Annotated in this window: 50 protein-coding genes and 1 pseudogene (1 of these 51 running past the window's edge); 29 read left to right on the top strand and 22 right to left on the bottom strand. The window is 64.0% G+C overall.

Features of this window, described 5'->3' with window-relative positions; translation table 11 throughout:
• The 5 genes from VIE67_RS04360 to pgmB form a co-directional block, all read right to left on the bottom strand.
• Positions 1-285, bottom strand: the 5' end (the start) of a protein-coding gene (locus tag VIE67_RS04360) for a glycosyl hydrolase family 95 catalytic domain-containing protein (RefSeq protein ID WP_332023632.1). 1,962 nt of this gene lie to the left of the window's left edge; only the first 285 of its 2,247 coding nucleotides appear in the window; it begins with the start codon at positions 283-285; its stop codon lies off the left edge, out of view.
• 11 nt (positions 286-296) lie between these two features.
• Positions 297-845 (bottom strand): hypothetical protein, encoded by a 549-nt coding sequence (locus tag VIE67_RS04355; RefSeq protein WP_332023630.1) that lies wholly within the window; start codon positions 843-845, stop codon positions 297-299.
• 10 nt (positions 846-855) lie between these two features.
• Positions 856-2,130: an MFS transporter gene (locus VIE67_RS04350; protein ID WP_332023628.1), complete on the bottom strand. Its 1,275-nt coding sequence runs from the start codon at positions 2,128-2,130 to the stop codon at positions 856-858.
• A 162-nt stretch (positions 2,131-2,292) separates the two neighbouring features.
• Entirely contained in the window at positions 2,293-4,932 is a 2,640-nt protein-coding gene (locus VIE67_RS04345) for a TonB-dependent receptor (RefSeq protein WP_332023626.1), read from the bottom strand.
• 102 nt (positions 4,933-5,034) lie between these two features.
• On the bottom strand, positions 5,035-8,103 hold the full coding sequence (gene pgmB / locus VIE67_RS04340; protein WP_332023625.1) for a beta-phosphoglucomutase: 3,069 nt from the start codon (positions 8,101-8,103) through the stop codon (positions 5,035-5,037).
• 357 nt (positions 8,104-8,460) lie between these two features.
• Between pgmB and VIE67_RS04335 the strand changes: the two genes are divergently transcribed.
• Complete coding sequence (locus VIE67_RS04335; protein ID WP_332023623.1) at positions 8,461-9,477, top strand: LacI family DNA-binding transcriptional regulator; 1,017 nt, start codon at positions 8,461-8,463, stop codon at positions 9,475-9,477.
• A gap of 748 nt (positions 9,478-10,225) precedes the next feature.
• On the opposite strand, the gene VIE67_RS04330 is transcribed toward VIE67_RS04335, so the two are convergent.
• Complete coding sequence (locus tag VIE67_RS04330; protein ID WP_332023621.1) at positions 10,226-10,672, bottom strand: DUF2147 domain-containing protein; 447 nt, start codon at positions 10,670-10,672, stop codon at positions 10,226-10,228.
• A 100-nt stretch (positions 10,673-10,772) separates the two neighbouring features.
• Between VIE67_RS04330 and apbC the strand changes: the two genes are divergently transcribed.
• The 7 genes from apbC (at position 10,773) to VIE67_RS04295 (ending at position 19,592) form a co-directional block, all read left to right on the top strand.
• Positions 10,773-11,864, top strand: coding sequence for an iron-sulfur cluster carrier protein ApbC (gene apbC / locus VIE67_RS04325; RefSeq protein ID WP_332023620.1), 1,092 nt, complete (start codon positions 10,773-10,775; stop codon positions 11,862-11,864).
• A gap of 138 nt (positions 11,865-12,002) precedes the next feature.
• Positions 12,003-12,572, top strand: coding sequence for a dCTP deaminase (gene dcd, locus VIE67_RS04320; protein ID WP_332023618.1), 570 nt, complete (start codon positions 12,003-12,005; stop codon positions 12,570-12,572).
• Complete coding sequence (locus VIE67_RS04315) at positions 12,569-13,009, top strand: hypothetical protein (RefSeq protein ID WP_332023616.1); 441 nt, start codon at positions 12,569-12,571, stop codon at positions 13,007-13,009. Before dcd ends, VIE67_RS04315 begins: the two co-directional genes overlap by 4 nt.
• A 213-nt stretch (positions 13,010-13,222) precedes the next feature.
• Positions 13,223-13,822, top strand: coding sequence for a hypothetical protein (locus VIE67_RS04310; protein ID WP_332023614.1), 600 nt, complete (start codon positions 13,223-13,225; stop codon positions 13,820-13,822).
• A 230-nt stretch (positions 13,823-14,052) separates the two neighbouring features.
• Positions 14,053-15,540, top strand: coding sequence for a TolC family protein (locus tag VIE67_RS04305; protein WP_332023612.1), 1,488 nt, complete (start codon positions 14,053-14,055; stop codon positions 15,538-15,540).
• Positions 15,537-16,517, top strand: coding sequence for an efflux RND transporter periplasmic adaptor subunit (locus tag VIE67_RS04300; protein ID WP_332023610.1), 981 nt, complete (start codon positions 15,537-15,539; stop codon positions 16,515-16,517). Before VIE67_RS04305 ends, VIE67_RS04300 begins: the two co-directional genes overlap by 4 nt.
• Before the next feature lie 15 nt (positions 16,518-16,532).
• Entirely contained in the window at positions 16,533-19,592 is a 3,060-nt protein-coding gene (locus tag VIE67_RS04295) for an efflux RND transporter permease subunit (RefSeq protein ID WP_332023608.1), read from the top strand.
• Positions 19,593-19,605: 13 nt separating this feature from the next.
• Here VIE67_RS04295 and VIE67_RS04290 read toward each other — a convergent pair whose 3' ends face one another.
• On the bottom strand, positions 19,606-20,706 hold the full coding sequence (locus VIE67_RS04290; RefSeq protein ID WP_332023606.1) for a hypothetical protein: 1,101 nt from the start codon (positions 20,704-20,706) through the stop codon (positions 19,606-19,608).
• 121 nt (positions 20,707-20,827) lie between these two features.
• Here VIE67_RS04290 and VIE67_RS04285 point away from each other — a divergent pair, with 121 nt between their 5' ends.
• From VIE67_RS04285 to VIE67_RS04275, 3 genes are read left to right on the top strand one after another with little or no spacing between them, the layout of a single operon-like run.
• Entirely contained in the window at positions 20,828-21,676 is an 849-nt protein-coding gene (locus tag VIE67_RS04285; RefSeq protein ID WP_332023604.1) for a quinoprotein dehydrogenase-associated SoxYZ-like carrier, read from the top strand.
• Between the two features lie 34 nt (positions 21,677-21,710).
• Positions 21,711-22,655, top strand: coding sequence for a quinoprotein relay system zinc metallohydrolase 2 (locus VIE67_RS04280; RefSeq protein WP_332023602.1), 945 nt, complete (start codon positions 21,711-21,713; stop codon positions 22,653-22,655).
• Position 22,656: 1 nt separating this feature from the next.
• A complete protein-coding gene (locus VIE67_RS04275) occupies positions 22,657-23,922 on the top strand; it encodes an FAD-dependent oxidoreductase (RefSeq protein WP_332023600.1) in 1,266 nt (421 codons plus the stop codon).
• A gap of 30 nt (positions 23,923-23,952) precedes the next feature.
• Here VIE67_RS04275 and pcp read toward each other — a convergent pair whose 3' ends face one another.
• Genes pcp through VIE67_RS04235 form a run of 8 tightly spaced genes read right to left on the bottom strand, consistent with a single transcriptional unit; the run spans position 23,953 to position 29,896 of the window.
• Positions 23,953-24,630 (bottom strand): pyroglutamyl-peptidase I, encoded by a 678-nt coding sequence (gene pcp / locus VIE67_RS04270; protein ID WP_332023598.1) that lies wholly within the window; start codon positions 24,628-24,630, stop codon positions 23,953-23,955.
• Positions 24,627-25,589 (bottom strand): DUF979 domain-containing protein, encoded by a 963-nt coding sequence (locus VIE67_RS04265; protein WP_332023596.1) that lies wholly within the window; start codon positions 25,587-25,589, stop codon positions 24,627-24,629. Before VIE67_RS04265 ends, pcp begins: the two co-directional genes overlap by 4 nt.
• Positions 25,576-26,280, bottom strand: a complete 705-nt coding sequence (locus VIE67_RS04260; RefSeq protein WP_332023594.1) for a DUF969 domain-containing protein — start codon at positions 26,278-26,280, stop codon at positions 25,576-25,578. Before VIE67_RS04260 ends, VIE67_RS04265 begins: the two co-directional genes overlap by 14 nt.
• A complete protein-coding gene (locus VIE67_RS04255; RefSeq protein WP_332023592.1) occupies positions 26,277-27,044 on the bottom strand; it encodes a 5-oxoprolinase subunit PxpA in 768 nt (255 codons plus the stop codon). Before VIE67_RS04255 ends, VIE67_RS04260 begins: the two co-directional genes overlap by 4 nt.
• Entirely contained in the window at positions 27,045-28,055 is a 1,011-nt protein-coding gene (locus tag VIE67_RS04250; protein ID WP_332023590.1) for a 5-oxoprolinase subunit C family protein, read from the bottom strand. It abuts the gene before it with no gap.
• On the bottom strand, positions 28,052-28,759 hold the full coding sequence (pxpB, locus tag VIE67_RS04245) for a 5-oxoprolinase subunit PxpB (RefSeq protein WP_332023588.1): 708 nt from the start codon (positions 28,757-28,759) through the stop codon (positions 28,052-28,054). Before pxpB ends, VIE67_RS04250 begins: the two co-directional genes overlap by 4 nt.
• On the bottom strand, positions 28,756-29,190 hold the full coding sequence (locus tag VIE67_RS04240) for an HIT domain-containing protein (protein ID WP_332023586.1): 435 nt from the start codon (positions 29,188-29,190) through the stop codon (positions 28,756-28,758). Before VIE67_RS04240 ends, pxpB begins: the two co-directional genes overlap by 4 nt.
• A gap of 7 nt (positions 29,191-29,197) precedes the next feature.
• Positions 29,198-29,896 carry a dienelactone hydrolase family protein gene (locus VIE67_RS04235; RefSeq protein ID WP_332023583.1) on the bottom strand — a complete coding sequence of 233 codons (699 nt, stop codon included), beginning with the start codon at positions 29,894-29,896 and terminating at the stop codon, positions 29,198-29,200.
• Between the two features lie 129 nt (positions 29,897-30,025).
• On the opposite strand from VIE67_RS04235, the gene rimO reads away from it, so the two are divergent.
• Both rimO and VIE67_RS04225 read left to right on the top strand, forming a co-directional pair.
• Positions 30,026-31,345, top strand: coding sequence for a 30S ribosomal protein S12 methylthiotransferase RimO (gene rimO / locus VIE67_RS04230; protein WP_332023581.1), 1,320 nt, complete (start codon positions 30,026-30,028; stop codon positions 31,343-31,345).
• A complete protein-coding gene (locus VIE67_RS04225) occupies positions 31,346-32,185 on the top strand; it encodes a DUF3025 domain-containing protein (RefSeq protein ID WP_332023579.1) in 840 nt (279 codons plus the stop codon).
• Here VIE67_RS04225 and greB read toward each other — a convergent pair.
• Entirely contained in the window at positions 32,158-32,673 is a 516-nt protein-coding gene (gene greB / locus VIE67_RS04220; protein ID WP_332023577.1) for a transcription elongation factor GreB, read from the bottom strand. The genes VIE67_RS04225 and greB overlap by 28 nt on opposite strands.
• 131 nt (positions 32,674-32,804) lie before the next feature.
• On the opposite strand from greB, the gene VIE67_RS04215 reads away from it, so the two are divergent.
• Positions 32,805-34,262 carry a rhomboid family intramembrane serine protease gene (locus VIE67_RS04215; RefSeq protein WP_332023644.1) on the top strand — a complete coding sequence of 486 codons (1,458 nt, stop codon included), beginning with the start codon at positions 32,805-32,807 and terminating at the stop codon, positions 34,260-34,262.
• Between the two features lie 221 nt (positions 34,263-34,483).
• Here VIE67_RS04215 and VIE67_RS04210 read toward each other — a convergent pair whose 3' ends face one another.
• From VIE67_RS04210 to VIE67_RS04200, 3 genes are all read right to left on the bottom strand, one after another.
• A complete protein-coding gene (locus tag VIE67_RS04210; RefSeq protein ID WP_332023575.1) occupies positions 34,484-35,767 on the bottom strand; it encodes a tetratricopeptide repeat protein in 1,284 nt (427 codons plus the stop codon).
• A gap of 70 nt (positions 35,768-35,837) precedes the next feature.
• Positions 35,838-37,127: a hypothetical protein gene (locus VIE67_RS04205; protein WP_332023574.1), complete on the bottom strand. Its 1,290-nt coding sequence runs from the start codon at positions 37,125-37,127 to the stop codon at positions 35,838-35,840.
• Positions 37,124-38,638 carry a helicase HerA-like domain-containing protein gene (locus VIE67_RS04200; RefSeq protein WP_414707276.1) on the bottom strand — a complete coding sequence of 505 codons (1,515 nt, stop codon included), beginning with the start codon at positions 38,636-38,638 and terminating at the stop codon, positions 37,124-37,126. The genes VIE67_RS04205 and VIE67_RS04200 overlap by 4 nt, the downstream gene beginning before the upstream one ends.
• Before the next feature lie 141 nt (positions 38,639-38,779).
• Here VIE67_RS04200 and VIE67_RS04195 point away from each other — a divergent pair, with 141 nt between their 5' ends.
• The 5 genes from VIE67_RS04195 (at position 38,780) to VIE67_RS04175 (ending at position 43,809) form a co-directional block, all read left to right on the top strand.
• A complete protein-coding gene (locus tag VIE67_RS04195) occupies positions 38,780-39,295 on the top strand; it encodes a TlpA family protein disulfide reductase (RefSeq protein WP_332023572.1) in 516 nt (171 codons plus the stop codon).
• Positions 39,296-39,411: 116 nt separating this feature from the next.
• The gene (locus VIE67_RS04190) at positions 39,412-40,929 is read left to right on the top strand and encodes a transglycosylase SLT domain-containing protein (protein WP_332023570.1); all 1,518 of its coding nucleotides are present in this window, start codon (positions 39,412-39,414) and stop codon (positions 40,927-40,929) included.
• Positions 40,930-41,148: 219 nt separating this feature from the next.
• Positions 41,149-41,592 (top strand): DUF2231 domain-containing protein, encoded by a 444-nt coding sequence (locus VIE67_RS04185; protein WP_332023568.1) that lies wholly within the window; start codon positions 41,149-41,151, stop codon positions 41,590-41,592.
• Positions 41,585-42,913 carry a PQQ-dependent sugar dehydrogenase gene (locus tag VIE67_RS04180; RefSeq protein WP_332023566.1) on the top strand — a complete coding sequence of 443 codons (1,329 nt, stop codon included), beginning with the start codon at positions 41,585-41,587 and terminating at the stop codon, positions 42,911-42,913. The genes VIE67_RS04185 and VIE67_RS04180 overlap by 8 nt, the downstream gene beginning before the upstream one ends.
• Before the next feature lie 32 nt (positions 42,914-42,945).
• Positions 42,946-43,809 (top strand): hypothetical protein, encoded by an 864-nt coding sequence (locus VIE67_RS04175; protein ID WP_332023564.1) that lies wholly within the window; start codon positions 42,946-42,948, stop codon positions 43,807-43,809.
• 289 nt (positions 43,810-44,098) lie between these two features.
• Here VIE67_RS04175 and asd read toward each other — a convergent pair whose 3' ends face one another.
• Positions 44,099-44,956 (bottom strand): archaetidylserine decarboxylase, encoded by an 858-nt coding sequence (asd, locus tag VIE67_RS04170; protein WP_332023562.1) that lies wholly within the window; start codon positions 44,954-44,956, stop codon positions 44,099-44,101.
• A 3-nt stretch (positions 44,957-44,959) separates the two neighbouring features.
• Positions 44,960-45,604 carry an SCO family protein gene (locus tag VIE67_RS04165; protein WP_332023560.1) on the bottom strand — a complete coding sequence of 215 codons (645 nt, stop codon included), beginning with the start codon at positions 45,602-45,604 and terminating at the stop codon, positions 44,960-44,962.
• A 40-nt stretch (positions 45,605-45,644) separates the two neighbouring features.
• Here VIE67_RS04165 and prmB point away from each other — a divergent pair, with 40 nt between their 5' ends.
• From prmB to accD, 10 genes are all read left to right on the top strand, one after another.
• The gene (gene prmB, locus VIE67_RS04160; protein WP_332023558.1) at positions 45,645-46,562 is read left to right on the top strand and encodes a 50S ribosomal protein L3 N(5)-glutamine methyltransferase; all 918 of its coding nucleotides are present in this window, start codon (positions 45,645-45,647) and stop codon (positions 46,560-46,562) included.
• 183 nt (positions 46,563-46,745) lie between these two features.
• Positions 46,746-47,858 (top strand): chorismate synthase, encoded by a 1,113-nt coding sequence (aroC, locus tag VIE67_RS04155; RefSeq protein ID WP_332023556.1) that lies wholly within the window; start codon positions 46,746-46,748, stop codon positions 47,856-47,858.
• A gap of 1 nt (position 47,859) precedes the next feature.
• Complete coding sequence (locus tag VIE67_RS04150; RefSeq protein WP_414707274.1) at positions 47,860-48,876, top strand: 2-hydroxyacid dehydrogenase; 1,017 nt, start codon at positions 47,860-47,862, stop codon at positions 48,874-48,876.
• Positions 48,877-48,920: 44 nt separating this feature from the next.
• Positions 48,921-49,949: an aspartate-semialdehyde dehydrogenase gene (locus VIE67_RS04145; protein WP_332023552.1), complete on the top strand. Its 1,029-nt coding sequence runs from the start codon at positions 48,921-48,923 to the stop codon at positions 49,947-49,949.
• A gap of 193 nt (positions 49,950-50,142) precedes the next feature.
• Complete coding sequence (locus VIE67_RS04140) at positions 50,143-52,515, top strand: motility hub landmark protein FimV (RefSeq protein ID WP_332023550.1); 2,373 nt, start codon at positions 50,143-50,145, stop codon at positions 52,513-52,515.
• Between the two features lie 145 nt (positions 52,516-52,660).
• Entirely contained in the window at positions 52,661-53,443 is a 783-nt protein-coding gene (truA, locus tag VIE67_RS04135; protein ID WP_332023548.1) for a tRNA pseudouridine(38-40) synthase TruA, read from the top strand.
• The gene (locus VIE67_RS04130; RefSeq protein ID WP_332023546.1) at positions 53,440-54,111 is read left to right on the top strand and encodes a phosphoribosylanthranilate isomerase; all 672 of its coding nucleotides are present in this window, start codon (positions 53,440-53,442) and stop codon (positions 54,109-54,111) included. The genes truA and VIE67_RS04130 overlap by 4 nt, the downstream gene beginning before the upstream one ends.
• A gap of 37 nt (positions 54,112-54,148) precedes the next feature.
• Positions 54,149-55,339, top strand: coding sequence for a tryptophan synthase subunit beta (trpB, locus tag VIE67_RS04125; protein ID WP_332023640.1), 1,191 nt, complete (start codon positions 54,149-54,151; stop codon positions 55,337-55,339).
• Positions 55,336-56,169: a tryptophan synthase subunit alpha gene (gene trpA, locus VIE67_RS04120; protein WP_332023544.1), complete on the top strand. Its 834-nt coding sequence runs from the start codon at positions 55,336-55,338 to the stop codon at positions 56,167-56,169. Before trpB ends, trpA begins: the two co-directional genes overlap by 4 nt.
• A gap of 109 nt (positions 56,170-56,278) precedes the next feature.
• A complete protein-coding gene (gene accD / locus VIE67_RS04115; protein WP_332023542.1) occupies positions 56,279-57,145 on the top strand; it encodes an acetyl-CoA carboxylase, carboxyltransferase subunit beta in 867 nt (288 codons plus the stop codon).
• 299 nt (positions 57,146-57,444) lie between these two features.
• Here the strand turns inward: accD and VIE67_RS04110 are convergent.
• Positions 57,445-57,671 (bottom strand): annotated as a pseudogene (locus VIE67_RS04110) (acetyl-CoA carboxylase carboxyl transferase subunit alpha); the annotation flags it as partial.

Here is a 57,671-nt window from a genome sequence, read left to right as displayed (position 1 = left end):
GGGGTTGTAGTCGATCTCGCTCCAGCCGGGAATCGCCGCGGGACGCGCGATATCGTCCTTGGCGTAATCCATGAACGCGACCATGTACGCCATGTTGCCCTCGGTGCCGCGCGCCGAGGTCATCGTCGAGAAATAACCGTTGGCGAGATAGCTCGGGAAGTAGGTGTCGAAGTCCTTCGCTGTGCCGGTAAGCAGGAAGCCCGGTTCGGAGTCGGCGAACGCTGGCGCGGCGAAAGCGGCGACGATCAGGGAAAGGCAAGTGATGCTGAGATTGCGAAGTTTCATGAGTACTCCTGCTACGGCGTTGCCGCACTGACTCGGCTCAGGGTCATGTAGCTACCCTTGTCGAACCGGACCTTGATTTGATCGGCGCTGATTTCGGATTTTCGTATGGGCATGATTTGCGCGTTGCCGGACACGCCGGAAGATTCGGAATGGATTTCGGCGATTTGCTCGTTGGCACCGCCGGGATTCGCATCCCCACCCGCCGCATGAAGATCTGCGCGGGGCGGCTGTACCATCCAGAAAACCAGGTGGCCATTTTCCTCCAGCGTATACCTCTCGGTTACGTTATTTGCGGGTGAGCGACTTGCCGCAATGCTCTTGACGACATGCACGTGTTCGCATTTTTCGTCGCACATGCCCAGGATCACCACGCTGCCGCTGTCCGCCTTGAAGGCGTGAACCTCCACGACATCGCCCTTGCTCAGCACGGTCACGGATTGCACGATTGACGGATTGTCCTTGAACAGGGCGAAGTCCGTGGGCACCGCCGCTGAGGCCGAGACAGACACGACCAGAGATACGAGCCCTGCGCCGAAACTTCGAAGTTTCATGACGTTCACTACTCGGATGCTATTTCGCCGCGAGTTTGACCGCTACCGGCCCGTTCGTACCCGCACCGTCGCGATCGGTCTCGCGCTTGAACAGGAACAGGGTTACCAGCAGCAGGGTCATCGGCGCGAGTGAGAAATAGAACGCGTGAATGCCGTCGAAGGCGGCGAACACGCGTGCCGTGATGTACGAACCCAGGGTGCCGCCAAGCGCGGAGAACACCACGATCAAACCGGTCATCGCCGCATGCTGCGGCTTGGGCAACGAGCTCAAGGCGACCGAATTGATGACCGGATAGATCGGCGCCATCAGCAGTCCGAGCAGCGGAATCAGATAGGCCGCGACCGGCGCGTTGAACCAGCCGATGTCGGCCCGCGCGACCACATCGCGCGCCAGCGGTAAGACTACGACCACGAGCACGCCCATGCCGACCACACACACGTTCAGCAGCCGGTACCACGACACGCGCTTGAGCACGATGCCCGCGCTGATGCGGCCGAGCGCGGTCATGCCGGCAAGGATGCTGGCGAACTGGATGCTCATTGCGTTCGGCAGCTTGAGGATTTCGTTGTTGAAAGTCGGCAGCCAGGTACCGAAGCTCTGTTCGATCAGCACGTACAGAAATGCCGAGGCGAGGAATACGTAGACCAGCGGGCGCAGAAACAGGCGCAGCATTTCTGCCAGCGAATCGGCGAACGAATTGTTGTGACCTTCCGCATGCGCGGCGCTCTCGTCGAGCTGACCGGTCGCGAGCAGCACGAACACAAATGCGCAGAGGCCGGCGATCACCCAGTACACGTTCATCCACGCCGGATTGCCCGGGTTTGCGGAATCGACATAGGCGCTGAACAGCCAGTTGCCGGCGAGCACGCCGACCATGAACAGGCCTTCGATGGTATTTGTCAGACGCGAATGCGCGGTCTTGTCCGCGGTGAGCAGGCCGATCGACGAATACACCGAGACCTTGGTCAGGGCGAACGAGATACCGATGCAGGCAAACAGCAGCTTGGTGGTAACGAAGGAAGGATACAGCGGCATCAGCATGCAGGCGCCGCCGACGATCACCAGCGCGAGCATCATCGAACGCCGATAACCGAGCAGCGGCAGAAACGAGGCGACAACGAAGGAGACGAAGGCGATCGTCAAGTCTTTATAGCGTTCGAGCGAGCTGGCGTCCGGCTTGTCGATACCGAACGTGGCGATCGACTGCAGGATCACCGTGCCGACACTGTTGAGCAGAATCGCGAACACGATGTAGATCAGGGCCAGCGCGGCGATCATGCGGAATCGTTTCATGGCGACCTGCTTTGGTGGTGTGACTTGGGCGCGTTGCAGCACCAGGCCATTCTAGAGTCCCGGAGCCGGCGCCGCACGTCGCGCCGGTTCCGGATTTCCCCGGGGAAAAAAACGGCCCGGATCGCCGTTGGAGGAACGATCCGGGCCGCAGGGGGGCAACGCCTAGAACTTGTATTTCGCCTGGATATTGATTTCGCGGCCTTCGATCGAACGCGCCAGCAGAATGCCGCCGGGGCCGGTCGGGTTGCCGGCAACACGCGCATTGCCTTCGGTGAGGCCGATCTCGTTGCTCAGGTTCGTGCCCTGCACGCGGAACTGCCAGTTCTGGCCGTAGTTGGCGACGATGCCGAAGTCCCACGTTTGATACGCACCCAGCGGTGCCAGGCCGGTCTGGTCTTCGTAGCGCTGGCCGACATGGGTGTAGGTCACGAACGGCATGATATCGCCCCAATCCATCACGAACCTGTAGCTCGGCGTGATCATGTAGCGCAGCTTCGGCTGGCGCTGCAGCGGTTGGCCGTCGAAATTGACCGAGAGCGGCTTGCCGTCGACATCCGTCACTGTGATAAAGCCATTTTGATGTGAGTAGTGACCGTCCTGATAGGCGACCAGCGTGTCGATCTTCAGATTCTCGACCGGCGTGAACACGCCGTGGAAATTCACGCCTTTGGTGTCCGCGCCGAAGATCGATGTGCATTGCGGGTTGGTGCTGGTCACCGGTTGGCTGTTGCAACCGAGCGGCACATTGTTGTTGTCGGTATAGCTGTAGGTCAAACCGGTGAACTGGCGGTGGTAGGCGCTGATATCCAGATAGACAAACTCCGACTGGTATTTGAACCCGCCTTCGAAGTTGCGGATCTTCTGCAGCGGAGAAAAGTTGCCGCCCGAACCGCGAATGCCGTTATCGAAATCGTTGAAGTGGCCGCCGCTCGAAACGCGGGCGTAGGCACTCATGTTGTCGGCGATCTCGTAGTTCACGCCGGCGGTGAACGACGGATGGGTCTTGTTGTAGTTGAGATGGGTGTAGGTGCCGTCGCAGATCTGCGCGGTATTGTCGTACAGGGTCAACGGATTTCCGTCCAGGTCGATGTTCTTCTGATTGCAGGTGTACTGATCGACGTCCATGTTCTCGACGCGGCCGGCGATATCGAACAGCCAGCGATCCAGCTTCCAGGAATCGGCCAGGTAGAACGCCTGGTTGTCGCCGGTGCCGTGTTCCAGAATGTTGTAACCCTGACCGTAACTGATGATGCCTTGCGGATTGGTAATGAAGTGCGTGTTGCCGCCTTGCACATAGCTCAACGGAATTGGTTGGGCATTAGGCGTATTGGTCATCAACATCGGGTTGCCGAGCGACCAGTTATCCCGGTCTGTGTAGTGGGCCAGATACACGCCGGCGGTCAGCGTGTTGCCGTCGAAGATTTCCTTGCTCAGACGGAAATCGTTGTTGAGATTGGTCAGGTGTTTCTGGATGAGCCACCAGCCTTGCTGAATCACGCTCTGGTTGAGGCCGTAGGCGCCGGAGTTGATGTTGGTACTTACCGGATATGCGTTGCCGTTCGGCGTGGTCAGGTAATTGCCGTCGATCGGCTGGTTGCCGCTATCGCAGAAACCGGAGGCTTGACCGCCCGACCAGTTGCAGCCGTAGAGGAAATAGCCCAGCGGCTTGGGATTCGGGCCTGAGAACAGCGCGTTGGTGTTGAGATTGCCGGTGTCGTAAAGGAATTTGTCCGAAACCGACCAGCCGCCGAATTCGGCATCGTAGTTGCCGCCGAAGAAATTCAAATTGCCACCGCGTCCATTGGCGAGATTGGCCTGCTCCGTACCGCCGGCCGGATTGACGAGGGTGACGTTCTGGATGGCCTTGCTGCCGTAGGTGTCGGTCAGTGCGTTGAAGCCCGGGTAGAGTGAAAATTTGCCGCTGCTATTCTCTAACAACGGCGTCGGCACCATGAACTGGTTCTTGTCGTCGAGCTTGCGCGCCCACAGCATGATCGAGCCGTTATCCAGATCGTGGGTCAGGGTTGCGGTCAGCTGACCGCCTTCGTCGGCCTTGAATTGCGGCGAGCGTACGCCATCGGACGTACGCCAGAAACCACCAACGCTTGCGTACCAGCCGTCGGCGAGCTTGAAGCCATAGAAGCCATCGACGCGCCACAAACCTTCGTCACCGTACGTCATGCCGATCGAGCCGGATGGCTCGGATGTGCCTTGTCTGAGGATGAAGTTGGCCGTCGCGCCCATTTGACCCGCGCCATACACGACGCCCGGACCGGTCTGGACGATTTCGACGCGTTCGATCGTGTCGTCGAGGCGCAGAAACGAGCTCGAATCCATGAACGACAGCGAAGACATGCCATACAGCGGTGAACCTTGCACCATATTGGTGAAGAACGGCGCGTCGCCGCCGCCAGGGAAGCCGGCGATTTCGATATTCGCGCCGGTCTGGCCACCCGAGGATTCCGGCCAGATGCCCGGGGAGATCTTGAGTATGTCGGCCGTGCTCTTCGGGTTGGCCTCCTTGATCTGCTCGGCGTTGGCTGCAGTAATCTGGTAACTGGCGTCGATCTTCTTCAGGCCACCCGCGGTGGCCGTGCCGGTCACCACGATGCCTTCCAGCGATTGGGTGTCGGATTTTGCGGCAGCGTTTTCCCTGCCGCCCACGGTGGCGGTGGCCGGCGGGCTGGCGGCAGGCGCTTGCGCTTGCGCATCGGCTGCTGCGTCCGCAGCGAAGACATACGGCGTCAATGCCGTCAGGATTGCTGTGGTCAGAGCAAGTCTGATTAGTTTGGGTTGGTTCATGGCTGTCCCTCCTCAAAGGTGGTTTACGAACACCGGTTTCACTTCTTTACCGCTGGCCTGCGGATAGATTCATCCGCAAGTTCGCGGTGGTCAGGTTCACGATTACTGTGGTACGACGAAATCCTTCAGATTGAATTGCTGCAGATCGGGCAGTACCGCGTCGGCCGCAACGAGTATGCGCGCATCGCCGATGCCCAGCGCCGTCATGCCCGCCGCCTTGATCGCGGCAACTCCAGCTTGCGCATCCTCGATGCCGATGCATGCGGCAGGGTTGACGCCCAGCGCGGCGGCGGCGCGCTGGAAGATTTCCGGATCGGGTTTGGCGCGTGCGATCGTCGCCGAATCGACGATGTGATCGAAAAGCTGCGCCACGCCCAGACGTTCGACGAGTTCGCCGGCACTGCGGCTGGCCGAAGCCAACGCAATCTTCAACCCGGCCGCGCGTGCAGCAAGCAATGCGGCGTGCGCTCCCGGCAGCAGATCGTCCGCCGAAAACGTTGCGATGGCGGCGCGGTAGTAGCCATTCTTGCGATCGGCCAGTTCCTGCTTCTGTGCATTTGTATACTTGCTCGCCGCGGCGCCGAGCACGATCTCGAGCGAGGCGGCGCGATCGACGCCCTTGAGCTTCTCGCCGATGCCGTCGTCCCAGGGCAGGCCGAGTTCGCCGGCGAGGCGTTTCCATGCAGCCTGATGCAGATGCGCGGTGTCGGCAATCACCCCGTCGAGGTCGAAGATCAGCGCCTTGAATCGGCCCGGGAACGCCGGCGCATGGTTGGTCAGCGCGCGCGTCTGCGCAGTGCCGCATACGAGCGTCAGGCGTTCGCCCGCATGAGCGATGTCCAGCGGCGCGCCTTCGGCGAGCAGATAGTGCGCCGCTTGCGCATCCACCGTGATCGTGAGCCGCCGGCCTTGCCAGACGATGCAGAAGCGATAGTCGTGCCAGGCCGACGGCAGGATCGGATCGAAGCCGAGCCGCCCGGCGTGCACGCGCAAGCCACCGAAGCCCCAGGCGAACGCCAGCCAGCTTCCTCCCATCGCGGCCATGTGCGCGCCGTGATTCGCGTTCGCGTGCAGGTCGTCGAGATCGACGCGCAGCGTCTCGTGGAAAAAACGCAGAGCCTGATCCGCATGGCCGACTTCCGCGGCGAGGATCGCGAAGGTCGACGCGGACAGCGTCGAATCGTGTACGGTGATCTTCTCGTAATAATCGAAGCTGCGCCGCTTGGTGGCGCGATCGAGGTTATCGCCGGCGAGGACGAGAGCGAGCAGCGCATCGGCCTGCTTGCACACCTGGTAGCGGTACAGGGTCAGCGGATGATGGTGCATCAGCAGCGGATATTTTTCCGGCGGCGTGCCGGCGAAATCCCACACCGCCTTGTCGAGGAAGGTGTCGTCCTGCGCGACGATGCCGAGCCTGGCGTCGAATGGCAGATACATCGCGTCGGCGGCGCGTGCGAAGGCGGCGAGCTCGGTCTTGTCGAAGCCGAGCTTCGCGGCGAGCGCGGCGTAAACGGCGGGTGCCGTCGACTCGAGTTCGCGCGTGGCCGTCAGCATATAGCGCAGATGTTCCTGCGCCATGCGGTTGGTGTAATAGTTGTTGTCGATCAGCGCGGTGTATTCGTCAGGCCCGGTTACGGCGTCGATGCAGAACGCACCGCCACGACGCGCATTGAAATGGCCGATCTGCAGCCAGATGCGCGCGGTTTCGATCAGCATTTCCACGCCGACCCCGGCGAGGAACGCGCGGTCGTCGCTGGCCTCGACGTAGAGCTTGATCGCGAACGCAACCGCCGCGTTGATGTGATATTGCGCGGAACCGCTCGGATAGTGCGCCGAGCATTCGTCGCCTTCGATCGTGCGCCACGGATACAGCGCGCCGCGCGCATGCCCCATCTCGCGCGCATGCGCACGCGCACGGTCGAGCGCGCGGAAGCGCCAGATCAGACTCGGTTGCATGAGTTCGGGTGCGGTGAACGCGAGCGCCGGCAGGACGAAGGTTTCCGAATCCCAGAACGCATGGCCTTCGTAACCCTCGCCGGTCAGGCCCTTGGCGGCGATACCGTTGCGGCCGTCGCGGCCGACCGATTGGAAAATGTGGAAAAGGCTAAAATGCAGCGCCTGCTCGTCGGCCTTGCCCTGATCGGCATCGCGACTGTTGATCGAGATCGCGGCATCGCGCCAGAACGCGGCGAATTCGCCCGCCTGTGCCTGCGCGAGCTTGTCGAACCCGGCAGCGGTGGCCGCGTCGAGCGTCGCGCTGGCGGCGGCGTGCAGGTCTTCGGCGGAGCCGGTCGCGCCCGGCTGGGTCCACGCATAGGCGACGAATTTCTCCAAAGTGATCTCGCCGCCCGCCCGAATCTCGCCTGCATAGGTCTGCGACGCGCTGTGCGTATCGGCGCTGGCGCCGGCGAACTGCGCGCCCTGCACGCGATGACGCTGTGTGCAGACCACGCCGATCGCGCTCGCGCGCGTGTGCTGGGCCAGCCACGCGCCGCTTTCGTCGGCGGCGGTGTGCGAGGTGCTCATGTCCAGACCCGTGCCGGCGCCAATACGCGGATCGTCGCCCTGCGCCGCCGCCTGGCGGTCGCCGACGATCGAGGATTCGAGCGCGATCGGCCCGCTGTAGTCCAGCGAACGCAGGTGGAAGCGGATGCACAACAGGCCCGGGTGCGCGATCGGCACGATGCGCTCGGCGGTGATCGCGAACGTCTCGCCGCGTGCGCTGCGCCAGCGCAGGGATCGAGAAAGTCTTCCCTGGCGAAAATCCAGAGCGCGTTCGAATGCGAGAATTTCGCCGTGCGCCGGATCGACGTGGGCATCGCCGAGGCGGATGCGAATCGCGGTTGCGTCGGCGACCGGTACGCGCGTATCCGTATTGCGCGCGAAACCGTGGTGACGTTCGTGATGATGGATCGGCGCGCGTTCCCACACGCCGGCGAGGAAGCTGCCCTGGGTCGGGCTGGGAGATTCCTCGAAGCCGCCGCGCACTCCGAGTGCGCCGTTGGCCAAGGCAAACAAGGTTTCGTCGCGTGCGTCGTGTTGCGGATCGCGCCGCCGCTGGATCAGGCGCCACGGATCGGCGGCCGGGGCGGGTGCGGAGCCTGGTTCTGCGTCGAGCGCGCGCTCACGTTGCGCGAGGCGGTTGATCGGCTGCGGCGCGCCGCTGCTCACGCGTAGATAATCCACGGGCAGGTGTGCAGGAAGGCATCTGCGGCAGGCTTCGCCAGAGTCGCGGCGCACGCGCGCCGACCAGTGCAATCTTGCATCTGCTCTCCCTCCGTATGCCGTCGGTTGCGCGTTTTGGCAACGCGTCTGTCATCTACTGCGGCGCAAGCTAGCACCGATTGGTACCGATATCAAGACACCGATACCAAGGCCTCGCCGGGCAAACACGATCGGCGCTACAGCGATCGTTGCCGGAACGTGTGCGCCGGGCGGTCTCCTGGCCGCGTCAGCTATTGAACGGTGGGGTTGCAAAGCGCCACACTAGCGGTTCACGCCATCGATCCACGCAGCAGGGAAACGGAAATGAGCACATCCAGGCGCAGCGGCAAGCCGGCACACGCCGCACGCGCGCCGATCACGATGGCGGATCTCGCGCGCATTGCCGGGGTCTCGAAGATCACCGTGTCACGGGCGTTGAGCGAAAACGGCATCGTCAACCCGCGCACCCGCGAAAGCGTGCGTGCGCTCGCTGCCGAGCACGGCTACAAACTCAATGTCAGCGCGCGCAACCTGCGCCTGCGCCAGAGTCACACGGTCGCGGTGATCGTGGAGATGACGCCGAGCGTGAACCGGCCGATGTTCGATCCGTATCCGCTGGAACTGCTGGGTGGCATCGCGCAGGAACTGGCCGCAGCGAACTACAGCGTGCTGCTGACCACGCGGCAGGGCGCACTCGCGCCCGCGGTGCAGGCGGCCGATGCGGTGATCCTGCTCGGCCAGGGCGCCAAGCAACAAGCGGTGCATGTGTTCGACCGATTGCGTCTGCCGATGGTCGTATGGGGTGCGGCGAGTCCCGGCGACGAACATATCGTCGTCGGCAGCGACAATCGTCAGGGCGGAGCGAGCGCGGCCGAGCGCTTCCTGTCTCTCGAGCGCCGGCATCCGGTGTTTCTCGGCGACACCGATCATCCGGAAATGGCCGAACGTCACGCCGGCTTCGTCGAGCGGCTGGCGACGCGCAACATCCATCCGATCGTGGTGAACCACAAGGCCTTCACTGCCCAATCGGGTATCGAAGCAGTGCAATCCCTGTTGCGCAAGAAGGTCCGTTTCGACGCGATCTTCACCTGCAACGATCTGCAGGCGATGGGTGCGATCCGCGCCCTGATCGAACTCGGCCATCGCGTGCCCGAGGACGTCAGCGTGATCGGCTACGACGATACGCCGCTCGGCGCGGCTTTCATTCCGCCGCTGTCGTCGGTGCACCAGAACTGGCGTGAGGGGGGCATTCTGCTCGCGCGCAAGGCGCTCGCGCTGTTCCGTCGCGAAGTCGTGCATTCGGAAACGCTGCCGAGCCGGTTGGTGGTGCGCGCGACCTGACACTGTCAGCGTTCGCTCGTTTTGCTACTCGGCTCGTCATGCCGACGAAAGCCGGCACCCATCCCGGCTCGTCATACCGGCGAAGGCCGGTATCCAGTGTCTTAAGCAAGGCTTCCACTCGCCTGCGGCGAGCGGGTCACTTTTCTTTGTGTGCCCAAAGAAAAGTAACCAAAAGAAATGCACCCCCGATGCCGCGCTCGCAGGGTGAAGCCCTGCGAGTGCGCAAGGTCACGCAGGGGTTCGCTTGACGTACATCCCTGTACGTTCGCGAACTGACGCGCATCCGGCAACTGCTCCCTGCGTTGCTCTACCTCCGGCATCCATGCCGTCGCCTGCGCGTCATCCTCACGGACTTTTCCTGCGTGCCCTCGCCGCGGCAAAGGGGGCCCGGATCAAGCAAAGGCAATGCAACACATCGCAGATATATAAGCGCAGTCCATGGATGGACGGGTTAGCGGAATCCGGCGCCTTTCGCGGTGCCGAGCATCGCAGGCTGCGGCGGAGAATGCCCGCAGGGGCGCGCGCACGAGGCGCGCGCGTTCGCGAACGTACAGGGATGTGCGTCAAGCGAACCCCGTCGCAGCCGAGAAGCGCAGGGCATTGTGCTGCGCTGACGCGCAGCACAACATCGCGTCGGGCGCCTAGCCTTTTGGTTACTTTTGCGCGATGGCAAAAGTAACTCGCTCGCCGCAGGCGAGTGAAAGCCTTTGCTTTCGGAAGAGCCAAAAGCGAGGAACTGGATTCGTTGTCAGGGCGTCACACGCTCCCAAGTCTGGGTGCGACCGAGCAGGGAGAAACCTTTGAATCCGCGCACCAGCAGTTTGCTGCCGCCTTCGGTCGGCGTAAGTTTGCAGCCATACGTGCTGCCATTTTTCGGATCGAGGATCGTGCCGCCGTCCCACACATCGCCGTCTTTCTTCATGTCCCAGATAATGGTCATGCCTTCAACCGGCTGGTTCTTGCGCTCGCCTTCGCATTTGTCGCAGATTGGATGCGGACCGGTGTCTGATTGCAGCACTTCCTTGACCTTGCCGGTGACCACGCCGTTCGCTTCACTGATCTCGACGATGGACTTCACCTTCTTGGTTACATCGTCGATGGTTTTCCAGGTACCAACCGGCGTCATTTCGGCCGCCACGACGGAACCGGCGAACAATGCCGCGGCTGCGGCGAGCAAACAAGAATATGTGCGCATACTCCCTCCGTTTCTTCGACTGTGTCTGTGACGCGCGGCAGATGCGTCCGCACGCGCGCTGCTACAATCGCATCCTATCCCACATCGTGCCCGCGCATCCATGACCCAACAGCTGCAGGAGACCGTCAAGCGACTCATCTCCCAAATTGTCGACCCTTATACCGGCCAGGATCTGGCCACCGGCGGAACGCTGCAAGGCGTCGGCATCGACGGCAGCAAGGTGGCGGTCGATATCGTGCTCGGCTATCCGGCGAAGTCGGTGGCCGATGAACTCGCTCAGCGTGTGCGCGACGTATTGCAGGCGGATGCCAGCATCGCACAGGCGACGGTCAGTGTGAGTTCGCGCGTGCGCGCACACACGGTGCAGAAGGAGCTCACGCCACTGCCCAACGTAAAAAATATACTCGCAGTCGCCTCGGGCAAGGGCGGAGTAGGCAAGTCGACGACGTCGGCAAACTTGGCGCTGGCGCTACAGGCCGAAGGCGCCAAGGTCGGCCTGCTCGACGCGGACATCTACGGGCCGAGCATTCCACGCATGATGGGCGTGTCGGGCAAGCCCGATTCGCGCGACGGCCAGCGCATCGAACCGAAGCTCGCGCACGGCGTGCAGACCATGTCGATCGGTTTCCTGATCGAGGAAGACACGCCGATGATCTGGCGCGGGCCGATGGTCACCCAGGCGCTGACCCAGTTGCTCAACGAAACCAACTGGGTTGATCTGGATTACCTGATCATCGATCTGCCGCCGGGTACCGGCGATATCCAGCTCACCTTGTGCCAGAAAGTGCCGGTCTCCGGCGCGTTGATCGTGACCACGCCGCAGGATATCGCCTTGCTTGATGCGAAGAAGGCGCTGAAGATGTTCGAGAAGGTCGAAGTGCCGGTGTTGGGCATCGTCGAAAACATGGCCTTGCATACGTGCAGTCAGTGCGGCCATACGGAACATATTTTCGGCTCGGGTGGCGGCGAGCGCATGGCGCAACAGTATGATGTGCCGCTGCTCGGCTCGCTGCCGCTGGATATCCGCATTCGCGAGCAGGCCGATGGCGGCACGCCGACCGTAGCCGCCGATCCACATGGTGCGCTCGCGCAGGCCTACGCCGAGATCGCGCGCAAGGCGGCGGCGCTGCTGTCGCTGCGTTCGCGCAGCAAGTCGATACAGTTTCCCAAGATTGTGATTCAGAATACGTGAGTGACGAACGGCAAGACGGACAGACGAGGAGACGAGGAGACGGGTAGACGAAGATCTGCCAAACCGCGATGCTCTTCCGTCTGCCCGTCTGCCCGTCTGCCCGTCTGCCCGTCTGCCCATTCCGAATCGGAGGCAAGTTTGAGTATCAAGAGCGATAAATGGATCCGCCAGATGGCGGAAAAGCACGGCATGATCGAGCCGTTCGAGCCGGGCCAGGTTCGCGTCAACGCGAGCGGCGGCAAGATGATTTCGTATGGCACGTCGAGCTACGGCTACGACGTGCGCTGTGCGGACGAATTCAAGGTGTTCACCAATATCAACTCGACCATCGTCGACCCGAAGGCATTCGATGCGCGCAGTTTCGTGGACGTGAAATCGGCCGAATGCATCATCCCGCCCAACTCGTTTGCGCTGGCGCGGACGGTGGAGTACTTTCGAATTCCGCGCAAGGTATTGACCATCTGCCTCGGCAAGAGCACCTATGCGCGCTGCGGCATCATCGTCAACGTGACGCCGCTGGAGCCGGAATGGGAAGGCCATGTCACCCTCGAATTTTCCAACACCACGCCGCTGCCGGCGCGGATTTATGCCAACGAGGGCGTCGCCCAGATGCTGTTTCTCGAATCCGACGAGGAGTGTGAGGTAAGCTACCGCGACCGTGGCGGCAAATACATGGGTCAGCGTGGCGTCACCTTGCCACAGGCATGATGGCAGGCGCCGGCACCGACGAAACCAAGGCTAGGAAATCAATGCAGAAAAATATACTTTCATCCGGGTTGAAAGCGATTGCGCTGTTGTTGCTGGTCGCCGCGCTCGCCGCCTGCGGCGGTCGCGACGAGCTGAAGAAAGGCACGACCGATGTCGTCAAGACGCCGGGGCAATACGATCTCACCGTGCTTGCTGACAAGGATGGCCAGTTCGATCTGCAGGGCGCCACGCTCAATGCCGAAGACCTGCGCGGACATATCCGCTACCGCAACGAAACCGGCCAGCCGGTGCACACGATGCTGCTCAAGCCCGGCGAGAAGCAGAAAGTCACCAACCAGCATATCGCGGGCCTTGCCGGTATCGCGCGCGATCTGAAGGTCGACGCGTTCGTCGAAGACAACGACGGCAGACTCAAACTGATCCAGATCGCCGACTAGTGGCCTGTAACAGAGGAAGGGGAAGAGGGATCGCGCCGGGATCGGGGTGCTGGGCGCCGGTCCGGAGTGAGGCCCATAGCCGAAGCTATGGGCCGATTGAGGATCAAGCGCAGCGCCGCGAGACCCAGCGAGCTGCTTTCAATTCCTCTGTTACAGGCCACTAGTACGCGGGGTTGCCGGGGTTACGATACTTAATTGAAGCGGGAGACTGAAATGCGTCGCTTAGTTACAAGTTTGATCCTGATCCTGAGTCTCGGCTTCGCCGCCTCCACGATGGCGAGGGAGATCGAGGACGGCAAGTTGCTCGTCTATCCGACCAAGGACGGCAAGTACAAGGTCGGCGATTTCATGGGCGACAAGGTCAGTTTCTATGGCTATGTCGGCGACAAGTGGCAGACCGCGCACGACAAGGGCAAAGATCTTGTCGGCCTGCTGTTGAAGAAAGGCGAGAACGCCACGGCCGAACAGAAACACATCGTCTACGTCACCGCCAGGCAGATGAAAATGGATGCGTTCGTCGAAATCGACGGCAAGGAACAGAAGATCGAGGAAGCCCCTCCGCCGGCGCCCACGCCGCCCGTACAGCCTGCACCCGAAGGGCAGCCAGCACCTGTTGCGCCCGAAGGACAGCCTGTGCCCGCTGGACAGCCAGCACCCGCGTCGCCGGCACAATCTGCACCCGATGCGCCCGTAGGACAGCCGGCGCCCGCAGGACAACCTGCGCCTCCGGCACAACAACCTGCGCCTGCGGCTCAGCCAGTACCTGCGGCGCAGCCCGCGCCCGAACCGACATCCGGTACGACCCAGCACTAGCACTGCGCCGTTACGCGCAGCGTTCCATCCGTGAACGCTGCGCGATTCCTGATTCGTCAAAGTCTTGCTGCTGCTCCGTTTCCGGTGCAGACGCCGGGTTTTGCGTCGCGCTCGCCGCCGGCATTCGGTAGTATCCGGGCTCAAGAAAACCACCCGGGTTCATGGGGTGATTTCGCGCCGCCGCCAGGCGTGCCGTGCGTCATTCCGTCGTCACAAGGGAAGCGGGGAGAGTGAGCAGCGTTGGTGATTTCAATCCGCTCGGTTGTACCGTTCTGCATGCGACGCGCAGCGTGATCGTTGCGGCCGATGCTGCGCGCAACGCCCGCCGTGTCGCTGCGAGTCTGTTGCTCAGTTGCGCGCTGGCCGCCTGCGTCAGCTACGAGCCGAAACCCCTGCAGCCGGAACAAGGCGCCGCGCAATTCGCGGCGCGCCGGCTCGATGCCCCGGCGTTGCGCGAACAGGTGGCCCGTGTGCTGCCGCAGGCCGCGACGACGTGGCCGCCGCCGGCATGGGATCGCGCGGCGCTGCTCGCGGTCGCGCTTGTGTCCAATCCGAAACTCGCCGTCGCGCGTGCGCAGGTGCAGGCGGCACGCGCGCACGAGCGCGCGGTCGCGCAACCGGCGAATCCCGATCTGACCCTGCAGTCCGAGTACGCGCGCCACGATCCGCATCCATGGCTGTACGGTTTCGCGCTCGACTTTCCGTTGCGCCCGCCCGCGCGCAAGCGCCTGGAAACCGGTCTCGCGAGGATCGGCACGGGCAATGCGCAGTGGCAACTGCTGGATCAGGTCTGGGCGACGCGGCGCAGTCTGATCGCGGCACTGTCCGATCGCGAAGTAGCACAACAGCGCGTGCAAATCCTTGAACGGCTGGCTGGTGCGCAGCGGCGACTTGTTGCGATCGAGGAAAAGCGCGTCGCGGCGGGTGAGGATGCGCCGAACGAGTTGCTGCTTGCGCGTCAGGCACGCATCGGCACCGACCAGCAGCAGGCCGAGGCGCGCGCGAGCCTGGCGGCTGCACAGGCGGCGGTCGCTGCGGCACTCGGCCTGCCACCACAGGCCCTGGATGGCATCGATCTGCGCTGGCCCGAGTGGGGCGCACCGCCGGCGTTCGCTGAAAACCGCTTGCGCGAAGCGCGCGAACAGGCGCTGCTGTCGCGCTCGGATCTCGCGGCCGCGATCGGCGACTACGCGGAAACCGAGAACAAGCTGCAGCAGGCGGTGTTGCGTCAATATCCACAATTACACTTGTCGCCTGGGTACTATTGGGATCATGGCGTCGCCAAATTCCCGTTCGACGTCGGCTTGACCTTGCCGTTGTTCAGTCGCGGCGAGATCGCCGAAGTGCGCGCGGCGCGCGATGTCGCCGGTGAGCGCGTGCTGGCGCTGCAGGCGGAGATTTACGGCACTATCGCCGCGGCCGAACGCGGCGAAGACAACGCACGCGCCGGCGCGGACACCGCCGCGCGCAGCCTGCAGTTGTCGCAGCAGCAGGCGCGGCAGGCGCAGACTGGTCTCACGCTCGGCGCGCTCGGCGTCGAAGAAGAAGTCGCCGCGCAGATTCTGCTTCTGCGCAGCGAGCTCGAAGCGCTGCAGTTGCGCGCACAATGGCAGGCCGCGCGCAACGCGCTCGAAGACGCGCTGCACGCGCCGTTGTCCGGCCCCGAGCTGGGCATGTCCAGGAATTTGCCGGTTGCGATCGCGGAGCCGCAGCGATGAGATATACGTTTATACATTTATCGAAAATCGCACTGGCGGCGGCGCTGCTGTGTGCGTCCGTAGCGCACGCCGCCGGCGCGGATGACGACGACACCGTACCTGCGGGCCAGAAAGGCGCGTTGCCGAGCCTGAGTGCGCAGCAGCAGAAGGCGGTCGGCATCGTCATCGCGCATGCGCTCAAGGCGACGGCGCCAGAGCGCATTCCTGCGCTGGGCCTCGTGCTCGACCCGGCTGCGCTGGTGGCGGATGCGGGCGACGCGGATTCCACACGCGCCGCCGAGCGCGCCGCGGCCGCCGAGGTGGAACGTCTGCGCGGATTGCTGCATGCAGGCGCGGGCGCATCGCAGAAAGCGCTCGACGCGGCGCTGGTCGAACTGGCGCATGCGCACGCGCAGGCCGACGCGGCGGCAGCGCGCTTCAGTGTGCGCTGGGGCGCACTCGCTGCGTTGCCCGCGGGTGAACGCGCAAAATCGATCGGCGCCGCAACGACCGGCAAGCATTTGCTGACGCGCGCGGATTTGATCGGCCGGCATAGCCTGGGTATCGTGCCGGACAAGGCGATTCTCGATGTCGACGGCGTCGATCTGCCCGGTCGCGTGCTTGGCCTTGTCGCACAGGCGTCGGCGGATGTGCAGGGCGTCGGTGTCCTGATCGAAGTCGACGACCCGTTGCCCGGACTCGGCGCCGGCGCGCGCGTGCCGGTCGCCCTGATCGGCCCGCTGCGCACGGGTTTGCTGGTGCCGCACGGCGCGCTGCTCTACGACGCGGGCGGCGCCTACGTCTACAAGCAGTTGACGAAAAAAACCGCCGACGACAAGAATCAGTACGCGCAGATCAAGGTCAAACTGCTGCTCGCGCAGGGCGATGGCTGGCTGGTCGAAGGCATCGACGACGACGACGATATCGTTGTGCACGGCGCCGGCGTGCTGTGGTCGCTGCAGGGACTGGGCGGGCAGAAAGCCGATGACGACGACTGACGCGGCGCGCAGCCCATGCTAGCGGCCATCGTCCGCGCCTCGCTGGCGAATCCGCGCATCGTCACCGCGTTGTCGGTGCTGATCGCGGTGCTCGGCGTCGCGGCCTTGTTCTCGGCGCGCTTCGACGTGTTCCCGGATTTCGCGCCGCCGCATGTGCTGGTGCAGACCGAGGCGCCCGGTCTCGACGCGACCCAGGTCGAGGCGCTGGTCACGCGTCCGCTCGAAGGTCTGCTTGCGGGTGCGGAAAACGTCGGTTCGGTACGGTCGACATCGAGCCAGGGCCTGTCGGCGATCCAGGTCGTGTTCGATCGCAGCGGCGATCCGTATCGTCAGCGCCAGGTCGTCAGCGAACGTCTCGCCGATGCGGGCGGCTTGCTGCCGCAGGGTGTCGGCGCGCCGCTGCTGTCGCCGCTGTCCTCGTCGATGGAATATCTTGTCCACTTCGGCTACAGCAGCGACACGCTTACGCCGATCGAACTGCGCGATCTGGTGCAGTGGACGATCAAGCCGCAGATTCTCGCCGTGCCCGGCGTGGCGCAGGCGCAGATCTTCGGTGGCGAAGTGCGCGAGCGGCAGATCATCGTCGATCCGCTGAAACTCGCCGCCGCCCAACTCACGCTCGACGACGTGTTCAACGCGACCCGGCGCGCAACCGAACTGATCGGCGGTGGCTATGTCGAAACCGCGACGCAGCGCATCGTGCTGCGTGCCGAAGCGGCCGGCGCGACGCCGCAAGCGCTCGCCCAGGCTATCGTCGGCACGCACGCGGGATTTCCGGTGCGTCTGGGCGATGTCGCCACGATCCGTGATGGCGCCGAGCCGCGTTTCGGCGACGCGATCATCGGCACCAAACCCGGTATCCTGATCGAGACCTCGACCCAGTTCGGCGCCAACACGCTCGACGTCACGCGCGCGCTCGAAGCGCGCCTCGACGCGCTCGCGCCCGCGCTGAAAAAACAGGGCGTCGAATATCATCCGGCTCTGCTGCGCCCGGCGAGCTTCATCGAAAGCGCGATCGCAAAGCTGCGCAATTCACTGCTGATCGGCGCGGTCCTCGTTGTTGCGCTGCTGCTCGTTACCTTGCGCGACTGGCGCGGCGCGCTGGTGTCGTTCAGCGCGATTCCGCTCGCGCTGCTGACCGCGGTGTGGATCCTGCAATCGTTCGGCTTCAGCCTCAACACGATGACGCTCGGCGGTATCGTTGTCGCGCTCGGCGTGGTGGTCGACGATGCGGTGATCGATGTCGAGAACATCCTGCGCCGCCGGCGCAATGCCGGCGACGATGTCGATATCAAGCAGCTTTTCATTGGCGCCTCGCTCGAGGTGAGGCGGCCGGTGTTCTATGCGACGGCGGCGGTCGCGGTCGCGTTTCTGCCGATCCTGATGATGACCGGCATCCAGGGCGCGTTTTTCCGCCCGCTGTCGATTGCATTCCTGCTCGCCGTGGGTCTGTCGCTGCTGGTCGCAATGAGCGCAACGCCTGCGTTGTGCGTGTTGACGATGGGTAATCATCAGCCGCGCGCCGAAGCGGGCTTTCTCGCGCGCTGCAAACGTGCTCAATGGCGCACGATCGAGTGGCTCGGCCGGCGTCCGCGCACGGTGTGGACGATCCTGATCGCCAGTGGCATTGCCGGCATCGTGCTGCTGCCGCTGCTCGGCGCGCGCCTGCTGCCGGATTTTCGCGAGAATTATCTGATCGCGCATGCCGGATTGCGCCCGGGCATTTCGCTGACCGAAACCACGCGCGTGGGTCTGAATATTTCCAGGGGTCTGGCCGCGATTCCGGGAGTCAAGAGCGTCGCCGAGCAGATCGGCCGCGCCGAGAATGGGCAGGACCCGGATACGCCCGAACGCAGCGAATTCGAGGTGCAGATCGACCCCGAGCACGGACGCAGCGCGGGCGACATCGACAAGGCGATCCGCGCCGTGTTCGACGATTATCCGAATCAATTGGTAGAAATATACTCGGTGCTGGCCGAGCGCATCGGCGAAACCCTGTCGGGCGAATCCGCGCCGTTTTCGATCAGCGTATTCGGCGCCGATCTCGATGCGGACGACGCGGCTGCGACGCAGGTCGCTACTGCGCTGCAAAAGTTGCCGGACAGCGGCAATGTACGTCTGATCGTGCCGGCACGCCAGCCCGAGCTGCATCTGGAATTGAAGCCCGAGCAGCTGGCGCTTTATGGATTGCAGGCGGCCGATGTGCTCGACACGGTGAATGCCGCGTATCACGGCAGTACGGTGGCAACCTTGAGCCAAGCCGACCGCAGCGTGCCGGTCGCGGTGCGCATCGCGGGCGCTGGTGCGGATCCGCAGGCAGTCGGCGCGCTGCTGCTGCGCGGACGCGACGGTGCGCTGGTGCCGCTCGCAACCGTGGCGAAACTCGAAATGCAGTCCGGGCGCAGCCAAGTCAATCATCAGGACGGCCTGCGCCGGCAAATCGTTGCTGCGGCGCCGACGACGACCGACCAGGCAGGATTCGCGAAACGCGCGCGCGCATTGATCGCGAAGATCGAACTGCCGCCCGGCGTGTATCTGCGCTACGGCGGCGCGGCGCAAGTGCAAGCCGACGCCCAGCACGAGTTGCTGCTGCATTCGGCCGCGGCGTTCGTGCTGATCGTACTGCTGCTCGCGCTCGCGTTCGGTCATGCGCGTCATGTACTGCTCGTGCTGATCGCGCTACCGAGTACCCTGATCGGCGGCGTCGCCGCGGTTGTGCTGACCGGCGGTACCCTGACGCTGGGCGCGATGGTCGGCTTCGTCGCGTTGTTCGGCATGGCCGCGCGCAACACGATCCTGCTGATCTCGCACTACGATCATCTGGTCGGCGAGGAAGGGCAGGCGTGGAATCTGCAAACGGCCTTGCGTGGTGCGGGGGAACGCCTTACACCCGTATTGCTGACCGCGTTGCTCACCGCGCTGGCGCTGCTGCCAGTCGCGCTGCAGTTGCATCAGCCGGGCCATGAAATCGAAGGGCCGATGGCCGTGGTGATACTCGGCGGTCTGGTGTCCTCGACCCTGGTCAGCCTGTTGCTGATTCCGCCGCTCGCCGCACGCTGGTTGCGACCCGGCTAGCGAGCAGCATGGATCAAGGCACGACGTGCGAGTTGCCGAGGTCCTTGAAACTGTAGCGCGGTACCTGAACCCACTGGCCGTCCTTCAATTCAGGCACCTTGTGCACGCGCACCTGGTCGACACTCATTTGGCCGTCCTTTTCGCTGAGCCAGAAATCGATGTCGTAGATTTCGTTCTTGCTGCCTTCGGCGCGAAAGTCGGTGCAGGCGAAGTAGTGGCCGTTGTCGTCGAGCTGGCGGATCGGCTGATGCGTGTCGACGAACTTCAGCTTGAGTTCCTTGCCGGTCTTGTCATCCTTGAGCGTGAACACACCGTCTTTGCTCTGCTTGAGGGCATCCTGCTCCACTGCCGACATGACTTCCCAGCTACGCTTCTGCGCCACATGGCCCGGATGTTCGGAAGCCGGAATCCACCACCACGGAATCGGTTGCCGCGTCACTGCCTGCCATTTGCCCTCGACCTGGGCCGGCGCCTGGTAGATGCGTGTTTCCTCGATATTCAGCTGGCCGTTTTTCGCGGTCACCCAGTAATCGATGAGATATTTCTTCGTCGCATCTTTCGCGTCGTGGAATTTCACGTCGGGAAAGAAGCCGTAGCCGTCGATCGTGCGCGTGAAGTCGATACCGTCGAACGCGAGTTTCAGATGCTCGCCGGTCAACGCGTCCTCGAACGGAAACACGCCGCCATTCGCCGCAAGCTGCGCCTTGATCCGCGTGTTCACCAGCTTCTCCGCATCGCTGCCGTCGAAATCCTGCATCGCCTGCTCGGTCGACTGCACATTGCTCGCCGCCATGAAGCTGCGCGCGCGTTCGAGATTGCCCACGGAGTCTTGCTGGAACGTGGTCTTGGCCGCTTCGTTGCTGAAGCAATAGGCCTTGCCGTCCTTGTCGGTCCAGGTGACCGAGCAATCGGTCATCACATGCCTGCCGGAAGCGAGTCCTTCCGCGTCCTGGCCGCCGAATTGCGGCGCGGCGGCGACGGCTGCGGGTTTGGCCGCGTCCGCGCCCTGCACGCTGTGCCAGGCGCAGGCGAAAAAAACCAGCGCGAGCAAGATAATCAGGCGGCGCACGAGCGCGCGCAGATTGTGTACGGGTAAAGTGAAGTGCATCGGCATCGCAGTCTCCGTCGGGTCGCGGACCCGTTTGCTGGAGTTGTTTCGAGTATACGCCGATCGGAAAAAGTAGCATCATCGTGCGCAGGAAGCGGGACAGTCGCATCGTCGCGGGGTTGTTTGCATGAATAAACAGTTTCAACGATCCTGCATTGTCGTCGCGCGTGAGCTTGTGCGCCTGGCGCTGGCGGCGCTGGTTGTGCTGTCGCCAGCTGCGCTCGCGGTTGGCGAAGTGCAATCGCCGCCCAGCGGCGCTTGGGGGTCCCTGCGTCCGCAGCTCTACGGCGATCGCGAAATCGGCGTGGTCGACGAGAAATTCATGAGCATCGAAGCCCCGGCGAACACGCCCGATCCATCGGCGACGCCGCTGACCTTGCGCTTCGGCGCACAGGCCGTGGGCAAGATCAAACAGGTGCGTTTGATCATCGACAACAATCCGTCGCCGCTCGCAGCGACCATGCAGTTGAAACCCGGCGTACCGGTGGACGAAATCGATCTGCGCGTGCGCATCGACCGCTTCACCTCGGTACGCGCGATCGCGGAAACCGGCGATGGCCGGCTGGAAATGCGCAGCACCTGGGTCAAGGCCAGCGGCGGTTGTTCCGCGCCGCCGAGTGCGAGCGACGGCGGCACGCTGGGCGAAATTCGTTTCCGTCCCTCGGCCGATGCGACGGCGCTGCAAATGAGCATTCGTCACCCGAACAATTCGGGATTCCAGATCGATCCGCGCACGGGCGACGCGATTCCGCCGCATTACATTTCGCATATGCGCGTGAGCGCCGGCGGACAAATCGTGATGGACGTCGATTCGGGGATTTCACTCAGCGAGAATCCGACACTGCGCATTGCGACCAGCACGCCGCTGGCCATGCCGGTCACGCTCGAAGCGACGGATTTGCCGACCCTGGCGCACTACAGCGCAACTTGGGAGCGCGGCGCGGATGCGTCAGCGAAGAGCGGCGGCAGTCGTTGATTCGTTGCGCAATCCACGCTGCACAAGAGTACACATGATCGTTGATGCGGTGTCGCGTTCCGCCCTGCGCTGGTTTGCGGCGGCGGCACTATTCGTTGCGCCATGGATGGCGACGGCTGCGCCGGCTGCGTTCGATCTGCGCGAAGTGGCGCCCGGCGTTTTCGTGCATCTCGGCAAGCCGCTGGCTCTGGATGCGCCCGGGCACGACGATATCGCAAATATCGGTTTCATCGTCGGCACGCGGTGCGTCGCGGTGATCGACACCGGCGGCTCGGTGCGCATCGGCCGCGCGCTGCGCGCGGCAATTCGGCGGCGCACGCCGCTGCCGATCTGCTATGTGATCAACACGCATGTGCACGTCGATCATGTGCTCGGCAACTTCGCCTTCGCGGAAGACCACCCGAGTTTTGTCGGACATGCCGCGCTCGCCGCGGCGCTGGCGCGCAGCCGCGAATTCTTTCTGCGCCAATACACGGACGATTTCGAGGCGCCGGCGACGCCCGCGCAAATCATCGCGCCGGATCGCGGCGTCGAGACCATGCTCGATCTCGACCTCGGCGATCGGCACTTGACTCTGCGCGCATGGCCGAAAGCGCATACCGATTGCGACCTGACCGTGTTCGACGAAAAGACCGCCACACTATGGACCGGCGATCTGCTGTTCCGCGAACGCCTGCCGGCGCTCGATGGCAGTGTGAAGGGCTGGCTTGCGGCGCTCGATGTGCTTGCGCGCATGTCGGTGAAACTGGTCGTGCCGGGACACGGCGGAATCGCGCACGATCTTGCCGCGGCATTGGCGCCCGAGCGGCGCTATCTGCAGGCGCTGGTCGATGGCGTGCGCAGCGAAATTGCGCAGGGCAAACCGATCGACGACGCGATGGCGCATGTCGGCACGGCGGAAAAATCGCATTGGCTGCTGTGGGACAGCACGCATGCGCACAATGTCGCGCGTGCGTATCAGGAACTGGAGTGGGAATAGCGTGCAGCGCCGCGACTTCCTGCGCCTGACCACGCTTGCCGCCGCGGGCAGCGCGTCACGTTCGCTGCGCGCAACGCGCATGTTGGCGAAGGCGCGCGTCGTTATCGCCGGCGGCGGCTTTGCCGGTTCGGCTTGCGCACTTGAACTGCGCCGCATCGATCCGTCGCTCGACGTCGTGCTCATCGATCCGGATGAGCGCTATGTCACCTGCCCGATGAGCAACGAGGTCATCGTCGGCTTGCGTGAACTACGCTCGATCACGTTGTCGCGTGCCGGTCTCACGCGCGCGGGCGTGCGCTGGATCGCCGATCGCGTGGCGAACGTCGACCACGAACATCGCCGTGTGCGGCTGGCGCATGGCAACGTCGTCGAGTACGACCGTCTGGTCGTCGCTCCAGGTATCCGCTTCCTGTGGAATTCGCCGCAGGGTTACGACGAAGCTGCGGCGCAGCGCATGCCGCACGCATGGCAGGCGGGCGCGCAGACGATATTACTCGCCGGCCAGTTGCGCGAGATGCAGAACGGTGGCGTGGTCGCAATCAGCGTGCCGTCCGGCTTGATGCGCTGTCCGCCCGCGCCTTACGAGCGCGCCAGTCTGATCGCGCATTACCTCAGGCAGCACAAGCCGCGCGCGAAAGTGTTGATCTTCGACGCGAACAATCGCTTTCCGAGACAGGACCAGTTTACCGATGCTTGGCAGGAATTCTATCCGGGCATGATCGAGTGGATTCCCATGACCCAGGACGGCAGCGTTGTCCGCGTCGATGTGCAGAAGAACACTTTGTATACAGCGCACGGCGCGCATGCGGTTGCGGTCGCGAACATCATCCCGGCGCAAGCGCCTGGCCAGCTCGCTCTCGACACCGGGCTGGCGAGCGGCCACGGCTGGTGCCCGATCAAATCGGACTCGTTCGAGTCGCGCCTGCTCGAAAACGTGCATGTAATCGGTGACGCCTGCATCGCCGACGCGATGCCGAAATCCGCGTCGACCGCCCATAGCCAAGCGCAGCAATGCGCGCGTGCGATTGCCGCGGCGCTCGATGGCCGCGAGCCGCCTGCAGCGGTGCTGGACAGTGTGTGTTACAGCACGCTCGCACCGGGTCGCGAACTCGCGATCCGCGGAAATTTTCATGTGGTGAACGGCGAGATCCGGCAGATCGAAGCCGAAGGCGTCGCCAATGCCGGTACACCGGCGTCGGCGTCCGCACGCGTGCATGAGGCGAACGACTGGTATAAAAGTATCGTTGCGGACTCGTTCGGCGTTTGAATTGCGCGTGGGAATCCGTCCGCTGGCGATTCAGTGCGTGGTGCCCGCCGCGAAATGCAGGTCGTCGCGCGTCGTCAACGCCGTTTCCAGACCAAGCCGCACAGCCTCGATCATCGTCTCCAGCGCCATGCTCGGCGCATTGGCGAAGCGCGCAGCCTGTTGCGGCAGATACGGCACATGCACAAAGCCGCCGCGCGTGCGCGGATACTGCGTCGCCAGCCGGTGCACCAGACCGAAGAACACCTGATTGCAGACGAAAGTGCCGGCGCTATGCGACAGCGCGGCGGGAATTCCGGCGTCGTGCAATCGTGTCAGCATCGCCTTCAACGGCAATGTGGAAAAGTACGCATTGGGCGCATTTTCCACCACCGGCGCATCGACCGGCTGCGCGCCTGCGTTGTCGGCGATGCGTGCATCGACCAGATTGATCGCGACGCGCTCCAGCGAAATCTCGCTGCGTCCACCGGCCTGGCCGAGCGCGAGCACAAGACTGGGTCGATGCTTGGCGATCAGTGCGTCGAGCGCTCGGAGCGAGCGCGCGAATTCGGTCGGCAATTCGGCGCCGACGATGCGATGCCCGGCGATGGTTTCGCCATCGAGCGCGCGTGCGATTTCGAGCGACGGATTGATCGCTTCGCCAGCGAACGGCGCAAATCCGGTGATCAAAGCCGTGGGCAAGGCGGTTTTCTTTTTGCTCGTGCGTTTCATCGAAAGATCAACCACGCCATCAGCAATAGATTGACCGTGAGCAGTGCGAACGCGGTCGGCAGTTGCGCGCGGATCACTGCGTATTCGTCCGGGAGTTCCAGCAGCACGGCGGGCACGATATTGAAATTCGCCGCCATCGGCGTGAGCAAGGTGCCACAGTAGCCGGTGAGCATGCCGAGCGAGCCGAGCACGGCGGGCGCGGCGCCGTGCTTGAGCACGAGCAGGGGCAGGCCGATGCCGGCCATCATCACCGGAAACGCGGCAAACGCGTTGCCCATGATCGTGGTGAACAGCACCATGCCGAGCGCAAACGCGGCGAGGCAGGCGTAGCGATTGTCGACCGGGATCACCGCGCCGACAAGCGACGCGACCGCGTCGCCGACGCCGGTCGCGGCGAACACGCTGCCGAGCGTGGCCAGCACCATCGGCAGCAACGCGGCGCTGCCGAGCGTGTCGAGCAGGCGCCGACCTTCGCTCAATGCCTGCGTCGCCGGCGCACGCGTCGTGCGCCGGGCGACGAGCAGGGCGATGACGCAGGCAAGGCCGAGCGCGACCAGGGTGGGTTGCGCCTTGTCGAGCAGCGGCGCGCCGTTCCAGACCAGGAAACGCGCGCCCAATACGAGGGCGAGCGTCGCCAGCGGAATCGCCAAGGCCGGCACGAACAGGCGATTGCCCAGGCGCCGCGCGGAATCGCGGCGTTCGTCGATGGACGCAGCGTCGGGGTGCAGCGTGCCGCTGGCGGCAAGCAGACCGAGCGCGATCACGCCGAGTCCCATCATCTGCGCCGGCCAGTGCGTGCCGGCCGCGGTCGCGTGCTGGATCCATTCGCCGAAGCCGAACGGGCAGGCGAGCACCGCCCAGAACGCGGCCACTGCCCAACGCCGCTCGCGTAGATTGAACCAGGCTACGACGGCGAGCAACGCGCCGATCAGCCAGTAGATGGCCTCAAGCCGCAACATCGCCGGCCTCGGTTGTCGGCACATGCGCGCGTTCGAGTGTGCGCTGGAACCAGCAGATGCGGATCGCGTGTATGACGAACGCGCAGATCGCGGTCGGGAGCGCCCACAACGCGATCGCCAGCGGCTCCATATGGATGCCGTTGCGCTCGTAGAAACCCTGGATCAGCAGCACCGCGCCGAACGCAAGAAACACATCCTCGCCGAAGAAGCGGCCGATATTGTCGGTCGCCGCTGCCAGCGCGCGCACGCGCGCACGTTCGGCATCCGGCAGAGGCCGTGCGCCGCCGTGTTCGGCGGCCGCTTCGCTCATCGGTGCGACCAGCGGACGCACGGTCTGCGCGTGTCCGGCGAGATCGATCAGACCGAACATCGACAGCACCTGACGCGCACCGAGATAAGCAATCAGCAGGCGCGCGAGCGAGAGGTTGCGAAAGCTCGTGATCCACGCCTGCGCGTGCTCGCGCAGGCCGTAGCGTTCGAGCAGGCCGATCACCGGCAGAGTGAGCACGAACAGCAGCAGCGCGCGATTGCTGACGAACGAATTGCCGAGCAGGGCGAGCAGGTCGCCGATGCTCATGCCCGCGGCGAGCGCGCTGGCGACACCGGCTGCGACCACCACCAGTACCGGATTGCGCTTGAGCGCGAAGCCGGCGACGACGACGGCGATGCCGATCAGCGGCCAGTAGTTCATGTCGAGCCTTGCGCCGTTGCGGCCACGGCAATACCAGCGGCGCGCAGCGCGGCGTGCAGGCGCTTCGCGAACAACGCTGCATCGGGACGGTCGCCATGCACGCAGATCGTGTCGGCGCGAATGCGCAGCGACTTGCCGTCCGCCGTTTCCACTTTTTCATTTTTTGCAATCTGTACTGCTTGCGCCGCAGCCGTATCGATATCGTCGATCACTGCGCCGGCCTCGCGGCGCGGAACTAGCGAGCCGTCGGCGTTGTAGCGGCGGTCGGCGAAGGCTTCGTGGGCGACGGTGAGCCCGATCTGTACGCCCGCCTGCGGCAGTGCGCTGCCAGCCAGGCCGAACAAAATCAGCTGCGGATCGAAATCGCGCACGGCGCCGGCGATCGCATCGGCGAGCTTTGCGTCCTTCGCCGCCATGTTGTACAGCGCGCCATGCGGCTTGACATGATGCAGGCGGACGGCTTGCGCGCGGGCGAACGCAGCCAGCGCGCCGAGTTGGTAGAGCGTGAGCGCATGCGCCTCTGCCGGCGAGATCTGCATCTCGCGCCGTCCGAAGCCCTGCAGATCGGGCAGCGAGACATGCGCGCCGATCGCCACGTGGTGCTGCTTCGCCAGAAGCACGCTGCGCTGCATCGTGGAGAAGTCGCCGGCGTGAAAGCCGCAGGCGATGTTCGCCGAGCTGATCCACGGCATCACTTGCGCATCCTGGCCCATGGTCCAGGCACCGAAGGATTCGCCCATATCGCAATTGAGATCGATGGCCATTCAGTAAGGATGCTCAAGACGTTGCCGGATCGTATCGCGCAAACGCGTCAGTGCCTGCTCGCGTTCAAGATAACGCATTTGCGCGTCGGCGAGATCGGTTTGCGCGAAGCGTACGCTGTCGCCGGGGCGGCGCTGGGCCAGATGCGGTTGATCGACCGCGATCACCTGTGCGATGCGCGGATAGCCGCCGGTCGTCGGCGCTTCGGCGGTCAATACGATCGGCACGCCGCCGGGCGGCAGCTGCACGGCGCCGGGCACGCTTCCGGCGGAAATCAGCTCGAGCGGCTCGCGCAGCATCAGCGGCACGCCTTCGAGACGAAAGCCGACGCGATTGGAATCGATGCCGATGCGAAAGCTCGCGCCGAACAAGGCCCGTTGCGAGGCGTCATCGAGCCGCGCGAAATGAGTGCCGGCGATCGCGCGAATCGGTCGCTGCGCGTCGTGCCAGAACCACGGCGTCGGATCCAGCGACCAGTTGCCGGCGGCGAAGGCGGCGTTGCGATCGCGATCGAGCGCGCGCCACAAGTCCGCACATATGGCGCGCGCTGCGGTGACCGTTGGCAGCACGTCATTCGGGGCCAACGGACGCGCGATCGGTCCGAGTTGCGCATTCACATCGGTGCTGCGGCTGCCAATCACAGGCGCCAGATCGATGCCGCCGGCAATCGCAAGATATGCGCGCGCACCGTGGCGCATGCCGCCGAACACAACCTCGCTGCCCGCACGCAGCAGCAGCGGGCGCCAAGCTGGCAGCGCGCGGTCGCCGCAGTGCGTGTCGATTTCGGCGCCGGTGATCGCGATCAGGTTGTCCGTTTCGAAAATCAGGCGCGGGCCACGCAGAGTGAATTCCAGCGCTGCGGCATTTTCCGCATTGCCGACGAGCATGTTCGCCAGCCGCAATGCGACCGCGTCCATCGCACCGGCTGCGCCGACGCCGATCGCTGCGTGTCCCCGACGACCCGCGTCCTGTACGGTCGTCAGCAGTCCGGGCGAGACGACGCGAATGCTCATCCTTGCAGTTTCGCGAACGCGTGCGCATCGATCGCGCGAAAGCGTACGCGTTGACTCGGCGCGAGCAGGGCGGGCGGATCGCGCGCCGCATCGAACAGCGCCAGCGGCGTGCGCCCGATGATCTGCCAGCCACCGGGCAGGTCGCGCGGATAGATGCCGGTCTGCGCACCGCCGATTGCGACCGAGCCCGCTGGTACTCGCGTGCGCGGCTGCGCGCGGCGCGGCGTATGCAATACGGGGTCGAGGCCGAGCAGATACGGAAATCCCGGCGCGAAACCGAGCATGGCGACGCGATACGCGCCCGCAAGGTGGCGCGCAATCACGGTATCGACGTCGAGCTGCGCGAGCGCGGCGACCTCGGCCAGATCCGGGCCGAACTCGCCGCCGTAGCAGATCGGAATTTCGACTGCGGGCAGGCTTTTCCCCGCCGCGGAAATATTGCAATTTTCCACAAAGTCGCAAAGGCGTGCGGCGAGGCGTGCGCCCGGTGGCTCCTGCGCGCCCGATTCGTTCCACGCCGCCGGATCGTAATGCACCGTGATGCTTGCGTAGGCCGGCACGATATCGCGCACGCCGGGCAGCGCCGCGCCACGCAACGCCTGCACAACGGCGTGCACGCGTGCGCTCAGGGCGGCATCGACACGTTCGCCAAAACGCAGCAGCAGCGCGCTGTCGCCAAGCCATTCGATATCGGCGCCAGTCACGGCGCCGGCGGCAGATCGAGCGCGGCGCGCAGTTGCGCTAGCTGCACGGTCAACGGATCGGCGGTGTAGGGCACACGTTCGCCGACACCCCATACCGGTCTGGGCCAGGCCGCGTCACGCGCGAAACGCGCGATCACGTGCACATGCAGTTGCGCGATGACATTGCCGAGCGCGGCGATATTCAATTTGTCGGGTGCGTACAGCCGACGCAGCGCTTGCGCGCAGCTCTCGACCTCGTCGAGCAGGGCGTGCTGCTGCGCACGGGGCAGATCGATCAGGTCGCGCATGCCGGTGACGCGCGGCACGAGGATCAGCCACGGAAAGCGTGCGTCGTCCATAAGCAGCACGCGTGACAGGGACAAATCACCGACGCGGTGCGTATCCGCCACGAGTTGCCGGTCGACGGCAAAATCGGCGACAGCGCCCGGCATAAGCGCGTCAGGCTCCGGCCGTCGCGGCGAGATTCCGACCAAAGAATGCCAGCGTGCGTTCGCGCGCCAGTTTCGCGCTGGCCGCTGCGTAGTGAGTTGGGTCGACGTCACGATCGAAGGCATGTCCGGCCGGATAGGTATAAATTTCCACTTGACCCGCCCGGATCGCTTCCGCGTAGCCGTCGCGATGACGCTGCACGGCTGCGGCGGGAATCGAGTTGTCCTGCTCGCCGAAATGGAACTGCACCGGCGCTGCGAGCGGCTGATCGAGAATCTGCACATTGCGCGCGCCGTAGTAGCTCACCGCAGGCAGACCGAGCCTGACCGCGGACAGCAGGGCGATCGTGCCGCCCCAGCAATAGCCCACGACGCCGACTTTGCCGACCGAGGCGATCGACTGTGCCGCGCTGGCGACATCTTCGACGGCGAGATCGAAACTGATCTCGCCGACCAAGGCGCGGCCGCGAGCAAAGTTCGCTTCGTCGTAGCCGAGTTCGGCGCCTCTTTCGACGTGATCGAAGAACGCCGGCGCGATCGCGGCGTAACCGTGCGCGGCGAAGCGGTCGACCACGCTGCGCACCCATGCGTTGACGCCGAAGATCTCCTGTACCACGACGATGCCGCCACGCGCCTGCTCGCGTGGGCGTGCCATGTAGGCGCCGATGCACTGCATGCGTGAGGTGCCGAGTTGCATGAATTCGCCCATGAGACTTGCTCTCGATAGTTGGGCCGGCGCAGGCCACATTGCGGATCGAACCGCCGCAAACGCGATCGGCCGGTGCGATCGGGAGCCTAGTGTAAACTTGCAACGATATTCCTGCGCGATCAAGACCCGATGTCCAGAGTTTCGCCCAAAGTCGGTTTCGTCAGCCTCGGCTGCCCCAAGGCCCTGGTCGATTCCGAACGCATCCTGACCCAGCTGCGCGTGGAGGGTTACCAGATCGTGCCGAGTTACGACGCGGCCGACGTCGTCGTCGTCAACACCTGCGGTTTCATCGATGCGGCGGTGGCCGAATCGCTTGATGCGATCGGCGAGGCGCTGCAGGAAAACGGCAAGGTTATCGTCACCGGCTGCCTGGGCAAGCGCGCCGACGTGATTCGCGAAGCGCATCCGGGCGTGCTCGCTATCACCGGTCCGCAGGACTATGCGAGCGTGATGAACGCGGTGCACGCGCAAGTGCCACAGCGGCATGATCCGCATCTGGATCTGGTGCCTGCGCAAGGCATCAAGCTCACGCCGAAACACTACGCGTATCTGAAGATTTCCGAAGGCTGCAATCACAGATGCACCTTTTGCATCATCCCGTCGATGCGCGGCGATCTGGTTTCGCGCCCGGTCGATGAGGTGCTGCTCGAAGCGGAGCGGCTGGTCAAGAGCGGCGTGCGCGAACTGCTGGTGATTTCGCAGGACACAAGTGCCTACGGGGTCGACATGAAATATGCGGCGCGCGACTGGCACGGCAAGTCGGTGCGCACGCGCATGACCGAGCTGTGCGCGAGCCTTGGCGAACTCGGTGCCTGGGTGCGTCTGCATTACGTCTATCCCTATCCGCATGTCGACGAAGTGATTCCGCTGATGGCCGAGGAGAAAATCCTGCCGTATCTGGATATTCCGTTTCAGCATTCGAGTCCGCGCATCCTGAAACTGATGAAGCGGCCCGCGGCGAGCGCGAAGACGCTCGAACGCGTGCAGGCATGGCGCCGACAGTGTCCCGAACTCACCTTGCGCAGCACGTTTATCGTCGGCTTTCCGGGCGAGACCGAAGCGGAGTTCGAGGAGTTGCTCGGTTTCCTTGACGAAGCGCAGCTCGATCGCGTCGGCGCGTTCGCCTACTCGCCGGTCGATGGCGCCAAGGCGAATGAATTGCCGGGTGCGGTGGCGGAGGAACTCAAGCAGGAGCGCCTCGAACGTTTCATGGAAACGCAGGCACGCATCAGCGCGCAGCGCCTGAAGCGCAAGATCGGCAGCCGGCTGCAAGCCTTGGTCGATCAGGTCGACAAGGATGGCGCGGTCGCGCGCACCGCGGCGGATGCGCCGGAAATCGACGGCGTGCTGCGCATCGTCGACGGGCAGAAACTCAAACCCGGTCAGTTCGTCGACGTGCATATCGATGCGGCGGACGAGCACGATCTGAGCGGACACCTGGTGACGTGAATGCGTTTCATCGCCCCCGCGCGCGAGGCGGTCGATCCAGCGGTCTTCGCGCGACTGCCGCTGTCGTATTGGAGCGAGTTCGCTGCGCTGCTCGGAGCACAGGAATGGCCGTCCGTCGCCGATCTTGATGCGTTGCGTGACAAAGTACAAAATGAGACAAAGGATACGTTGCCCCATTTCGTCGCGCAGTCACCGCAACTGCTGGGTGACGGCCTGCACTATGAGGCGCGCATCGCAGAGCGCGGCATCGTCGCCACACGCGAGCGCAACTGGCACGATCTGCTCAATGCGCTGATCTGGCTGCGCTATCCGGCGCTGAAGTCCGCGTTGAACGCGCGTCAGGTCGCGGAGATCGCGCTGATCGGCGCCAAGCAGCGCACGCGCGCGCAATATGCGCTCACCCATTTCGACGAAGGCGGCGCGATCGTGCAGCTGCGCGATCCGGCGTTGCTCGAACTCTGGGATGCGCACGATTGGCACGGCCTGTTCTGGCGCGAACGCGCGGTTTGGCGGGACGGCAGCATCGCAGTCCATGTGTTCGGCCATGCTCTGCTGGAGCATGCCTTGAATCCCAATGCATTGTTTGTCGGCAAGGCGCTGGTCGTCGCAATGCGCGATCCAGCTAACGATTCACTGGCGGATATCGCCGCCGCGATCCGCGCCGGCGATCTGCTCAACGATCCGCAGGAATTGCGGCCGTTGCCGCTCTCCGGCATTCCGGGTTGGCACGCGGACAACGAGCGCGAGGCGTTCTATGCCGATACACCCTGCTTCAGGCCGTTGCGCGAAGGCAGGCGCTACCCGCCGCTGGGCTATTCGGCGCGAATCGGCCCTTCGTAACTCACCGCGACCACGGCAAACCGGCGCCGGCCGCCCGGCAACTCGGCGTCGAATTCGTCGTCGACGTGTTTTTTCAGCGCCGCGCGCGCAAGCGGCGAATCGATGCTGATATAACCCATGGCCGCGTCGGTTTCATCGGGACCGACGATGCGCAGGTGCTGCGCATTGCCAGCCTCGTCTTCGATCGTGAACCAGGCGCCGAAGAAAATCGCGCCGCAATCGCCGGGCTTGGTGTCCGCGACTTTCAGCAGCGGCAGGCGCTTGCTCAGATAGCGCACGCGGCGGTCGATTTCGCCGAGCTGTTTCTTGCGATACGTGTACTCGGCGTTCTCCGAACGATCGCCTTCGGCTGCCGCGGCGGCGAGCGCCTTGACCACCTCGGGCCGGCGCACGCGCCACAGGTCGTCGAGCTCGGCCTTGAGCCTGAGCTGACCTTCCGCGGTGATCAGCGCCGTCGATGCAGCTTGCGCAGGGCGCCAACGGCTCATGGCAGGGAGTTGGTGTTAATCATCATCGATGTCTTATGCCAGAGGCATGCGCGCGGCTCAAGTGCACCACGAGTGCGGCAGATGTATACAATCGGCCACGTTCAGGTCATGGGGAACTGCGCTTGCTGATCGTGCCGCTGCATCGCCGCCTTGGCCGCGCGAATTTTCCGTGGGTGACGGCCGCGTTGATCCTCGCGAATTGCTTCGTCTTCTTTGCCCTGCAATCCGGCGACGAGCGCGTGGCCGAGCGCGCGTTCGATTACTACCGCCAGACCGGGCTGGAGCGCATCGAATTTCCCGCTTTCACCGATTGGTTGCACTCGCGCAGCGGCGACGCGCAGACGTTGCAGGTAATGCAACATGCACCGGACGAGCTCAAGCTGCAGTTGCTGCAGGCCGATGCGGATTTTCTCGCCGCACTGCATGCCGATCGCGTGATCGACCTCGCGCGTGAGGACTACGCGGACTGGCATCAGAAGCGCGCCGAGTTCGATCGAATCTGGTCGAGCGCGTTCACCGAACGCTACGAATTGCGTTTTTCCGAGATCGATCCTGCGCGCCTGTTCGGTGCGATGTTCCTGCATGGCGGCATCGGCCACCTGATCGGCAACATGATCTTCCTCGCCGTGCTCGGCCTGCTGGTCGAAGGCGCGCTCGGGCCGGTGCTGTTTCTCGCGGTGTATCTCGCCGGCGGACTCGGTGCGGGGCTGGTCAGCCTGGCCTGGCGCTGGGGCGAACACGGCGCGGCACTCGGTGCGTCGGGGGCGATCGCCGCGCTGATGGGCGCGTACTGCGTGCTCTGGGGCGTGCGCAAGGTGCGCGTCTTCTACTGGTTCTTCGTCGTATTCGACTACGTGCGCGTGCCCGCCCTGTGGCTGCTGCCGTTCTGGCTGGGTTGGGAAGTATTGAATCTGCTGCTCAATCGCGGCGCGCATGTCGGCTTCGATGCACACGCTGGCGGCATACTTTGCGGGGCATTGCTCGCGCTCGGCGTGCGTCGCGCCGGCTGGGAGCGGCAAGACTTTATGGCCGAGGACGAACGCGCCGAGCAGCGCAACGACAACGTCGCGCGCCTGCAGCAGGCCTTGCAGCATCTGGGCAAGCTCGACATTGCCGCCGCGCAGGAATTGCTGCAGCAGGTCGACCGGGACGAACCCGGCCAACTGCCGGCGCTGGTCGCCCTCTATCGTTGCGCGCGCTACGCCGGCAAGCCCGCGGAACTGGATGTCGCTGCGCGCCGCGTGCTCACGTTCGACGCACGCCGCGGAGACGAATTGCGTGAACTCAAAGCGGTTTACGACGACTATGCCAAAGCTTGCGACGGTGCGCCGCGCTTGTCCGCGGACTTGCTGCTGCGCCTGGCGCAATCATGGCTGCGCATCGACCTCGACGCGGATGCGCAGACTTTGCTGGACACGCTTGCGGCACAGTCGCCGCAGCCGGCCGGGCTGGACGCGGCGTGGTTCGGATTCGCCCAGCGCGCCGCGGAGAACACGCCGCAGCGGCGCGCGCGGCTTGAGTTTATTTTGCACCAATTTCCACAAAGCAACTTCGCCAGGAAAGCTCAGTTCCTGCTCGATCAGACCTGAAATCCAGTGGTGCTAGTGTGTCCTTCCGCATGTGACTTCTTGCAAAGCAATAGATATATCCCTTCTCCCGCTGGCGGGAGAAGGTGCCGAAGGCGGATGAGGGTGGTACCAACTAAGCGCTCGCTATTCCATGTTGCGCCACCCTCACCCGGCACGCTACGCGCGCCGACCTCTCCCGCCAGCGGGAGAGGTGAGCCGGCAAATTTAAATGAACGATGGCGCTACTTCTTCTCGTCCGGCGCTGCCATTGGCGTCGTCATCCGGTCGATCGCGGCGAGTTGCGCCTCGATCTCGGGCGACAACGGGTGCTGCGGATACAGGGTCTGCAGCTGCGCCAGCAGCGCGTGCGCTTGCGCGTCCTCGCCCATGCGCTCGTGCAGCAGTTTGGCGGCGAGCAGATAGTTTTGCGGAATGTCCGGACTCTTCGGATATCGCCGGTGGAAGCCGGACAGCAGCCGGATCGCGGTTCGCGTCTGGCCGAGTTGCGCGGCCTTGTGCGCGACGCGCGTGATCTGCCCAGCTTGCGCCGGCGCGAATGCGGGATCGAGATCCACGCATTCCTGCGCGATGTCGACCGCGCGCTTGTCCTTGTCCTGCGCGAGCAGCACGCTCAGATAGTCGCGACCGTGGCGCAGCAGTTCGTCCTTGTTCTGCGCGAGGCGCAGCAGCTTGCGGTATTGCGTGTGCACGGCGTCCGAGCCGCCGCTCGTGCGTAGATGTTCGCGCAGCAGATCGCTGGCATCCCCGGGCTTGCCGTCACGCACCAGCGCCGCGCTTTGATCGAGCAAGGCCTGATCGGGATCGCTGGCGATGGGCTGGGGCCGCTCCTGCTGCTCGACGCTGTAACCGAGTTCGTCGTGGTATTGGTAGATCAGATAACCCATCAGATGAAACGTGGCAATCAGCGCGTAGTGGGCGAGAAAATAGAACACGACCACGGCGATGAAGAACGGCAGGAACGGCAACAGCAACGCCTGCGCGTTGGCCATGCTGGCATTGATCAGCAAGCACAGCGCGACCGCGACGAAATACGGCCGACTCAAACGCGCCATGACCTGCAGCCAGGTGGCCGGGTTGAGCGCGTGCAACACGCTTTCGTCCATCGCGAGCGACATGATCGCACCCGGAAAACCGAGCGCCAGCACGATCGCGATCACGCTGCCGCCGAGCGCGCCGAACAGCAGATAGCCGCCGATGTTGAACAGCACGAAACCCGCCTGCAGATAGATCGCGCTCCAGCCGAGTCCCTCGTCCACATTGATGCTGCCCGGTGGCGGATCGAGCCGGCCGTTGGCGGATGCGCGCAGCACCTCGAAACCGTATTTGTATACTCCGACCCAGATCGCGATGCCGATCAGCCAGCCCAGCACAGGCACGAGGGTGAACAGGCGGCAGAGCGCGAGCAGGCCGATGGTCATCAAGGCCTCGCCGCGCAGCGGATACAGCGAAATCTCGCGCAAGCGGTTCCAGAACGGAACGATCGGTTCGGCGACTTGCAGAGTCATCTTCGAGACTCCCCTCGGAATGCGACATTATCCTGCATTACTTGCGCAACGGCGAACCATCCAGTCCGGCCTAAAGGCCGCGCCGCGTTGGGGAAAGCCGCTCGAGGAATGCCAGATAGTCGTCGACTTCGGCAATGGCCGGGTCGTACGGGCGCTCGTATTTGGCGTGCCGCAACAAGGCGCGTGCGTCCGCTTGCCGGTTCAGGCGCTCGCTCAGAATTTTCGCGCCAAGCAGGCAATTGCGCAGCAGATCCGGGTGCAGGGGAAAGCGCTCGTGGAATCCCGCAACCAGTGCGAGCGCGACCAGGTGTTGCCCGCCCTCTGCCGCCGCCGCAGCAAGGCGGGAGATGTCGTCGGCATCGTCGAGTGTGAATGCCGCCTCGGTTTGCAGGGATTCGCCCGCGATATCGACAGCGTCTGCATTCTGCTGCCTTGCCAACAGGATCGGAATGAACTGCCGTGCGTGGGCGGCGAGTTCGGCGCTCCCACCTTGCTGGCGCAACCGACGCCGATATTCGAAATGTAAGCTGACCCCGTCCGGGCGCGACTCGGCCTCGTCGCGCAGCAACGCAGTCGCCCCGCGCACATCGCCGGTTGCGGCGCGAATGCGTGCCGCCTCCAGCACAGCGAGCATCGGATCGGGTGGCGGCGGCGGATCCCCGAGTTGCAAATGGCCGGCGTAGCCGAGCTCGTCGCGATACTGGTGGATCACGACGCCGATCAGATGGAAGTTGGCGATCATCAGATAATTCACGATGCAAAAGACCAGCGGCAAAACCAGCAGGCCCGGTGCGACGCGCGTGATTACGCCGGCCGCCAGGCTCTGCACCGTGATGGCGGCGGCGAAGAACGCCACGAGGATCAGATAGGCGCCGCGCAGCCGCAGCGCCAGCCCCAGCCACGCGAACGGATTCAGGGCGTGCGCCAGCGCTTCGTCCAAGGCTAGGATCATGACCGCTGCCGGCGTTGCCAGCATCATCGCGACACCGCTCGCGAGAGCTACACGCGACCCATAGCGACTCGTGATGAGGATAAGCAGCAGCTCGACCAGTACCAGCAGCAGCATCGCAAAACGTCCGGCCGAACTGGCGACGGTGAAGCTGATTTCCGGCGCGGCGTCGCGGCCATTCGCGCTCCAGCGCAGCACTTCGAGACCGTAGCGGAAGAACGCGCCCCAGACGATCAGATCGATGCCGAGGTTCACCGGGTAGGGCAGCAGATCGACGACGCCATGCGCGACCGCAAACGCGATGATCGCGGAGACCACCGCGCCCTGCAGCGGATAGGCGAAGATCTCCGGCCAGCGTGTCCAGTACGGCGGCGTGGATCGTGCGTCGAGCGTCGGCGGTGACGCGTTCACTTGCGCAGCAGCGAACCCAGCACACCGCGCATCAGCGCGCTACCCAGCCGACCGCCGGCATTGCGTACGGCCGATTTTGCCAGCGCCTCGATCATGCCCTGGCGACGGTTGGTACCGAATACCGCGTCGCTGACCGCTTTGCCCCAGCCCGGGCTTTGCGCCGCCGCCGGCGCAGTGCCTGTGCCGTCGCCGGCGACGGGCGATGCGGCGGTCGCATTCGTGCGCTGGCTCAGGATTTCATACGCCGATTCGCGATCGACTGCGGTGTCGTACTTGCCGCCGACCGGCGAGCGCGAGCGGATCGTCGCGCGTTCGGCGTCGGTGATCGCGCCGATGCGCGACGTCGGCGGCACGATCAGCGCGCGCTCGACCGGTAACGGCACGCCGCCGTCCTGCAGCGTCGACACGAGCGCTTCGCCGACGCCGAGTTGGGTGATCACGTCGGCGACATTGCCGAGCAGGGGATTTGGCGCGAAGGTTTCCGCGGCGCTGCGCACGGCCTTCTGGTCGCGCGGCGTGAAAGCGCGCAACGCGTGCTGCACGCGGTTGCCGAGCTGGCCGAGGACCACGTCGGGCGCATCGTCGGGATTCTGCGAGCAAAAGTATACTCCGACGCCTTTCGAGCGAATCAGACGTACGACCTGCTCGACGCGCTTCTGCAGCGTCGGCGGACAATCGTCGAACAGCAGATGCGCCTCGTCGAAAAAGAATACGAGTTTGGGCACATCCAGATCGCCGACCTCGGGCAGCTTCTCGAACAATTCGGACAGCAGCCAGAGCAGGAACGTGGAGTACAGCATCGGCCGCAGGATCAACTGATCGGCGGCGAGGATATTGACGATGCCTCGTCCCGACATGTCCTGGCGCATGAAGTCGGCGAGGTCCAGCGCCGGCTCGCCGAAGAACGCATCGCCGCCGGCGCTGTCGAGCGTGAGCAACGAACGCTGGATCGCCGCGATCGAAGTCGGGCTGACGAGTCCATATTGGGCGGAAATCGTCTTCGCGTTGTCCTTGTCGCTGGCCCAGGTCAACAGTGCGCGCAGGTCTTTCAAGTCGAGCAGCAGCCAGCCGTGATCGTCGGCGAGCTTGAACAGGATTTCGAGCACGCCCGACTGCACATCGTTGAGTTCAAGCAAGCGCGCGAACAGGGTCGGGCCCATTTCCGTCACGGTCGCGCGCACCGGGTGGCCGAGCTTGCCGTAGATATCCCAGAACACGACCGGATTGGCGCTCGGCGCGAAGTTCGTGATGCCGAGCTTGTCCAGGCGCGGCTTGAGCTTGTCGCCGAGCACGGCCGCCTGCGACATGCCGGCGAGATCGCCTTTCACGTCGGCGAGAAACACCGGCACGCCGAGGCGCGAAAAGCCCTCGGCCATCACGGTCAACGAAACCGTCTTGCCGGTGCCGGTCGCACCCGCGATCATGCCGTGGCGATTGCCGTACCTCGCGTGCAGGTAGATATCGGGAGCGGTGGTCTGCAGCTGACTTTTGCCAAGCAGGATTTCATTCACCAGCGGTCCTTCGTTTGCGCGGGCCTCAAGTTTCTCATGGCACGCCACACGGAAACAGCGCGGCATGGTCTGCGTCGGCGACGCTGCCGTCGCGTGCTAGGATTTGTCTGCACGTTCAAAACCGGCGGGCGAGCGAAATCCATGACCAGCATTTCTTCGCGTTTGTACATTTTTACGCTCCTGCTGGTGCTGTCCGGCAGTTGCGTGGCCGGCGCCCCGCAGCCGGGCGATATCGCACCAGCCGTCGAGATCGGCCACGGCAGGAATGGCGAACCGGTGCATGTGGCCGACTATGCGGGAAAGGTGGTCGTCGTTTCGTTCTGGGCGTCGTGGTGTGCTCCCTGCCGCAAGGAGTTGCCCATGCTCGAGGGACTGCAGAAAATCGCCGATGAAAAACATCTCGGCCTGCAAGTCGTTGCAGTGAACATCGAAGAACGCGATGTCTTCAGAAAAATCGCGCTCAAGCTCGGCGACATGCACGTCAAGCTGGTAAACGACAGAAACAACCGCAGCGCGATGGCCTATGGTGTCAAGGGAATTCCGCATATGGTCGTTATCGGCAGGGATGGCCATATCGCGCGAATTCACGTCGGCTACGGCGACAAGGAAATCGATGGTTTTCTCGCCGAGATAAACGAGCTGCTGAAAACCGCCTGAGCGCAGCGGTCGTGTGTCGGTTTCCGAACGAATCGCGGGTGCATGGCGACGCGCAGTTGTGATGCGCGCGCGCGCTGTGTAAGGTGTCCGCGATTTCAACTCATGGTTGCACCTGAATGTTTAATTTTCGTTGTTGCATTGCTTCGATCATGGCCGTGGCGATCGCCGGTTGTGCGGGCCAGCCGCAAAAGGGCGGCGCGGCAAAGCCCGCGTCACAGACCCCGAGCAGCGCGACTGCTGCATTGTATACTCGACTCGACGTCGACGAGAAACGCTTCTTCGCGGCGCGCGACCCGGCCACGTTCAAGAACGACGAGACCGGAAACACGGCGGCCTACACGGCGGCGTGGAACGATGCGCAGGATGCCGCCGCGCAGTGCCCGAAGATCCGCGACTGCGACACGGCGCGTTTCGACGCCGCCTTTGCGCGCATGTCCGGCGGCGCCAATCCGCCCGCATCCGAGGAAACCGCGCTGACGCCGGAAGCGACGACCAACGCTGGCGAGACCTCGCCGGTTTCCGCTGCGCTGCCCGAAGTTGGTCGCTCGGTGACCCTGCTCAAGGGACATGAATTGTCCGAGGTGATGACGCTCAACGGGCCGGTGAAGGTCGCGCTGGAGGAGTGGCTGACCTCGTTGCGTCCGAATCTCATGGACACCTACGAAAATTATGAGTACCTGCGCCATCTGATGTGGCCCGAATACCAGAAGGCGGGCCTGCCCGAAGCGATTCTGTTCGGCATCATGGCCAAGGAATCCGGCGGGCGTGTGCACGCGCTGTCGCGCTCGGGCGCCGCCGGCCTGTTGCAGTTCATGCCCGCGACCGGCCAGCGCTTCGGCCTGACGGTGAGCGGCGGCTTCGACCAGCGCTACGATCCGGCGTTGTCGGCGCGCGCGAACGCCGCCTATCTCAACGAACAACTGGCGGTGTTCAACAACAATCTCGAACTCGTCATCGCCGCGTACAACGGCGGCGAGGGACGCGTGCAGCGCCTGACGCGCGGTGCGGACAATCCGAGTTTCTGGGATCCGCGGATTTTCTACGAGCTGCCCGCGGAAACGCGCGACTACGTGCCGGTCGTGCTCGCCGCGGCATGGCTGTTCATGCATCCGGAAAAATACAATCTGCAGTTTCCGAAAATCGACGGCCGGCCCGGAACGCTGGTTCTGCAGAAGAACGCCTCGCTCGCCGAACTCGCCGTGTGCCTGGGCCAGGAAGGCAATATGCACGACGGCTGGTTCCGCACGCTGCGCAATCTCAATCCCGCGCTCGATCCGCGCCAGGTGCAGCCCGCCTCGACGCCGCTGCACGTGCCGCAGCAACTGGTCGGTCTGTACGAGCGCAACTGCCTGAATGGAGTCTGGGCGTCGGTCGCCAACGATTTGCATCAGGCCGTGCTCGCCACGCCGTCGCCGCCGCCGCAGGTCGCGCGCGCCGCGCCGCCACCGCCGCGCGCGCGCGCCAAGGCCGCGCCGACCTATGTCGTGCGCCGCGGCGAGCATCTGGCCGGCATCGCGCACAAATTCGGCTGCCGCAGCGTCGCCGAGCTGGCCAAGGCCAATGGCATCAAGCCGAGGGATTATTCGAGCATTCGGCCGGGGCGTGTGCTGCAGGTGGGGGTGTGTACGCAGTAGCGAATCGTGGCGACGAGAAATATCGCTCTGATCGACCCGGGTTTGATCCTGTTCTTGACGCCCGTCGGCAACGCCGATTTCCTGTGTCTCCTCGCGCCCTTCTTGCAGTACGAGGGCGCGGGTGGCTGAGCAAGAACACTTGACTATCCCCCACCCATTTGCTCCCATGCAGATCGTTCCTGGCCGTCGATATTGTCCTTCCCGCAGAGGTAGTTGCCCGTGAACTCCCACGTCGCACCGCATCGTTCCATCCTGGCCAACGCCGCCTATGGTCTGCTCAATCCGATTCCGTTCGGCTTCTTTGTCGCTGCGCTGATTTTCGACATCATCTATGTGCGGACCGCAGGCGTGCTGTGGAACAAGGGCGCAGCCTGGCTGATCGTGTTCGGCCTGCTGATTGCAGTGATCCCGCGCTTCGTCAACCTCGCACAGGTCTGGATTACGTCCCGGCAGGTCGCCCGGCGCGCCGACAAGCTGGACTTCTGGCTCAACCTGCTCGCCATCGTCGCGGCGATCTTCAATGCGTTCGTGCACAGTCGCGATGCCTACGCGGTGGTTCCTGCCGGCGTCTGGCTCTCGGTTTGCACGGTTCTCCTCCTGTCCATCGGCCACATCGTGATGGCCGTGCACCATTCCGCAGCGAAGGAGTCCGTCCATGAATAAGATCGCCCTTCGCAGCGTGCTGGTGCTGGCCTTCGGAGTGCTGCTGGGGGCATGCAGCGGGAAGCCGTCGTATGAGCCCGCGCAGCAGTCGGGTGATGCTCCGCCATTGCCCGCTGCCCGCAACTTCCTGGTCCCGCCGATGCAGGTCCCCAGGTATGCTGGCTGGAAGCAGGGCCAGGCGCCCAAAGTGGCGCCCGGGCTCAGGATCGAAAAGATCGCCAGCAGCCTGATGCACCCGCGCCAGCTTTACACCCTCCCCAATGGCGACATCCTGGTAGTGGAATCCAACGGCCCCGGCTCCGAGCCGGTGACCACGCCGAAACAGTTGATCGCGAACAAGGTCAAGAACCTCTCGGGCAAGGGTGCAAAAGGCGGCAACCGGATCACCCTGCTGCGCAGCAACGGCAATGCCGGCGCTGAATGGGAGAAGCACGTCTTCATCGAGAACCTGCATTCGCCGTTCGGGGTACAGCTGATTGGCGACACCCTGTACGTGGCCAACACCGACGCAATCGTGAAGTTCCCTTACGTCACGGGCGCAACGCAGATCACCGCGCCCGGGGTGGAATTCACCGACTTGCCGGCCACGATCAACCACCACTGGACCAAGGCGCTGGTGGCCAGTCCGGATGGCAGCAAGCTGTATGTCGGGGTCGGCTCCAACAGCAACATCACCGAGAACGGCATCGACCAGGAATACCGGCGCGCGAACGTACTCGAGGTAGACGTGGCCAGCGCCAGCAGCAGGATCTATGCCTCGGGCCTGCGCAATCCGACCGGGCTGCAGATCGAGCCGCATACGGGCAAGCTCTGGGCGATCGTCAATGAACGCGACGAGATAGGCGCGGACCTGGTGCCCGACTACCTGACCTCGGTCCAGGAGGGCGGTTTCTACGGCTGGCCGTACAGCTACTACGGCCAGCACGTGGACAGCCGCGTCATGCCGCAGCGACCGGACCTGGTGGCCAAGGCGATCAAGCCCGACTACGCGCTGGGGTCGCACGTCGCCGCGCTCGGGCTGCTGTTTTCGGACACCAACGCGCTGCCGGAGAAGTATCACAATGGCGCCTTCGTCGGCGAGCATGGCAGCTGGGACCGCTCGCCACTGAGCGGCTACAGCGTCGTCCACGTCGCGTTCGTGCAAGGCAAGCCGGTCGGCGTTCCCGAGCCGATCGTCACCGGCTTCTACTCGGACGACGAGTCGGAGCTGTACGGCGCACCGGTCGGGTTGGCGCAGGACAAGGACGGCGCGCTGTTGATCGCTGATGACGTCGGCGATGCCGTCTGGCGGGTGACGGCAGCGTCGCCCGGAACACCGTGACACTTGCGCGCGCGCCAAGGCCGCACCGACCTATGCGCCGCGGCGAGCATCTGGCCGGCATCGCGCACAAATTCGGCTGCCGCAGCGTCGTCGAACTGGCCAAGGCCAATGGCATCAAGCCGAAGGACTATTCGAGCATCGGCCGGGAGGGTGTTGCAGGTGGGTGTGTGTACGCGTTTCTAATGACAGTTGCTCCGCCCCCTTTTTCCAAGTACTTTGAGGGTGGCGATGCAGGATGGTGCATTCATCGGACCATGGTTGTCTGGCCGGCCTACGGAGAAACCGGGGCGTCTCACTCCGTCCTCTTTTTTCCTCCTGCATGGCCACTGCGATTGACAGGCGAAGTTCCGGTGGAGAACGATCCCCGCGAGCATCAGGTTCGCCGCGCCGCGGCGGATTGTCGTTTCTCATCCGGAGGACGTATGAACGCACGAGCCGCTGTACTCGCCATATTACTGGGCCTCATTGGAGTACCGGCATGCGTCGCCGATGAAGCGATCATGGGCACCTGGAAGCTGAATGAAGCGAACTCGACGTTCACTCCAGCGGCGCCGAAGTACGTCACCCTCGTCTATGCCCCCGCTGGCGACGAGATAAAAGTCACGATGGATGGGCTATCCGCCAACGGCAAGCCGATGCACAACGAGTGGAAGGGCAAGTTCGACGGCAAGGACTATCCCGTCGTCGGCCAAGGCGACTCAGTGTCCGACACACGCGCCTACACCAAGATCGACGATCTCACGTTGGAGTTCACCATCAAGAAGGACGGAAAGACCTTGAGCTCCGGTCGTATCATTGTCGCGGCCGGCGGCAAAAGCCGGGCTACGGTCAGCATGAGCGCACCCAGCGGGGCGGGCAAGGAGTTCGGCAGCCGCTCTGCCTACGACAAGCAGTAAGAATCTCTGTTGCGGGAAAAGGGCTCAGGTACATTTTTTAGGCTATATTGAATGACGGCGGCATCGAGCGCAAACGGACGTCGTGTCTGCGTCGCAGAAAATACGTCCCGCAGCAACTCGATATGCTCTGTCAACGACCGGTGCTGGCGTTCAAGCAGCGCCACGGTGAAAAAGAAGGTTCCGCGGGGACGAACGCGCGGATATAGCGGGGCATGCGGCAATCGTGTCGAATCTTCGCGGCTGGCGGGATACGCTGCGCTTCTCCCGCCCTACTAACACGGGAAACGGCCTACAGGGGCTGTCCGACCTGCACCGCGTTTCCGGCTGCCAGATCGCCGCTCAGTACGCAAGCCTGAGGCAGCAGCACAATGACCGTCGAGCCCATATTGAAGCGACCCATTTCGGCGAAGCGTTCGAGACGGATGCTCTTGTCGCGCCAATTCTTGCGTGTGATCGCGCTGGCGTAGGGCGGAATTTCCAGGCCGCTCCATACGGTCTCGACACTCGACACCAGCATCGCGCCGACCATCACGACGCAGAAAGGGAGCCTGTTCCCATCCATACCGATGCCATCGAAGTGACAGACCAGACGCTCGTTGCGCGCGAACAGGCGCGGCACGGCCTCGACCGTGAACGGCGCTACGCTGAACAGACGTCCTGGAATGTGCACGGTTTCGCGCAGCGTTCCGGCGAGTGGCATATGCACGCGGTGATAGTCGCGCGGCGACAGATATATCGTGATGAAACTTCCATTGGTATACGCAGCTGCCGCTGCCTCGTCGCCGAGCAATTCGGCGACGGAAAAATCGAAACCCTTGGCCTGGAAGATGCGTCCGGCGCCGGATTGATCCGCGACGATTGCACCGAGTTGACTGATGGTGCCGTCGGCCGGGCATGCGACGGCGCGCGGATCGGCCGGCGCGTTGCGCGCACCCGGCTTGAGCGCGCGCGTGAAAAACGCGTTGAAGCTGACATAGGCGCGCGCATCCGGCTGCAGCGCCTGGCTCATGTCCACATTGTAGTTTTTTATAATTGTGGAAATCAGGAAGTCCTTCCACGGCCGCCAGGTCCAGCGCGTCGCCCAGTAGACGATGCGCGACAACGCGCGATGCGGCAGGGCGTATTGCAGCCACAGGGACCAGCGCATGCGTCAGCGGCCGCCGCCGGCCAGTGTCGTCATGTCGCCCACCACGTCCGCAGCTGCCAGCGGCGGACGGAAGATGCCAATCAACTGTCCCTGCGGATCGACGATCACCGCCGAGCCGGAGTGGTCGACTTCGATATTGCCGTCAGCGTTTTTCGTGCGCGTGTAGACGAGGCCGAGCGCGCGCGTGATCTTCGTCAGTTCCTCATCGCTGCCGCTTGCGGCGACGAAGTCGGCGCTGAAGAAGCTCACGTACTTGCCGAGCACGTCGGGCGTGTCGCGTTCGGGATCGACGGAGACGAAATCGATGCGGATCTTGTCGTGCAGCCCGCGTTTACCGAGTTCGTTCCAGGCCGATTTGAGCGTCTGCAGCGTGGTTGGACACACATCGGGGCAGGCGGTGTAGCCGAAGTATACAATGTTCCAATGCCCGCGCCAGTCGGCCAGAGTCAGCGGCTGGCCATTGGCCTGATCGAGATGAAAATCGGGCAGCGCGCGCGGCTGCGGATAGAGCAGGGCGCTGGCAAGTTTCGGCGCCGACTCTGCGGCGTAGTAGCGATTGCCGAGCCAAAGACCGACGGCGGCAGCGAGCGCGGCGATCAGGATCAGATAGGTCGGATTGGGGCGCGTGGCCTTGGGACTGGTGCTCATGCGGTCATTATAGCGGGGTTGTTTGGCCTATAATTTGTAGATGACTGCCGAACTTGCCACGATCATCGACTTCATCCGCTACGGTGCGAGCCGCTTCGGCAGCGCGGCGTTGACGTTCGGTCACAGTTACGACAACGCGCTGGACGAGGCGACGCATCTGGTGCTGCATACGCTGCATCTGCCGCACGATCTGTCGCCGAATTACGCCCAGGCTCGACTCACCGCTGCGGAAAAAAAATCCGTACTCGCCCTGATCGAGCGCCGCGTGCGTGAGCGCAAGCCGGTCGCGTACCTGACCGGCGAGGCCTGGTTCGCGGGTTTGAAATTCAAGTCCGATACGCGCGCGCTGGTGCCGCGTTCGCCGATCGCCGAGATGATCCTCAACGGATTTTCGCCCTGGCTCGACGGCGTGCCCGTGCGGCGCGCGCTGGATCTGTGCACCGGCTCGGGTTGCATCGGCATCGCGATGGCCGCGCACAATCCCGACTGGCAGGTCGATCTGGCGGATATCAGCGATGCAGCGCTGTCGTTAGCCAGAGAAAATATCGTTTTCCAGGATGTCGAGGAGCGTGTGCGTGCATGCAAGTCGGACCTGTTCTCGACATTGAAAGGTGAGGTCTACGATCTGATCGTAAGCAATCCGCCGTACGTGACCGAACAGGAATTTGCCGCGTTGCCGCCAGAGTATGCGCACGAACCGGCGCTAGGCTTGAAGGCGGGCGACGACGGGCTCGATTTTGCGCTGCGCATTCTCGATGAGGCGCCGAAGCACCTGAGTGCGGACGGCTGGTTGATCGTCGAAGTCGGCGAAAGCGAGCGTGCGCTGACGAAACTGTTGCCGAGGCTGCCGCTGAACTGGATCGAGTTCGAAGTCGGTCAGATGGGCGTATTTGCGATTGCGCGCAGCGATCTAGTCAAGCATGCGAAGTCGATTCGTACTGCGCTGAAAACGCGCTGACAGCCCAGTCAAAAGACTGAACCACGGAGAACACGGAGAACACGGAGAACACGGAGTAAAAAGCGTTTTTGATGTGGATGGCTTGATTGCTTTTTGTGGAAACAGATTTTGATCTTTCTTTCTCCGTGTTCTCCGTGGTTCAATCTCTGGTCTTGAATCTTTAAATCTTTACGAGAGCAACGCGTGTCGAGCAATTCCTTCGGAAAATTATTCACCGTCACAACCTTTGGCGAGAGCCACGGGCCGGCGATCGGCTGCGTGATTGACGGCTGTCCGCCGGGGCTGGAAATAGAGCCTGAGGAATTCCGCAGCGACCTCGATCGCCGCGCGACCGGAAAGTCGCGCTACACCTCGCAGCGGCACGAGGCGGACGAGGTGGAAATCCTCTCCGGCGTGTACACCGGCAAAACCACCGGCACGCCGATCGCGCTGCTGATCCGCAACACCGATGCGCGTTCGAAGGACTACGCCGAGATCGAGCAGACCTTTCGTCCGAACCATGCCGATTACACCTACTGGCAGAAATACGGCATTCGCGATCCGCGCGGTGGCGGGCGCTCGTCCGCGCGCGAGACGACGATGCGCGTCGCCGCCGGCGTGATTGCAAAAAAGTGGCTTTCTATACATTTCCACATCGTCGTGCGCGGCTATCTCGCCCAAGTCGGCGAATTGACGCCGCGCGCATTCGCCTGGGACGCGGTGGAGGAAAATCCGTTTTTCTGGCCCGATGCGGCGATGGTGCCGGAGCTGGAAAAGTACATCGATGCCCTGCGCAAGGCGGGCGATTCGGCCGGCGCGCGGGTCAATGTCGTCGCCGACAACGTGCCGCCGGGTTGGGGTGAGCCGATCTACTGCAAGCTCGATGCCGATCTCGCTGCGGCACTGATGTCGATCAATGCGGTCAAGGGCGTGGAAATCGGCGACGGATTCGCGGCGGTCGCGCAGCGCGGCAGCGAACACCGCGACGAGATCACGCCGCAGGGATTCCTGTCGAATCATTCCGGCGGCATCCTCGGCGGCATCTCCTCGGGCCAGGCGGTGCTCGCCTCGATGGCGCTGAAGCCCACATCGAGCATTCTTATTCCCGGCTGCAGCGTCGATCTCGCCGGCGCAGCGGTCGAGGTGCGCACCAAGGGCCGGCATGATCCCTGCGTGGGCATCCGCGCAACGCCGATCGGCGAAGCCATGGTCGCTTTGGTGCTGATGGATCACGCCTTGCGCCATCGCGCGCAGTGCGGCGATGTCGGCGAGATCCTGCCGCGTATTCCGGCGGCAGCTACGACCGACGCGAAATAACATGGCTGCGCAACAGACGAGGGCGCGTCCGCGCGTGTGGGTTTCGCGTCCGCTGTTTGACGACATGACCGATCGGCTACGCGAATATTTCGACGTGCAGGCCGAGACCGAAGACCACGCGTGGACCGCCGCACAGGTTGGCGAAAAATTGCGCGACATGCACGGTGCCGTGCTCGGCGTGTCCGATCCGGTCGACGCGCGCGCGATTGCGCAGGCGCCGCGTCTGCGGGTGCTGGCCAATACCGCGGTCGGCTATGACAATCTCGATCTCGCAGCGCTGACCGCGGCCGGCATCGTGGCGACGAATACGCCCGACGTACTCAACGAAGCGGTCGCCGATTTCGCCTGGGCGCTGTTGCTCGCGGCCGCACGCCGGGTCGGCGAGGGCGAGCGTTACCTGCGCGCGGGGCGCTGGCAGGGCTCGTCGTTTCACCTTCTGCTCGGCGGCGAAGTGCATGGCCGCACGCTCGGCATTCTCGGCATGGGGCGCATCGGTCAGGCGATCGCGCGTCGCGCGATTGGATTCCGCATGCCGGTGATCTATCACAATCGCTCGCGGCTCGAAGCGACGGTCGAGCGCGAATGCAACGCGCGTTACGCCAGCCGCGATGAGCTGTTGCGCAATGCCGACTATCTGGTGCTAGTGCTGCCGCTGACGCCGGCGAATCGGCACGCGATCGGTACGGCGGAACTCGCGTTGATGAAGCCGACCGCGACGCTGGTCAATATTGCGCGCGGCGGCATCGTCGACGATGCCGCGCTGGCCGCGGCCCTGAGCGAGGGTCGCCTCGCCGCCGCCGGCCTCGATGTATTCGAAAACGAGCCGGCGCTGTATGCACGCCTGCCGACACTCGACAATGTCGTGCTGACCCCGCATATTGCGAGCGCGAGTCTGGATACGCGGCGCGCGATGGCTGGCGTGGCGGTCGACAATCTGATCGCGGCGCTCGGCTTCGGTGCGCACGCGGGGCGGCCGCCGAATGTGTTGAACCCCGAGGCACTGCAAACTTCCGCCTGAGCGAGGCGTTGTATACTTTTACCAAAGCCGTGAGTACGAGGAAAATGAGCAAGAAAGACAAGTACAAGGTTGCAATGGTCGGCGCCACGGGTGCCGTCGGCGAAACCCTGCTCGGCATCCTCAAGGAACGCAAATTTCCGGTTGGCGAGCTGGTGCCGCTGGCCAGCGAACGCAGTGCGGGCGGCCAGGTTGAGTTCGGCAACCACTCGGTCACCGTGAAAAACCTCGCCGACTACGACTTCGCCGGCGTCGATATCGCATTCTTTTCCGCGGGCGCCAGCGTATCGAAGGTGCATGCGCCGCGTGCGGCGGCGGCGGGCGCAGTAGTAATCGACAACACTTCCGAATTCCGCTATCAGGAGGATATTCCGCTGGTCGTCAGCGAGGTCAATCCGCATGCGATCGCGCGGTACAAGCCGCGCGGGATCATCGCCAATCCGAACTGCTCGACGATGCAGATGCTGGTCGCGCTGGCGCCGATCCATCGGGCCTTCGGCATCACGCGCATCAACGTGGCCACGTATCAGTCGGTTTCCGGCGCGGGCCGCTCGGGCGCAGAAGAGCTTGCCAAGCAGACTGCGGCCCTGCTCAATTTCCAGGAATATCCGGCGGCGAAGTTCAGCAGGCAGATCGCGTTCAACGTGATCCCGCATATCGACGAGTTCCTGGCCAACGGCTACACCAAGGAAGAAATGAAGATGGTCTGGGAGACGCAGAAGATACTCGAAGACAAAAGTATACAAGTGAACCCGACCGCGGTGCGCGTACCGGTTTTCTACGGCCATTCCGAAGCGGTGCATATCGAAACGCGCGACAAGGTGACCGCCGACGCGGCGCGCGCGCTGCTGCAGAAGACCCCGGGCGTGGTGGTGATCGACGAGCACAAGGCGGGTGGTTATCCGACCCCGGTCAGCGATGCGGCCGGCAAGGATGCGGTCTTCGTCGGCCGCCTGCGCGAGGACATTTCGCACGCGCACGGCTTGAACCTGTGGATCGTCTCGGACAATATCCGCAAGGGCGCGGCGCTGAACGCGGTGCAGATCGGCGAGTTGCTGCTTCAGTCCTATCTGTGAGCGGGGCCACGCTTTGCCGGAATTCGCGGGAAACTCTTGCGAAAAACGCATTGGCGTTTCATAGTTGCGTGCCGATAATAAGGCAGTTTCGAGGTTGCGCTGGTTATTGCGCGGATTGCCCTGCGCCCGCCGCGGCGCTCTGGGCTCGGTTTTGGTGTCTGAATATCTCTGGGGCAGGTTTATGAAGCGACTGATGAAGTCTTCACTGGCTGTTGCGCTTGCGCTGGCCACCGGTCAGGTCGCGGCCCTGGGCCTGGGGCCGATACAGGTCAAATCCGGGCTCAATCAACCGCTGGTCGCCGAGATTGCGGTGACCACGGATTCGCCGGCCGAAGCCAACGATTTGCGCGTCGATCTGGCATCCGCCGAGGATTTCGAGCGCGTGGGCCTGAATCGCACGCGCGTCGGCATTCCGATCGACTTTGCGGTCCACAGCAATGGCCACGGGCAGACGGTGATCAAACTCACCACAAAGGAAGTGGTGCGCGAGCCGTTTCTGGATTTCCTCATTGAAGTCAATTGGGCCAAGGGCAAGCTGCTGCGCGAGTACACCGTGCTGCTCGACCCGCCGGTGACGGCACCGGCGGTGGTCGCGACCAGCAAACCGGTCGTCGCACAGGCGCCGGTGGAGGCGCGTCCGGTGGTCAAGCCCAAACCGGTCGAGGCTAGGCCAGCGCTTGCGCCGAGCGAACCGGTCGCCGCGAAACCGGCTCAGGCCCCGGCACCCGCGCCCGCGCCAGCAAGCAGGCCGGCGGCGGCGCCAGCGGCTGCCGCTGGACAATACGGCCCGGTCGGCCGCGGCGAGACGCTGTCCGCAATCGCGCGCGATCTCGATGTTGCCGACAGCGCAGATCTCAATCAAGTGATGCTGGCCTTGCTCAAGGCCAACCCGAATGCGTTCTACCGCAGCAATATCAACGCCCTCAAGGCCGGCGCGGTGCTGCGCATTCCGAGCGCCGACGAAATCCGCAACGCAGGCTCGCTCAGGGATGCGGCCGCCGCGGTGCGCGAGCAGACACAGTCCTGGCGCGAGGCGAGTCAGCCTGCGTTGGCGACCAACGCCGGTGCGCCGGCGGTGACCGAAAACAAGGCACCTGTCAAACCCGCTGCGGCCGCGGGAACCGAACATCTTGCGCTGGTGCCGCCGCAGTCGGGCAAATCCAACGAATCGGGCAGCGATCACGGCGGTAGCGGCAAGGATGGCGCTGATGGGCGCGCGGAGTTGGCGCGGACCAAGGAAACGTTGGTCAACAGCCAACAGGAAGGCACGGAGCTCAAATCCCGGGTCAAGCAGCTCGAGGACATCAATGACAAGGGTCAGCGCCTGATCTCCCTGAAGGATTCGGAAATCGCCGATCTGCAGAACAAGCTCAAGGCCTTGCAGGCGGGGAAAGCGCCGGAACCCGCGACCGCAGCGCCGGTCAAGCCGGCCGATGCAGTGCCGGCGGTCCAGCCCGCGGCCGATGCAGCCGCGAGCGCAGCAAAGACCGAGGCCAGTACACCACCGGCGACCACCCCGGCGGCCCCCGCGGCAACGCCGCCCGAGACTGCCGCCACTCCTGCGCCGCCTTCTCCTGCTCCCGCCACCACGGCGCCTGTGACCGAAGCGCCGCCCACCCCGACACCAGCGCAAACCACGCCACTACCCAGCCCGGAGGCGAAGGCGCCTGTGCCGCTGCCACCGGCCCAGCCGGCGACTGGCTTCCTCGGCGACAATCCGTATCTGTTTTATGGCATTGGCGCCATCCTGCTGCTGATCGGCGGCTGGGCCTGGTCGCGCTTTGCGCGCAAACCAAAACCCATGGTCCGCCCGCAATATGCGGCCGCCGCGCGCGCGCTCGATACCGCCGCGCCCGCCGATGCGGCGCAGGCTCCGTCCGCGCAGATGTTGGCGGATCGTGTGGCGGAACATCCGGAGGACGTGCCGGCTTCGCTTGACCTGCTGCGCCACTATTACGAGCAGAGCGATGCAACCCATTTCGAGGCGCTGGCCGAGTCGCTGCATTCGCGTCTGGGTGTGGACGCGCCGGAGTGGGCGGAAGTGTTGGCGATGGGCGAAGCGCTTTCCCCGCATCACGCGTTGTTTGCCGAGTCGGGCGCTGACGCGCATGCGGCCGGGTTCGGCACCTTGCCCGGCACCGCAGCCGTTGGCCGCGACCAGTTTGATACTCAGGTGATCGAGCCCAGAAATTTGAGCGATCGGATCGAGGCTCCGACGCATGACGCGGGGCGGCAGGTGCACGTGGATATGGATCGTGACGAGCATCCGCTCGACGCGCCCCGCTTCGATCAACAAGTCGCGCCCGCTCACGAATCCGTCGAGCATGAGCACCCCGGATTTACCTATGAACCGGCAGAAGCAGGCGCCGCGACGGGACAACACGAGACCGCGCTCAGCGATTTGATGATGGACGAGGACACGATCGGCACGCGCCTCGATCTTGCGCGCGCTTATGTCGACATGGGCGATCCCGACGGCGCGCGCTCGATGCTTGACGAGGTGCTGGCCGAGGGCAGCGAAGCGCAGCGCGAGGAAGCACGCAAGCTGCTTGCCGAATTGCGCTAGGCGTTACTCGCGCTGATTGACTGCAGGCCGGGCAAGTCCCGGCCTGTTCGTTTATGGGTACGCGCTGATCCGTCGGCGAGCCAGTCGGGCTGTGCGCAGGCGCGCGTTACAATGACAACTTCGCCAACCTGATCAGGTCAGCATTTTGCGCATCGCGCTCGGCATCGAATACGACGGCACCGATTTCCTCGGCTGGCAGCGCCTCAAGCAGGGCAAGTCGGTGCAGGCTGCGGTCGAAGCGGCGCTGTCCTTCGTCGCGGATGCGTCGCCGGAACGGCCAATTGAGGTCGTGTGCGCGGGACGCACCGATGCAGGCGTGCACGCACAATGTCAGGTCATCCATTTCGATACGGCGGCCGAGCGCAGCACGCGCAGCTGGACGCTCGGCGCCAACTCGCGTCTGCCCGCGAGTGTGGCCGTGCGCTGGGCGACTCCGGTGAGCGAGGACTTCCACGCGCGCTTTCGTGCCCAGGCGCGGCGCTATCGATACACGATCGTCAACCGGCCGGTGCGCGCGGCGCTGGACGCGCGCTTCGCGACCTGGGAACGCATGCCGCTGAATATCGATGCGATGCGCAAGGCCGCGCAAGCGCTGATCGGCGAGCACGATTTCACCTCCTTTCGTACGCTCTCCTGCCAGGCGAAGACCGCACGGCGCGAAGTGCAGGAGATCGCGATCGTGCGTGTCGGCGAACGCATCATGATCGAGATTCAGGCGAATGCGTTCCTGCATCATATGGTGCGCAATATCATCGGCAGCCTGCTGCCAGTCGGGCGCGGCGAGCAGGCGCCCGCCTGGATCGCGGACCTGCTCGCAGGGCGCGATCGCAGCGTCGCCGGGCCGACCGCGCCGGCGCAGGGGCTGGCGTTTCTGTATCCGCTGTATCCTGCGCAGTATGGATTGCCCGGCGAGGTGACCTTGCGATGAGCGAGCCGACTGCGAGTGCGGCAAACCAGCGCGTGCGCATCAAGTTCTGTGGGATGACTCGTGTCGCGGATGCGGCTGCGGCAGCCGCGCTCGGCGTCGACGCGGTCGGCGTCGTGCTGACCGACAAGAGCAAGCGCTTTGCCGGCATCGCGCGTGCGCGCGAGATGCGCGCCGCGTTGCCGCCGTTCGTGACCTTGGTGACCTTGTTCATGGACGACGAGCCGGGCTTCATCGCGCAGGCGGTCGCCGAGGTGCAGCCCGATCTGCTGCAATTCCACGGCAGCGAAACCGCGCAGGATTGTGTACGCTATGGTGTGCCTTATATCAAAGCCGTCGCCATGGCCGACGGCGCCCACCCGGCCGAGCTGATGCGCATGCATCCACAGGCCAGAGGATTTTTGCTCGATGGCCACGCAAGCGGCGAACAAGGCGGCAGCGGCAAGACCTTCGATTGGTCGATGGCGTCCGTGTCTTTCGATCGGCCCGTGTTGCTGGCGGGTGGGCTGACCGCGCACAACGTCGTCGCGGCGATCCGTGTGGTGCGACCGTATGCGGTCGACGTCGCCAGCGGTATCGAGAGCGCACCCGGAATCAAGGATTTGCACAAGATGCGGCGCTTCGTCGCCGCCATGCAGGAAATTGCGGAGAATCACAGTGCTGGCAAATAAAACCAGGGAAGTATCGCCGGCGGCGACGCTGGACTATATGCAGTACCCCGACGCGCACGGCCGCTTCGGCGACTACGGCGGCATCTACGTCGCCGAGACCCTGATGCAGCCGATTGCGGAATTGACCGAGGCTTATCTGCGTCTGCGCAGCGATCCGGAGTTCATCGCCGAGCTCGATCGCGACCTCAAGCATTACGTCGGCCGGCCGAGCCCGATCTATCACGCCGAGCGCCTGTCGAAGAAAGTCGGCGGCGCACAAATCCTGTTCAAGCGCGAGGATCTCAACCACACCGGCGCGCACAAGATCAACAACACCGTGGGGCAAGCCCTGGTCGCCAAACGCATGGGCAAGCGCCGCATCATTGCGGAGACCGGCGCCGGTCAGCACGGCGTCGCCAGCGCCACGGTCGCCGCGCGGCTGGGTCTCGAGTGCGTCGTCTACATGGGCGCGGTCGATATCCAGCGCCAGGCGATCAACGTCTACCGCATGAAGCTGCTCGGCGCCCAGGTGGTAGCGGTTACTTCGGGTTCGAAGACCTTGAAGGACGCGCTCAACGAAGCGATGCGCGACTGGGTCACCAATGTCGCGGAAACCTTTTACATCATCGGCACGGTGGCCGGGCCGCATCCGTATCCGATGATGGTGCGCGATTTCAACGCGATCGTCGGCCGCGAAGCGCGCGCGCAGATGCTCGAAGAATATGGACGACTGCCCGATACGCTGGTCGCCTGCGTCGGCGGCGGATCGAATGCGATCGGCCTGTTCCACGCGTTTCTCAATGACCGCGACGTCGCCATGGTCGGTGCCGAGGCGGCCGGCGACGGCATCGAAACCGGGCGTCATGCCGCTTCGCTCGTGGCGGGCCGACCCGGCGTGCTGCACGGCAACCGTACCTATGTGATCTGCGACGGCAACGGCCAGATCACCGAGACGCATTCGATCTCGGCCGGCCTCGACTATCCGGGCGTCGGTCCCGAACACGCCTGGCTCAAGGACACCGGTCGCGCGAGCTACGCCGGCATTACCGACGCCGAGGCGCTAGTCGCGTTTCACGAACTGGCGCGCACCGAAGGCATCCTCGCCGCACTCGAGTCCAGCCATGCGGTCGCGCAAGGCATCAAGCTCGCACGCGAAATGGCGAAGGACAAACTGATCCTGGTCAACCTGTCCGGGCGTGGCGACAAGGACGTGCACACGATTGCGGCACGCGAAGGGATCACGCTTTGAACCGCATCGACCAGCGTTTCGCCGAACTGAAATCCACGGGCCGCACCGGCCTGATCCCGTTCGTCACCGCTGGCGATCCACTGCCCGACGCGGTCGTGCCGCTGCTGCACGCCTTGGTCGAAGCCGGTGCCGACCTGATCGAGCTTGGTGTGCCGTTTTCCGATCCGATGGCCGATGGGCCGGTGATCCAGCATTCGAGCGAGCGCGCGCTGGCGCGCGGCGTCGGCCTGGCGCAAATACTCGGTTGGGTCGGTGAATTCCGGCAAAAAGATAAAAGTACACCGATCGTGCTGATGGGCTATCTCAACCCGGTGGAAATCCACGGCTACGAGCGCTTCGCCCGCGAAGCGGTCGCGGCCGGCGTGGACGGCGTGCTGCTGGTCGATTGCCCGCTCGAAGAATCCGCGACGGTTGCGGCGATCGCCGCTGCCGGTCTGCACAGGATTTTCCTTGCTGCTCCGACCACGGTGGATGCGCGTCTGGCTGCGTTGTGCGCGCAGGCGAGTGGATTTCTATACTATGTTTCTTTTGCGGGCGTGACCGGCGCGAACCGATTGAGTCTGGATCCCGTGCGCGAACGCGTGGCCGCAATCAAGGCGCAGACGCAGGTGCCGGTCGCGGTCGGCTTCGGCGTGCGCGATGCGGTATCTGCCGCTGCCATTGCCGAATTCGCCGACGCGGTGGTGATCGGCAGCGCCCTGGTCGAGCATTTGGTGAACTCTTCGACGCCGGACAGGGTCTCAGTCGAGACGGTCAGCAAATCGGCGCGCGAATTTCTCGCTCCGATCCGCAAGGCGCTGGATGCGCGGCAGGCGCTGCATGCAGCGTGAGCCCGACCGGGACGATCCCGTGAAGTCGGCGCCGCCGGCTGAAACCGGTGCGTCCGGTACGGATAAATCCGCGACAAAAACATCCGACAGCAACGGAGACGACGACGAAATGAGCTGGTTACAAAAATTGATGCCGTCGCGCATTCGCACCGAAGGCAACGCGAGCAAGGGCAAGGTACCGGAAGGGTTGTGGGGCAAGTGCGAGGGCTGCGGCGCGGTGCTCTATGGGCCGGAACTCGAGCGCAACCTCGAAGTGTGCCCGAAGTGCGGCCATCATCATCCGATCGCGGCGCGCAAGCGCTTGCGTGCGCTGCTGGATGAGAACAGCGGCGAGGAATTGTTCGCCACTCTCGAACCGGTCGATGCGCTCAAGTTCAAGGATTCGAAGACCTACAAGGCACGCATAGCTTTGGCGCAGAAGGCCACCGGCGAGAAAGATGCGCTGATCGCGATGCGCGGCCTGTTGAAGGCGCGCCCACTGATCGCGGTCGCGTTCGAGTTCACCTTCATGGGCGGTTCGATGGGCTCGGTGGTCGGCGAGAAATTCACCCTCGCCGCCGAGCATGCACTCGAACATCGCATTCCCTTCGTCTGCTTTTCGGCGACCGGCGGGGCGCGCATGCAGGAAGGCCTGTTCTCTCTGATGCAGATGGCGAAGACCTCGGCCGCGCTCGCGCGCCTGCGCGGCGCGGGCGTGCCGTATATTTCCGTACTCACCGATCCGACCACGGGCGGTGTCTCGGCGAGCCTGGGCATGCTCGGCGATATCAACATCGGCGAACCCAAGGCGCTGATCGGCTTCGCCGGTCCGCGCGTGATCGAACAGACCGTGCGCGAAACCTTGCCGGAAGGATTCCAGCGCTCGGAATTCCTGGTCGAGCATGGCGCGCTGGACTTGATCGTCGATCGCCGTGACATGCGCGACCGGCTCGCCTCGTTGCTGGGTTTGCTGATGCGCGCGGCGCGCGCGGCGTAAGTTACAGCGGCACGAATTCAAACGCCTCGGCGACAATTTCGATTACATCGCCAGACTGCATTTCAATTTTGAATGAATTGCCGGATCGTGTGACTGAGTTAAGCGATGCAGATGGCCCCCAAGAGTCTCGAAAGGTCGCATTGAATTCGCTCATTTCTTGAAAGTTAAGAAGATACGGTGTCGCGTCTTCGTCTTTTCTGACGAAAGCATGCACATGAAGTGTGCATGCTTTGCGGCTCCACGCTAGCTCTATCGAGTCCAGCAATGCATCGTGAAGAGGAAGACTGGCGAAGTCCACTTTACGCGGCGCGCAGTGCGCCGTATTTGCGCAGGCGCTGATAACGCTGTTCGACCAATGCAGCGCCGTCGAGGCGATCGAGTATAACGAGCTGGTTGAGCAGCACGGCTTTGAGGCGCACCGCCATATTGTGCGGGTCGCGGTGCGCGCCGCCGAGCGGTTCGCGCAGCATCTTGTCGATCAGGCCGAGTTCGAGCAGGCGCGGCGCGGTGATCGCCAGTGCATCCG

Source organism: Rudaea sp. (assembly GCF_036560865.1).
Classification (GTDB): domain Bacteria; phylum Pseudomonadota; class Gammaproteobacteria; order Xanthomonadales; family Rhodanobacteraceae; genus Rudaea.
Note: the sequence above shows the minus strand (reverse complement) of the source record. Positions and strands in the feature narration are given on the sequence as shown.

Coding starts and splice junctions, on each gene's coding strand:
- VIE67_RS04150 (WP_414707274.1), top strand. CDS start 47,860: ATGGCTGCGCAACAGACGAGGGCGCGTCCGCGCGTGTGGGTTTCGCGT.
- VIE67_RS04235 (WP_332023583.1), bottom strand. CDS start 29,896: ATGGGCGAATTCATGCAACTCGGCACCTCACGCATGCAGTGCATCGGC.
- VIE67_RS04190 (WP_332023570.1), top strand. CDS start 39,412: ATGTTTAATTTTCGTTGTTGCATTGCTTCGATCATGGCCGTGGCGATC.
- VIE67_RS04255 (WP_332023592.1), bottom strand. CDS start 27,044: ATGGCCATCGATCTCAATTGCGATATGGGCGAATCCTTCGGTGCCTGG.
- accD (WP_332023542.1), top strand. CDS start 56,279: ATGAGCTGGTTACAAAAATTGATGCCGTCGCGCATTCGCACCGAAGGC.
- VIE67_RS04300 (WP_332023610.1), top strand. CDS start 15,537: ATGAGATATACGTTTATACATTTATCGAAAATCGCACTGGCGGCGGCG.
- VIE67_RS04195 (WP_332023572.1), top strand. CDS start 38,780: ATGACCAGCATTTCTTCGCGTTTGTACATTTTTACGCTCCTGCTGGTG.
- VIE67_RS04330 (WP_332023621.1), bottom strand. CDS start 10,672: ATGCGCACATATTCTTGTTTGCTCGCCGCAGCCGCGGCATTGTTCGCC.
- VIE67_RS04165 (WP_332023560.1), bottom strand. CDS start 45,604: ATGAGCACCAGTCCCAAGGCCACGCGCCCCAATCCGACCTATCTGATC.
- VIE67_RS04335 (WP_332023623.1), top strand. CDS start 8,461: ATGAGCACATCCAGGCGCAGCGGCAAGCCGGCACACGCCGCACGCGCG.
- VIE67_RS04310 (WP_332023614.1), top strand. CDS start 13,223: ATGCGTCGCTTAGTTACAAGTTTGATCCTGATCCTGAGTCTCGGCTTC.
- greB (WP_332023577.1), bottom strand. CDS start 32,673: ATGAGCCGTTGGCGCCCTGCGCAAGCTGCATCGACGGCGCTGATCACC.
- VIE67_RS04145 (WP_332023552.1), top strand. CDS start 48,921: ATGAGCAAGAAAGACAAGTACAAGGTTGCAATGGTCGGCGCCACGGGT.
- VIE67_RS04350 (WP_332023628.1), bottom strand. CDS start 2,130: ATGAAACGATTCCGCATGATCGCCGCGCTGGCCCTGATCTACATCGTG.
- VIE67_RS04240 (WP_332023586.1), bottom strand. CDS start 29,190: ATGCCGGGCGCTGTCGCCGATTTTGCCGTCGACCGGCAACTCGTGGCG.
- rimO (WP_332023581.1), top strand. CDS start 30,026: ATGTCCAGAGTTTCGCCCAAAGTCGGTTTCGTCAGCCTCGGCTGCCCC.
- apbC (WP_332023620.1), top strand. CDS start 10,773: ATGACCCAACAGCTGCAGGAGACCGTCAAGCGACTCATCTCCCAAATT.
- VIE67_RS04175 (WP_332023564.1), top strand. CDS start 42,946: ATGCGCCGCGGCGAGCATCTGGCCGGCATCGCGCACAAATTCGGCTGC.
- prmB (WP_332023558.1), top strand. CDS start 45,645: ATGACTGCCGAACTTGCCACGATCATCGACTTCATCCGCTACGGTGCG.
- VIE67_RS04290 (WP_332023606.1), bottom strand. CDS start 20,706: ATGCCGATGCACTTCACTTTACCCGTACACAATCTGCGCGCGCTCGTG.
- VIE67_RS04280 (WP_332023602.1), top strand. CDS start 21,711: ATGATCGTTGATGCGGTGTCGCGTTCCGCCCTGCGCTGGTTTGCGGCG.
- VIE67_RS04180 (WP_332023566.1), top strand. CDS start 41,585: ATGAATAAGATCGCCCTTCGCAGCGTGCTGGTGCTGGCCTTCGGAGTG.
- VIE67_RS04295 (WP_332023608.1), top strand. CDS start 16,533: ATGCTAGCGGCCATCGTCCGCGCCTCGCTGGCGAATCCGCGCATCGTC.
- VIE67_RS04345 (WP_332023626.1), bottom strand. CDS start 4,932: ATGAACCAACCCAAACTAATCAGACTTGCTCTGACCACAGCAATCCTG.
- VIE67_RS04140 (WP_332023550.1), top strand. CDS start 50,143: ATGAAGTCTTCACTGGCTGTTGCGCTTGCGCTGGCCACCGGTCAGGTC.
- VIE67_RS04285 (WP_332023604.1), top strand. CDS start 20,828: ATGAATAAACAGTTTCAACGATCCTGCATTGTCGTCGCGCGTGAGCTT.
- VIE67_RS04210 (WP_332023575.1), bottom strand. CDS start 35,767: ATGACTCTGCAAGTCGCCGAACCGATCGTTCCGTTCTGGAACCGCTTG.
- VIE67_RS04250 (WP_332023590.1), bottom strand. CDS start 28,055: ATGAGCATTCGCGTCGTCTCGCCCGGACTGCTGACGACCGTACAGGAC.
- VIE67_RS04130 (WP_332023546.1), top strand. CDS start 53,440: ATGAGCGAGCCGACTGCGAGTGCGGCAAACCAGCGCGTGCGCATCAAG.
- VIE67_RS04225 (WP_332023579.1), top strand. CDS start 31,346: ATGCGTTTCATCGCCCCCGCGCGCGAGGCGGTCGATCCAGCGGTCTTC.
- VIE67_RS04260 (WP_332023594.1), bottom strand. CDS start 26,280: ATGAACTACTGGCCGCTGATCGGCATCGCCGTCGTCGTCGCCGGCTTC.
- pcp (WP_332023598.1), bottom strand. CDS start 24,630: ATGAAACGCACGAGCAAAAAGAAAACCGCCTTGCCCACGGCTTTGATC.
- VIE67_RS04265 (WP_332023596.1), bottom strand. CDS start 25,589: ATGTTGCGGCTTGAGGCCATCTACTGGCTGATCGGCGCGTTGCTCGCC.
- VIE67_RS04315 (WP_332023616.1), top strand. CDS start 12,569: ATGATGGCAGGCGCCGGCACCGACGAAACCAAGGCTAGGAAATCAATG.
- trpB (WP_332023640.1), top strand. CDS start 54,149: ATGCAGTACCCCGACGCGCACGGCCGCTTCGGCGACTACGGCGGCATC.
- asd (WP_332023562.1), bottom strand. CDS start 44,956: ATGCGCTGGTCCCTGTGGCTGCAATACGCCCTGCCGCATCGCGCGTTG.